32 protein-coding genes (2 of these 32 cut by a window edge) are annotated in these 57,671 nt (G+C 33.9%); 31 read left to right on the top strand and 1 reads right to left on the bottom strand.

Annotation, left to right across the window (positions count from 1 at the left end; translation table 11 throughout):
* From ACNG5D_RS09830 to ACNG5D_RS09765, 14 genes are all read left to right on the top strand, one after another.
* Positions 1-447, top strand: the 3' end of a protein-coding gene (locus ACNG5D_RS09830) for a TRAP transporter substrate-binding protein (RefSeq protein ID WP_418183343.1). It extends 528 nt beyond the left edge of the window; the window shows 447 of its 975 coding nt (coding positions 529-975); the start codon falls outside the window, past its left edge; it ends in the stop codon at positions 445-447.
* 4 nt (positions 448-451) lie between these two features.
* A complete protein-coding gene (locus ACNG5D_RS09825) occupies positions 452-943 on the top strand; it encodes a TRAP transporter small permease (RefSeq protein WP_418183342.1) in 492 nt (163 codons plus the stop codon).
* The gene (locus tag ACNG5D_RS09820; RefSeq protein ID WP_418183341.1) at positions 940-2,244 is read left to right on the top strand and encodes a TRAP transporter large permease; all 1,305 of its coding nucleotides are present in this window, start codon (positions 940-942) and stop codon (positions 2,242-2,244) included. The genes ACNG5D_RS09825 and ACNG5D_RS09820 overlap by 4 nt, the downstream gene beginning before the upstream one ends.
* A gap of 410 nt (positions 2,245-2,654) precedes the next feature.
* The gene (locus ACNG5D_RS09815) at positions 2,655-5,825 is read left to right on the top strand and encodes a SusC/RagA family TonB-linked outer membrane protein (protein WP_418183340.1); all 3,171 of its coding nucleotides are present in this window, start codon (positions 2,655-2,657) and stop codon (positions 5,823-5,825) included.
* A 13-nt stretch (positions 5,826-5,838) separates the two neighbouring features.
* A complete protein-coding gene (locus tag ACNG5D_RS09810; RefSeq protein ID WP_418183339.1) occupies positions 5,839-7,707 on the top strand; it encodes a RagB/SusD family nutrient uptake outer membrane protein in 1,869 nt (622 codons plus the stop codon).
* A 42-nt stretch (positions 7,708-7,749) separates the two neighbouring features.
* Positions 7,750-10,782 (top strand): SusC/RagA family TonB-linked outer membrane protein, encoded by a 3,033-nt coding sequence (locus tag ACNG5D_RS09805; protein WP_418183338.1) that lies wholly within the window; start codon positions 7,750-7,752, stop codon positions 10,780-10,782.
* Positions 10,783-10,809: 27 nt separating this feature from the next.
* On the top strand, positions 10,810-12,528 hold the full coding sequence (locus tag ACNG5D_RS09800; RefSeq protein WP_418183337.1) for a RagB/SusD family nutrient uptake outer membrane protein: 1,719 nt from the start codon (positions 10,810-10,812) through the stop codon (positions 12,526-12,528).
* Positions 12,529-12,565: 37 nt separating this feature from the next.
* Complete coding sequence (locus ACNG5D_RS09795) at positions 12,566-13,702, top strand: DUF5627 domain-containing protein (RefSeq protein WP_418183336.1); 1,137 nt, start codon at positions 12,566-12,568, stop codon at positions 13,700-13,702.
* Positions 13,703-14,142: 440 nt separating this feature from the next.
* Entirely contained in the window at positions 14,143-17,661 is a 3,519-nt protein-coding gene (locus ACNG5D_RS09790; protein ID WP_418183335.1) for a family 78 glycoside hydrolase catalytic domain, read from the top strand.
* A 53-nt stretch (positions 17,662-17,714) separates the two neighbouring features.
* Positions 17,715-19,811 (top strand): BNR-4 repeat-containing protein, encoded by a 2,097-nt coding sequence (locus ACNG5D_RS09785; protein WP_418183334.1) that lies wholly within the window; start codon positions 17,715-17,717, stop codon positions 19,809-19,811.
* Between the two features lie 175 nt (positions 19,812-19,986).
* Positions 19,987-21,330, top strand: a complete 1,344-nt coding sequence (locus ACNG5D_RS09780; protein WP_418183333.1) for a family 43 glycosylhydrolase — start codon at positions 19,987-19,989, stop codon at positions 21,328-21,330.
* A gap of 20 nt (positions 21,331-21,350) precedes the next feature.
* The gene (locus ACNG5D_RS09775; RefSeq protein WP_418183332.1) at positions 21,351-23,615 is read left to right on the top strand and encodes a glycoside hydrolase family 3 N-terminal domain-containing protein; all 2,265 of its coding nucleotides are present in this window, start codon (positions 21,351-21,353) and stop codon (positions 23,613-23,615) included.
* 6 nt (positions 23,616-23,621) lie between these two features.
* A complete protein-coding gene (locus tag ACNG5D_RS09770; RefSeq protein WP_418183331.1) occupies positions 23,622-24,749 on the top strand; it encodes a glycoside hydrolase family 88/105 protein in 1,128 nt (375 codons plus the stop codon).
* A gap of 203 nt (positions 24,750-24,952) precedes the next feature.
* Entirely contained in the window at positions 24,953-26,698 is a 1,746-nt protein-coding gene (locus tag ACNG5D_RS09765; RefSeq protein ID WP_418183330.1) for a sulfatase family protein, read from the top strand.
* A gap of 492 nt (positions 26,699-27,190) precedes the next feature.
* Here the strand turns inward: ACNG5D_RS09765 and ACNG5D_RS09760 are convergent, their stop codons facing one another.
* Entirely contained in the window at positions 27,191-28,120 is a 930-nt protein-coding gene (locus ACNG5D_RS09760) for a hypothetical protein (protein WP_418183329.1), read from the bottom strand.
* Positions 28,121-28,285: 165 nt separating this feature from the next.
* Between ACNG5D_RS09760 and ACNG5D_RS09755 the strand changes: the two genes are divergently transcribed.
* The 17 genes from ACNG5D_RS09755 to ACNG5D_RS09675 all read left to right on the top strand — a co-directional run.
* Entirely contained in the window at positions 28,286-28,753 is a 468-nt protein-coding gene (locus tag ACNG5D_RS09755) for a glycosylhydrolase-like jelly roll fold domain-containing protein (protein ID WP_418183328.1), read from the top strand.
* A 92-nt stretch (positions 28,754-28,845) separates the two neighbouring features.
* Positions 28,846-30,762: an ulvan lysase-like protein gene (locus ACNG5D_RS09750; protein ID WP_418183327.1), complete on the top strand. Its 1,917-nt coding sequence runs from the start codon at positions 28,846-28,848 to the stop codon at positions 30,760-30,762.
* Between the two features lie 64 nt (positions 30,763-30,826).
* Complete coding sequence (locus ACNG5D_RS09745) at positions 30,827-34,069, top strand: family 78 glycoside hydrolase catalytic domain (protein ID WP_418183326.1); 3,243 nt, start codon at positions 30,827-30,829, stop codon at positions 34,067-34,069.
* 106 nt (positions 34,070-34,175) lie between these two features.
* Positions 34,176-35,525: a sulfatase family protein gene (locus tag ACNG5D_RS09740; RefSeq protein ID WP_418183325.1), complete on the top strand. Its 1,350-nt coding sequence runs from the start codon at positions 34,176-34,178 to the stop codon at positions 35,523-35,525.
* Between the two features lies 1 nt (position 35,526).
* Positions 35,527-36,756 (top strand): enolase C-terminal domain-like protein, encoded by a 1,230-nt coding sequence (locus ACNG5D_RS09735; protein WP_418183324.1) that lies wholly within the window; start codon positions 35,527-35,529, stop codon positions 36,754-36,756.
* A 29-nt stretch (positions 36,757-36,785) separates the two neighbouring features.
* The gene (locus tag ACNG5D_RS09730; RefSeq protein WP_418183323.1) at positions 36,786-39,641 is read left to right on the top strand and encodes an alpha-L-rhamnosidase; all 2,856 of its coding nucleotides are present in this window, start codon (positions 36,786-36,788) and stop codon (positions 39,639-39,641) included.
* 233 nt (positions 39,642-39,874) lie between these two features.
* Positions 39,875-40,816, top strand: a complete 942-nt coding sequence (locus tag ACNG5D_RS09725; RefSeq protein WP_418183322.1) for a T9SS type A sorting domain-containing protein — start codon at positions 39,875-39,877, stop codon at positions 40,814-40,816.
* A 12-nt stretch (positions 40,817-40,828) separates the two neighbouring features.
* Positions 40,829-42,622: a glycoside hydrolase family 43 protein gene (locus ACNG5D_RS09720; RefSeq protein ID WP_418183321.1), complete on the top strand. Its 1,794-nt coding sequence runs from the start codon at positions 40,829-40,831 to the stop codon at positions 42,620-42,622.
* A 172-nt stretch (positions 42,623-42,794) separates the two neighbouring features.
* Positions 42,795-44,378, top strand: a complete 1,584-nt coding sequence (locus tag ACNG5D_RS09715; protein ID WP_418183320.1) for a sulfatase — start codon at positions 42,795-42,797, stop codon at positions 44,376-44,378.
* A gap of 126 nt (positions 44,379-44,504) precedes the next feature.
* Positions 44,505-46,166: a GH39 family glycosyl hydrolase gene (locus ACNG5D_RS09710; protein WP_418183319.1), complete on the top strand. Its 1,662-nt coding sequence runs from the start codon at positions 44,505-44,507 to the stop codon at positions 46,164-46,166.
* A gap of 124 nt (positions 46,167-46,290) precedes the next feature.
* A complete protein-coding gene (locus ACNG5D_RS09705; protein WP_418183318.1) occupies positions 46,291-49,371 on the top strand; it encodes a SusC/RagA family TonB-linked outer membrane protein in 3,081 nt (1,026 codons plus the stop codon).
* A 10-nt stretch (positions 49,372-49,381) separates the two neighbouring features.
* On the top strand, positions 49,382-50,962 hold the full coding sequence (locus ACNG5D_RS09700; protein ID WP_418183317.1) for a RagB/SusD family nutrient uptake outer membrane protein: 1,581 nt from the start codon (positions 49,382-49,384) through the stop codon (positions 50,960-50,962).
* 197 nt (positions 50,963-51,159) lie between these two features.
* Positions 51,160-52,554 (top strand): cellulase family glycosylhydrolase, encoded by a 1,395-nt coding sequence (locus tag ACNG5D_RS09695; protein ID WP_418183316.1) that lies wholly within the window; start codon positions 51,160-51,162, stop codon positions 52,552-52,554.
* Between the two features lie 17 nt (positions 52,555-52,571).
* Positions 52,572-54,746 (top strand): beta-xylosidase, encoded by a 2,175-nt coding sequence (locus ACNG5D_RS09690; RefSeq protein WP_418183315.1) that lies wholly within the window; start codon positions 52,572-52,574, stop codon positions 54,744-54,746.
* A 186-nt stretch (positions 54,747-54,932) separates the two neighbouring features.
* On the top strand, positions 54,933-55,826 hold the full coding sequence (locus ACNG5D_RS09685) for a T9SS type A sorting domain-containing protein (protein ID WP_418183314.1): 894 nt from the start codon (positions 54,933-54,935) through the stop codon (positions 55,824-55,826).
* Between the two features lie 133 nt (positions 55,827-55,959).
* On the top strand, positions 55,960-56,274 hold the full coding sequence (rhaM, locus tag ACNG5D_RS09680; RefSeq protein ID WP_418183313.1) for an L-rhamnose mutarotase: 315 nt from the start codon (positions 55,960-55,962) through the stop codon (positions 56,272-56,274).
* A gap of 258 nt (positions 56,275-56,532) precedes the next feature.
* On the top strand, positions 56,533-57,671 hold the 5' end (the start) of the coding sequence (locus ACNG5D_RS09675) for a family 78 glycoside hydrolase catalytic domain (protein ID WP_418183312.1). It continues 1,612 nt past the right edge of the window; the window shows 1,139 of its 2,751 coding nt (coding positions 1-1,139); its start codon is at positions 56,533-56,535; its stop codon lies off the right edge, out of view.

The following is a 57,671-nucleotide window of genomic DNA, read 5'->3' as shown; positions in this document are numbered from 1 at the left end:
AATATGGTTAATTCTATGGGAGGATCTGCTACACCATTAGCCTATGGAGAGTTATATACAGCCATTCAGCAAGGTGTTGTTGATGGTGCTGAAAATAACCCACCATCATTTGTATCATCAAATCATTACGAAATAAGTAAATACTACACTTTAGATCAGCACTCATCTGTTCCAGATGTACTTTTAATAGGAACCAAGTTTTGGAATAAATTATCTGAAGAAGAAAAAATATGGATACAAGAAGCAGCTGATGAATCTGCTCAAGCTCAAAAGAAATTTTGGAGCGATTCTGTTGATGAATCTATGAAAATAGCTAAAGCAGCTGGCGTAGAAATTATTATACCAGAGAAAGCATTATTTGCAAAAAAATCAAAATCTGTTTTAGAAGCGTTTGTTAAAGAGTACCCAGAAATGGCACCAATTGTAAATCAAATTAAAAATAATTAATTATATGAATAAATCTGAATTTATTTTTAATAAAGTATGTCAAGTTCTTGAGGTTTTAATGATTATAATATTTGCGCTTTTAGTATTGGATGTGTTATTTCAAGTATTTTCAAGGTACCTTTTAGGAACCTCTTTTACTTGGACGGAAGAGTTTGCTCGGTTTGCATTAATATGGATGACTATTTTGGGAGCTGCTTATCTAAACGGTAGGCAAGAGCATTTATCAATGGATTTTTTGTATCAAAAATTCTCAGAGAAGAACAGAAGAAAAGTATCCATTCTCATTGAAGTATTAATATTTTTATTCGCTCTAATAGTCATGGTTATAGGAGGATTAAATTTAGTTTATATCACATTGCATTTAGAACAACTCTCAGGAACATTACGAATTCCTTTAGGATATGTTTATGCCATTATGCCTTTTAGTGGTTTTTTGATTATGTGTTTTTCAATGTATCATATGTCTAATAGTATTAAAAATAAAAATAAATTATGAGCATAGAAGTTATAAGTATTATCGTTTTATTTATAAGTTTTTTTGGATTACTGTTGCTTAAAGTTCCAGTAGCTTATAGTATAGGAATAGCAACCACATTAAGTTTATTGTTAAATATTGATAGACTCCCTGGGTTAACAACCATTGCACAGAGAATGACAACAGGAATTGATAGTTTTGCTCTATTAGCAATTCCGTTTTTTATTCTAGCCGGCGATATTATGAAACGAGGTGGTATTGCTAACCGACTTATTAATTTTGCTAAATCCTTAGTGTCAAGTCTTCCAGGAGGATTGGCTTATGTAAATATTTTAGCCTCCATGTTATTTGGTGCTATTTCGGGTTCTGCTCTTGCAGCAGCTTCAGCCATTGGAAGTATCATGACAGATAGAATGGAAGACGAAGGCTATCCAAGAACCTTAAGCGCATCAGTAAATATAACAGCTTCAACAACAGGATTATTAATTCCTCCAAGTAACATTTTAATTGTATATGCCCTCGCAAGTGGAGGAACAGCTTCTGTAGCAGCCTTATTTATTGCAGGATATTTTCCAGGAATATTATTAGGTTTTGCTATTATGGGCTACGTGGCTTTTATAGCTATAAGTAAAAATTATACTAAAGGAAAGCGAGCTACATTTATTGAAATTTGGACTTTTTTTAGAAAAGCCTTTTTCAGTTTGCTTTTATTAGTTATTGTAGTTGGAGGCATCGTAGCAGGGATTTTTACAGCAACAGAAGCATCGGTTATTGCAGTTTTATATGCCGCCATATTATCTTTAGCGTATGGAGATATGAAATTAAAAGACTTTTCGGGTGTCTTATTATCAAGCGCTAAAACCACCGCTGTTGTTATGTTTTTAATTTGTACTTCTATGGCTATGTCGTGGCTGTTTTCGTTTGAAAGCATTCCGGAAATGATAAGTACTTTTTTATTAGAATCGTTAAATAACAAGTTTGCCATTTTTTTAGCCATTAATATTATTTTATTGGTTATTGGTACTTTTATGGACATGACACCAGCAGTATTAATTTTTACTCCAATATTTCTTCCAGTTGTAACCACTTTAGGTATGGACCCTGTACACTTCGGAATTGTAATTGTGTTAAATTTGTGTATAGGCATTTGTACACCTCCAGTAGGAACATTGCTTTTTGTAGGAAGTGGCGTTGCAAAAGTATCGGTCACACAAGTTATAAAACCTTTACTTCCTTTCTTAGCTATTATGGTAATTGTATTAATGTTGATAAGTTTTATACCAGAAATATCAATGTTTTTACCAAGGCTATTTGGCTTGTAAATTTAATTTACAAGATAAATTATTAAGCGGTTTGATTAATAAGTGTTGCCATATAAGGTAGGAATGCTATCTAAAACAAATATAGTAAAGTAAATATATGAGTATTACTCCTTTAATTTACTTAATTAATAAAAGTATATATTTAAAAATATTTTAAGCTAATTATAAAATATTTGCATTTAAGATTACTCTCCTTTTTTTTTGTTGTTTAAAATAGTTCTATTTTAAGAGATGTCTTTATTGTTAAATAATGTTAAAAAAAATATAAATTTAACAGGATAGGGCAGGATGCATAAAACCCACTTTGTTTGTAAAATTGTTAGGTGTTATAGTGTTAGGTTATGTAATTGTATTTATAACCTGTTCATTATGATAAATTAAACTATAATATGATAAAACTAAAACTCAAAATGAAACAAAAATTAAAAAGACATTGTCCTGTTTCTGGTATTGTATTAATGTTTGTTCTGGTTTTTTCCAGTTTCACAACCATTAATTTGCAAGCTCAAGAAAAAATATCAGGAAAGGTCTATGATGAGAATGGTGTGCCATTGCCTGGTGTAAATGTTCTAGAAAAGGGCACAAAAAATGGAGCGGTAACAGATTTTGACGGAGATTATACCATTCGAGCAGGAGCAAAAAGTACGCTTGTTTTTTCTTACTTAGGTTTTGAAACTCAAGAAATTCTTGTTAATGGTCGTAGTCAAGTACAAGTAACGTTATTGGAGAGTAGTGAGTCATTAGATGAAGTAGTTATTGTTGGTTACGGAACACAGAAGAAAGAAAGCGTAGTTGCTGCTATTGTTCAAGTAAAGGGAGAAGATTTAATGGATCGAGCTGCTGGTATTTCAAATGTAGAGGAAGCCTTACAAGGAAACCTGCCAGGAGTTACAACAATACAAGGTAGTGGTATACCAGGTGAATCTGATATGCAAATTTTTATTCGTGGTCAAAGTTCATGGAACGGAACAGGAGGTCCACTTGTTCTTGTTGATGGTGTTAAGAGATCTATGACAGATATCGATATGAACGATATAGAGAATCTTTCTGTACTTAAAGATGCTTCTGCTACGGCAGTTTTTGGTGTAGAAGGAGCAAATGGTGTTATATTAATTACAACAAAACGAGGACAAACAGGAAAAGCTCAATTATCGTTAGCGGTTAATACAACCATTAAAATGGTTTCTAAGTTACCACAAAAATTAGATTCGTATGAAGCTAGAATGCAAGCTAATAGTTCTATTTTAAGAGAGCTATCTCTTGAGCCCACATCTTGGGGAGATTATACGCCAATGGCTATTCTTGATAAGTACAGAAATCCTGCTACATTAGAAGAAAGTTTTATTTATCCTAATGTAAACTGGGAAGACGAAATTCTTAAAGATTATGCGCAAGATTACAGAATAAATTTATCGGTTCGTGGAGGTAGTAAAACAGCTAAGTATTTTGGAAGTTTAGCTTATCAAACAGTAGATGATATTTTTGACGGAGGTAAATACGATAATGGAAAAGGCTACTTAGGTGAATATAAATATGAAAGATTTAATTACCGTAGTAATATTGATTTTAATATTACAAATACTACAGAATTATCTGTTAATCTTTCTGGTTATGTAGGTATTAGAGAAAGCCCTAGTAATTTAAATACAGTAGTAAACGGAATTTATGAAATAGCACCAGATTTATATACGCCTGTCTATCCAGATGGATTATATGGTCAATATATAGATGATGGTTTTGGAATAACCAATCCCGTTGTGAGTTTAACCAATACAGGTTATGATACCTATACCAATTTCCAAGTAAACACAGATTTTATATTGAAACAAAAGCTGGATTTTATAACAGAAGGCTTATCATTTCAAGGACGTTTTTCTCTAGATAATAACATGACGAGTTTGCAGGAATTAAATGATAATGGAGCAGACGATACAGAGAATTTAGTATACAGAATTTACAATGGAGACCAAGAGACTTTTCTGTCTCCAAATGGTGTGAATGATTTTGATTTTGCAGTGTTTCCATGGACGGTTGGCCCATCTGAAATAATTGATGGTAATGAAGGGAAAGCAAACCAACGAAGAACACGTAGGATGGTATATGATTTTTCATTAAATTATAGTAGAACATTTGCAGATAAGCATAATCTTTCTGCACTAGCTTTAGTAAGAAGGCAAGAATATGCAAGAGGTAGTGTATTCCCTACATTTCGTGAAGATTGGGTTGGAAGAGTTACTTATGATTACGATAACAGATACTTTCTAGATGTAAATGGAGCCTATAATGGGTCTGAAAAATTTGGGCCAGGGTTCCGCTTTGAACTCTTTCCTTCTTTTGCAGCAGGTTGGACAGTATCCAACGAGTCATTTATGAGTAAAGCAAAAGAAAATTGGTTAGACAAGCTTAAATTTAGAGGGTCTTATGGACTTGTAGGTGATGATAATTTTAGCGGAAGATGGAGATATATTACCCAATGGGAAAATGGAGGAAGCGCGTGGTTAGTGCCAAGTGTATATGACGGTACTGGAGATAGATCTCCTTACATTTTCTATACAGAAGATAGTGTTGGTAACCCTAACCTTCAATGGGAAACCGCAACTAAGTATAACATTGGAGTGGAATTAGGGTTGTTTAACAATTTAATTACTGCAGAGCTTGATTATTTTGCAGAAAACCGTGATGATATTTTAATTGCTGGTACTTCGCGTAGTGTGCCAGACTGGTTTGGAATAGCACCACCTGATTTTAATTTTGGAAAGGTAGAAGTAAGAGGTTATGAAATTGTATTAGGTGCTAACTATACATTTGGTAGTGGTCTAAATTTATTTGGAGATTTTAACTTTACACAAGCAATAGATGAAGTTATAGAAAGAGACGACCCTGCACTTAGGCCATTTTATCAAAAGCAAGCTGGTTACCCAATAGGTCAATCAAGATCAGCCATTCCTGGAGGAATATTAACGAGCTGGGATGATGTTTATATGTCAACACCTCAAATAACAAATCAAAATCAAACCCGAGTAGGTTATTATGATGTAATAGATTTTGATGGTGATGGTGTTTATGATAGTGCCTTTGATAATGCGCCTTTTGGCTATCCATCGCGTCCACAAAGAAACTGGTCTGCTACATTAGGAGCTCGCTATAAAGGTTGGAGTCTTTCAGCACAGTTATATGGAACTCAAAATGGTCAAAGAAGCTTTGGAAATAGAACGTTCAATAACCAAACAAATTTAATCTTTACTCAAGATTTAGATTATTGGACTGTAGATACACCTAACAATACAGATACACAGCCAGCTTGGAGAGCTCAAGGTGCTACAAACCCAAGAGATAATTGGTATGATACGTCTTTAACAAGACTAAAAACAGTTTCATTGTCTTATGATATTCCTAAAAAAACCTGCGAAAAACTAGGTGTTAAATCGTTAAGAGTTTTCGCAAATGGAAATAACTTAATTCTATGGACAGATTTACCAGACGATAGAGAATTTAATGGTAATGTTACAGCAGATTCTAATTTCAGGGGAGATTACCCAACCTTGAAAAGGTTTAACTTCGGTTTTAATATGAATTTTTAAAAAAGAAAATGTGATGAAAAATTATAAAATAAAACTATTAATTATAGTGGGACTTGCGTTATCCTTTTCGTGCGAGGATTACTTGGATAAAGCCCCAGAGTCAAACCTAGAACAACAAGATGTGTTTGCAACGTTTGATAATGCGCAAGGGTTTGTAGAAGAAATGTATGCCCTAGTTGTAGATTATGGAACAGGAGCTCACACCTTTCAAGACTATATATACGGTGATGACGCACATGGTAATAGAACATGGAAAGGAAGTTATGAAATTGATAATGGAAATTTGCAAGGGTTAAACAGAAGTAATTATAGTTATTTAACCAGTTGGCAGAATTCTGATTATGGTAATAACAACGCGAGTACAACACGTGATTTACATGCTAGACGCCCAGGTTTATGGGACGGAAGTTTAAGAGGCATCCGTAACGCAAATATGGTACTGGAAAATGAAGATTTAATGATTAACTTAACTCAGGAGGAAAAAGATGTAATTTTAGGACAAGCTTATTTTTTTAGAGCATTTTTCCATAACGAGATTATGAAATTCTGGGGACGTTTCCCATATATAAAGGAAGTGGCAGTAGGAGATTTTACACCACAACGACCAGAAACTTACCGAGAATGTGCCTTAGAAGCTAATGAAGATTATTTAAAGGCTATTGAACTATTACCTATAGATTGGGATACTAAATCTTATGGTCAAAAAACATTAGGCGAAAATATGGGAAGAATTACCAAAGGAGCAGCTTATGCTTTTCAAGGTAAAAACCTACTTTTTGCTGCTAGCCCGTTAATGCACGGAAACAATGTAAGTATAAATACTTATCAATATGATACCGAATTAGCTGAAATGGCTGCCGATGCTTTTGCAGGAATTCTTAAATTGGATGACCAAGGACGTTATGATTTAGAAACTTGGGAAAATTACGATGCTGTATTTTGGAAAACCCCTACACCTACAATGTGGCCTGGTAGTACCGAATTTGTTTTTGCTGCTACAGGTGGTAATAAAATACAATTAGAAAGATTTATGACTGCTGGAGTAGATAGAGATATTCATGGTAGATCAGGATCTGAAATTGTAAGTCCTACTCATAATTTCATACATAACAATTTTGGAATGGCTAATGGACTTTCAATAGAAGATGATTTAAGTGGGCAATACGGAGCAACATTATATGATGCTACAAAACCTTTTGAAAATCGTGATCCACGTTTCTATAGATGGATTGTTGTAGATGGGGATGTACTAGGAACTAAAGCGTCAATACCTGCAAGACATAGACAAGCTCAACTTTTTACAGGAGGAGAACATCGTAGTAGTGGTAGTGATAATCAACCATCAACTACAGGGTATTTTCATAAGAAATTTTATCCTATAGGAGAGGATGGAGAGTTTCATAGTAAATGGAATAGAATAATAGATCAATACGTTGGAATGCGATTACACATGAGACTTACCGATGTATATTTAATGTACGCCGAGGCATTACATGCAGCAAGAGGAGCAACTGCAATGCCTAGTTCTTATCCGTTATCAGCAGAAGGAGCTATCAATATATTAAGAAATAGAGCAGGTTTACCTAATGTACACCCATCAATCGTATCAGATAACAATAAATTCATGGACGAATTAAGGCGAGAAAGAAGTGTAGAGCTAAGTTATGAAGCCCACAGATGGGTAGATATTCGTCGTTGGGGAGTAGCTCACGAAGAAAAGTATAGAAAGAAAACATCTTTTGAGTTTCCACAAGATCGATCATCTTTTACAGAAAATACTCTGCTTACAAGAGTTTGCGAGTTTCCAAAACATTATTGGATACCATTTGATGCTAAACAAACTCAAATTTACGAAGGATTTCCACAAAATCCAGGATGGTAATTTTTATACTAATTCGTTTTAATAAATATTAAAGAAAAAAAAATGAAGATAAATAAAATATATAGGGTGTTTACTCTAATGTGCTTTGCCTTGTTTTGCTTTTGTAGTAATGCAATAGCACAAACAACTGGTACACAAATATCGGCTACTGTAGTTGATGAACAGGGCAACCCTCTAAGTCATGTTAATATTTTTGGTCCTAATGGTGTTCAAACATTAACAGATGTTAATGGGAAGTTTCAAATTGTTTTAGAAACCGATGAGGCTGTAGTAGTGCAAAAAAATGGATATGAATCAAAACTTATTAATGTTTTCGATTTGGAAAATGGCGTCTCTTTAATAAAGTCGGATTACTTAGCATCAGAAGACGACGAAATAAAGATGGGAGTTGCCACTAAAGATCGACGTGATATTATTGGTGCAGTATCATCAATTAATACTAAAGACCGATTAACTTATGATAATACACAATGGGTAAGAGATTATATTAACGGGCTTGCGTTAGGCGTAAGAGGTTCTTCTGACGTAAGAGGCTTAGGTAACGCTGTGTTTGTTATTGATGGAGTAATAGGACGTGATCCAAATATTTTAAACATGGAGGAGGTAGAACAGATAACTGTTCTAAAAGATGCAAATTCTGTGGCTTTATATGGTAGTCAAGGTAGAAATGGTGTTATTATTGTTAACACTAAACGAGGTAAAATAAATAGAAAAGAGATAAATGTGAACGTACGTTCTGGAATTAGAATGCCTATTGCTTTACCTAACTATTTGAGTTCTGCAGCATACATGCAACTTTTTAACGAAGGTAGAAATAATGATGGTCTTGATAATTTTTATGATCCAGCACTTATTCAAGAATTTAGAACAAGTACAAATAAATACAAGTACCCAGATGTTGATTTTTATTCGAATGAATATTTGCAATCATTTGTAAACTCTACAAGTATTATCTCTGAGTTTTCTGGAGGTAATGATAAATCTCAGTATTATGTTAATGCGGGATGGAATCGTAACGAATCCTGGGTTAAAACCAATCCAGATGCCAATGCGGGTAATAATCGTTTTAATGTTAGAGGTAATATAGATTTTAGAGTAAATGATTGGATTACTAGTAGTCTAGATGGTATTGCAATAATTAGCACAAACAGGAGTTCTTTTTCTAATTTATTAAGCGCAGGAGCAACTTTTAAGCCTAATGCTTATGCACCATTATTACCTGCGAATTTGGTAGACACAACCGGAAATCCTGAACTAGCAGGTTTATTAGAAGCTGCAGGAATTTATAACGGTATGTTACTAGGAGGAACACAACAGTTTCAAACCAATACTCCAATTGCAAGCACTATAGCTGGTGGCTATCAAAACAATGTATTTCGTTCTACACAGTTTAATAACTCAATTAATTTTGATTTATCAAGAATTACAGAAGGATTATCTGCAAAAACATATTTAAGTTTTGATTTTTATGATTCTTATAAGTTATCCATTGAAAATGATTTCACGGTATATGAGCCAACTTGGGAGGGCGATAGAATTGTAGATTTAACCCCTTATGGAGATGTAGATTTAAAAGATTTAACCGAGAATGTTAGTACTAATGGTTTTGTATCACGATTTGGACTTTATGGATTAGTTAATTATAAAAAAACAATAGCTAAAGACCACTCAATAAATACAACGTTATTAGGATATTATAACTCTATGAAAACTAACGGAGTGCTTCAATCTGATAAAGATGCACACCTAGGGTTTCAAATGACTTACGATTTTAAGAAAAAAATATTTTTTGATTTTACAGGCGCTTATACTCACTCAATTAAATTACCAGAAGGCAATAGAGGAGGTTTATCACCAACGTTTGGTATAGGATATATTTTAAGCGAAGATTCATTTTTAAAAGAGAGTAATTTTGTAAATTACTTAAAGTTAAAAGTTACAGGAGGAGTTATAAAATCAGATCTAGGTATAGGTGGTTACTATCTGTATGATGAAAACTATTCTGATGGATCTAACTTTAATTGGGCAGATGGACAAAGTCGTAACAGAAGACAACAACTTTCTCAAGGTGCTAACCCTAATTTAGGATTTGAAGAACGTATTGATTTAAATTTAGGTTTTGAAAGTTATTTAATGAATTCACTTTGGTTAGAATTTAATTATTTTAGATCAGAGCTAGATAAGCAATTAACATTCTTAAATGATAAATACCCATCATATTATAACACATTCAGACCATACGATAATTTTGATAAAAATTTGTATACTGGTTTTGAATTAGGAATGAATTACAATAAAACCATTAATGATTTTACAATAGGTATTGGTGCTAATATTTTATACAGTCAAACAGAAGCCGTAAAGAGATCTGAAACAAATGAATTTAACTATCAAAATAGAGTAGGAAGAGAACTTTCTACAATTTTTGGATTGGTTGATGAAGGTTTTTATTCTGAAGACGACTTTAGTATTGATGATGACAACAATTATGTATTAAACGCAGGTTTACCTGTTCCAAATTTTGGTGCAGTACAACCAGGAGATTTAAAATATAAAGATCAAAATGGAGACAATATTATTGATAACGATGATAGAGTTGCTATTGGGCAGTCAAGCAGCCCATGGACTTACGGAGTTAACCTTAACTTAAAGTATAAAGCATTCAACTTATTTATCTTAGGTACAGGTCAAACAGGAGGAGATGCTATAACTTCAAATAGTTATTATCAAGTAAATGGTAACGATAAATACTCTGAGGTTGTTTTAGGACGTTGGACTCCAGAAACAGCTAATACAGCAACATTTCCAAGGTTATCATCACAAACTAATCAAAACAATTTTAGAACATCTACATTTTGGATGTATAATAATAGCTTCTTTAAAATTAATAGAGCTCAGTTAACTTATGAATTTGATGATAAAATATGCAGTAAGTTTGGTATGGACGATTTTAGCTTAAATCTTCAAGGAACTAATCTTTTTGAGATTGCTAAAAACAGAGATATTCGTCAATTAACAATAGGAGGCACACCACAAACTAGAGCCTATACCCTTGGTGTAAGAATGTCATTTTAATGTAAATACAAAATTTAGATAAATAGAATGAAAAATTTAATAAAATATATGTTAGTTATGTTGGTGTTTACCAGCATGATTGCCTGCGATACCTTCGAACCTATCGACGAAAACAGGCTAGATTTCGATTACGTAAGCACAGATCCAGAATCAGCAGAAGGAATATTATTAAATGGATATTCAGGTTTAGTTAATCAATATTCATTTTCTGAAGCAGCAACCGATGATGCAGTAAGCAATCAATTAAGTAATTCATATAAACGTATAGCTCTTGGAGAGTTATCAGCTCAATTTAATCCAGCTTCACGTTGGGGTAGTTTTGAACGTGTATTTTGGGTTAACCGTTTCCTAGAAATTATTGATGCAGGAGAGATAAAATGGAGCAGAGATGAAGAAATCAATGAAATGTTCAATATGCGTATGAAGGGAGAGGCAATTGCACTAAGAGCATTGCACCATTTTTATGCATTACAAGCACATGCAGGAATAGGTGTATCTGGCGATTTACTTGGAGTTCCATACTTTAAAGAATTTATTGATGCAAACGGTAACTTTAATACCCCACGTTTATCATTTGAGGCTACTGTTGAGGCTATAATGGAAGATTTTGATGAAGCCCTTACCTTATTACCAACAGATTACTCAAATAGTGTATCCGATATAGACGATTGGTATGCTGATTTCGATCCTGATAAATATAAAGTAGTTAACGGTACACAATATGATTTAAGAATATCAGGAAGAATAGTAAAAGCATTAAAAGCACGTTTGGCTCTTTTTGCTGCGAGTCCTTCATTTTTAAATGATGGTGGTTATTATACTATAGCAGCAGAAAACGCAAGTAATATTTTAAATACTATTGGAGGTATTTCTGGTTTAGTACCAGAAGGTCTTGAGTTTTATATATCAGACAACGATAAAGATAGTGGAGAAATGGTTTGGCGTGGTTCATTAGGCGGAAGTAACTCTGCCATTGAAGAAAGAATGTTTCCTCCCTCTGTAAATGGTAGAGGAGAAATTAATCCAACAGAGAATTTTGTTGAGGCATTCCCTATGCAAAGCGGTTTACCAGCAACAGAGGCAAACGGTTATGATCCGCAAAACCCGTATGATAATAGAGATCCAAGACTAGAAAAATATGTAGTTCTTAATGGATCTTCATTTAGTGGTTCTACTATTAATACTGGTGTTGGAGGAGGCATTGATAGATTGGATTCTATTCCACAGTTTTCAACTACAACAGGATATTATCTTAAAAAATTACTACGACCTGATGTTAGAATTAACAACGATGGAACAACCGTAGGAAAAAGCCATTACGATGTATACTTTAGATATACAGAATTATTTTTGATATTTGCAGAGGCAGCTAATGAAATTGGAGGCCCAGATCAACTAATTAATGGCATGACAGCTCGTGATGTTATAGCTGCAATTCGTGAACGTGCAGGTATTGCGCAACCAGATGTTTACTTAACATCTATTATAAGCAAAGAGGATATGCGAGCGCTTATTAGAAACGAAAGACGAATAGAACTTAGTTTTGAAGGTCATAGATTTTGGGATCTTAGACGATGGGGAATATCATTAAATGAAACAGCAAAAGGGTACTTTAATGATGGCGATAATTATGTTGAAATACCATCAATTGAAATTAGAAACTATCAACCATTTGCAACTTACATGCCTATTCCAAATTCTGAAACATTAAAGTTTTCAGAACTTGAGCAAAACAATGGTTGGTAAGCTATTCGCAAATTTTTTAAAAGAAAAAATATTAGATATGAAAATAAAAGTAATAATATTAATCGCTATAGCCTTTGGTATAATGGCTTGTGAGAACCAAGAAAATGAATTTGACGACTTTGGCTCAACTTCAGTATATTTCCCATTTCAAACACCAGTTAGAACGTTAATTCAAGGTGAATATGATTTAGGATTTAATGAAAACGATAATAACGGCCGATTTGAAATTGGAGTTATTATGTCTGGTGTTTATAATAATAATAAAAATAGAAGAGTACATTTTGAACTGGCGCCAGAATTGATAGATCCAGATAAATTAGGTGTCGATTCTGTAAATGTAAAAATATTACCAGCATCTTACTATAATATTGAGCAAGAAAGCCCTGTAACAATACCTTCAGGTTCTACTAAGGGGCGTATTCCGGTACAACTTACAGATGCATTTTTTGACGATCCGCAATCATTTGCCGAGTTTGGAGAAGTTCATTATGTAATTCCATTAAGAATTACAGATTACGAAGAGCTAGATACACTTTTAGCAGGTGTTCCTGTTGTAGACAATCCTATCAAGATACGAGAATCAGATTGGAACCCTGCACCTAAAGATTACACACTTTTTGGTATTAAGTTCATGAATAAATATCAAGGTATTTATTTAAGACGTGGTGAAGATAAAGTTGTAGGAACATCAGAAAAAGTAACAATAGCAACAGGAGAAACAGAAACAACTAACATCGATACCACTACAGTTTACAGAGAAGAATTTGTTGTGCATGATGAATTAACTCCAATATCAACTGCAGGGAAAAATAAAGCAATAAGTACCAATCTTGTAAGAAGAGGAAGCATTGCTAGTAATAGCACAGTTTCTTTAGAGCTAACATTCGATAGCAATGAAGAAATTACAATTGTTAACGCAGATGAAGATAGCGATTTTAATATAACAGGAACAGGTAGATTTTTAGAAGATGGAGATGAATGGGGAGGAGAAAAACGTAACGTAATATATTTAGAATACGAGTATCAAGATGTTGAAGTTGTAGAAGAAATGAGATTTGGTACTGTAATCTCAAGAACAACAGTTGATTTGATGCATACAGTTAAGGATACTTTAGTAATAAGAGACCGTGACGTAAAATTTGAAGAGTTTATTGTCGAATTAAAAGAAGAGTAATATTTTTTTATTTTAATAAAAACTATCATTAGAAAATAGCGAGGATTTTTCCTCGCTATTTTTTTTAATTAAAATTTATTCGAAAGCGTCTTTTAATTAGGTGTATTAATATCAATATTTATATATAAGTTGTGTTTTAGTTGTTGATTTACAGGATTCTACAGGATGGGGTGTAGGTACTAATGTTGTATTTTTGATAATAATAAGTTTAGTTTAAACATGTTTGAGTTAGTCATTACTCTCTATCATAAATTTTATTTTTATGATAGAGAGTTTTTTTTGTAGTTACTTTTCTGCTTTAATTATACCCTTTCAGGATAGTGCAGGATAAAGTTATTTTATAAATAATGTAACTTTAAAAATTATTACAATCTTTTATTTATTTTTTACTAATGTATTTAGAATAAATGAAAAATTATTTAACAGTTAATTAATATTCAATGCTAAAAACTAAACTCTTATTAGGGCTTGTATTATCAATAGGAAGCCTAAATATATCTCTTGCACAAGAAAAACCAAACATTATTTTCATTCTCACAGACGACCAACGGTTTGATGCTATAGGTTATGCAGGCAACCAGTTTGTTGAGACCCCAGAAATGGATAATTTAGCTAAATCCGGAACTTATTTTAATACAGCAATTGTTACTACACCTATTTGCGCAGCAAGTAGAGCTAGTATTTTAACAGGTATACATGAACGTGCTCATAATTATAATTTCCAAACAGGAAATATTAGAGACGAGTATATGGTTAATTCTTACCCAAGAGTTTTAAAAGATAATGGTTATTATACAGGTTTTTATGGCAAGTATGGTGTGCGTTACAACAATTTGGATAAACAATTTGATGAGTATGAAAACTACGATAGAAATAATAGGTATAAAGATAGAAGAGGCTACTATTATAAAACTATAGACAAGGATACAGTACATTTAACAAGATATACTGGACAACAAGCATTAGATTTTATTGATAAAAATTCAACAAATAAAAAGCCATTTTGTTTATCATTAAGTTTTAGTGCACCACATGCTCATGATGGAGCACCAGAACAATATTTCTGGCAAAACACAACAGACAATTTATTAGTAGATACAACAATTCCTGAACCAAAATTAGGAGACGATAAATATTTTGATGCACAACCAGAAATTGTTAAAAAAGGCTTTAATTGGTTACGATGGACGTGGCGTTATGATACACCAGAAAAATACCAACACAGTTTAAAAGGCTATTATCGAATGATTTCTGGAATAGATTTAGAAATTGCTAAAATTCGTAAAAAATTAAAAGAAAAAGGTATAGAAAAAAACACAGTCATTATTGTTATGGGCGATAATGGTTATTTTTTAGGAGAACGCAAATTTGCAGGTAAGTGGTTAATGTACGATAACTCTATACGTGTACCTTTAATTGTTTTTGATCCAAGAGTTAATAACCATCAAGATATTAACGACATGGTACTTAACATCGATGTACCTCAAACCATTGTAGATATTGCAGGATTAAAAGCTCCTGAATCTTGGCAAGGAAAAAGTTTATTACCCATTGTAAAGAAAGAAACAAATTCAATAAATAGAGATACTATTCTAATAGAACATATTTGGAACTTTAGCGAAATACCACCAAGTGAAGGAGTGCGAACAAAAAAATGGAAATATTTTAGGTATGTTAATGACAAATCTATTGAAGAGTTATACAATTTAGAGAAAGACCCTTTAGAAACTAAAAACCTTATAACAAAGAAAAAGTATAGAGAAACTGCTAATAAATTAAGAGTTAAGCTTGATGAACTTATTAAGAAGAATAGTAATGAATATAGAGCAGCACCAACGGATTTAACGGTAGAATTAATTAGAGACCCTTCAACAAATGTTAAAATTTTCGATTTAAAACCAGAATTCGGGTGGACAGTACCCTTAGGCTCTAAATTTCAAGGAGCGTATCAAATTTTGGTAGCATCAAATAAAACCAATATTGATAATAATAATGGTAATGTTTGGGATAGCGGACGCGTAGCTTCTACAAAATCTACAGATATTGAATATGGTGGAAGTCCTTTAGAAATAGGAAAAACATACTATTGGAAAGTTAGAATTTGGGAACAAGAAAATAGATTGGTAGATTATTCTGAAGTTCAAAAATTTACAACAGGAAAACCAGATAACTACATCATTTCAACAGAAAATAAATATCTTATAGATAAAGTGAACCCTGTTCGGTTTGAAAACAGAGACGATTTCTACTTTATAGATTTTGGTAAAGCAGCTTTTTCGACCATCGATTTTAAATATAAAGCTAAAGAGCCGCACACCTTAACAGTTAGAATTGGCGAAATGCTTGATGATAAAGGAAATGTAAACAGAACGCCGCCAGTAAGAAGTAATATTCGTTACCAGGAAATTAAAGTTAAAGTAACACCTGGAAAAACAAAATACCAAATAGAAATTAATCCTGTTCCAGATAAACGTATGAAAGGCCCAAGTAAAGCTATACCTTTACAAGAAGGATGGCCAGTTTTACAACCGTTTAGATACGCAGAAGTTGAAGGTGCTAAAACAGCCTTAAAAGCAGAAGATTTCGAGCAATTACGATACACAAGTTATTGGGATGATAATGCAAGTAGTTTCACAAGTAATGATGATATTTTAAACCAGGTTTGGGATTTCTGTAAATACTCTATTAAAGCCACTACGTTTGCTGGCCTTTATGTAGATGGTGACAGAGAGCGTATTCCTTATGAAGCCGATGCTTACCTAAATCAGTTAAGCCATTACACTACCGATAGAGAGTATGCCATAGCAAGACGTACTATTGAGTATTTCATGAAAAATCCAACATGGCCTACAGAATGGCAGCAACATGTCGCATTGTTAATTTATGCCGATTATATGTATACTGGTAATACAGAATTAATAGAACGTTATTACGAGCCATTAAAACATAAAACGCTTTATGAACTTTCTAATGAAGATGGTTTAATAACATCTACAAAAGTTACCGAAGAATTTATGTATAAGCTAGGGTTCGAAAAGGGTTATAAAAAACCATTGACTGATATTGTAGATTGGCCTTCAAAGAATTTTGCAGGAAGCAAAACAAAAGGAGAGCGCGATGGTTTTGTATTTAAACCTTACAGTACAGTTATTAATGCGTTCTTTTACGAAAATATGAAAATCATGGCAGAGTTTGCTGCCTTACTAGGAAAAACGCAAGATGCCTTAGATTTTGAATATAGAGCTGCAAAAGCTAAAAAAGCAGTTAACGAACAAATGTTTGATAAAGAACGTGGTATTTACACAGATGGTATTGGTACAGACCATGCCTCTTTACATGCCAATATGATGCCTTTAGCATTCGGATTAGTACCAGAAAAACATATTAATTCTGTTGTAGATTATGTTAAATCTAGAGGAATGGCCTGTAGTGTTTACGGAGCACAATTTTTAATGGATGGATTATATAACGCAGGAGAAGCAGATTATGCACTTCAGTTATTAGCAAGTAAAGCAAAAAGAAGTTGGTATAATATGATTCGTATAGGCTCAACAATTAGTTTAGAAGCTTGGGATTATGAGTATAAAATTAATCTAGACTGGAACCATGCATGGGGAGCAGTACCAGCTAATGTAATACCTCGAGGTTTATGGGGTATTAAACCTAAAACTCCAGGGTTTGCGCTAACAACAATAAAACCACAAATGAGTAGTCTAAGATCTAGTGAGATTACTGTGCCAACAGTAAGAGGGCAAATTAAAGGAAAATACACCTATAATGGTGCTAGATTGCAAACTTATGAAATTGAGATTCCAGGTAATATGGTAGCCGAATTTTCATTGAATGATTTAAACGGAAAAGATTTGATTCACAATGGAGAAAAAGTACCCTCGGCGTTTGAGTCTATAAGACTCGATCCAGGTAAACATACCATTCAGCTTAAAATAAATTCATTTTAAATAATTAAAGCCAATTAGATTAGCTAATTGGTTTTTTTTAAATAAAGAAAAAGATGAAAAAGATTTATATAGTATTAATAATATGCTGTATCTCTAAATTACATTGGGGGCAGGAAAAACAACTTATAGTTGCATTGGATGAACTATCTCAAGTTTCAGGAGCAGGAGAAGGTGGTCTGTATTTTGCAGGGTCTAAGAATGTAAATTACAGATTTTCACAAAGAATTACACCTCATGGAGATTGTGTCGATGTTGTAAACGGTTATGCATTTGTAACTTGGTATAAAGGAGGTATGGATAAACGTAATTTAATGTTATCCAGAAAAAATTTAAGTGTACCAAACTCCAATTGGATTACTATAGAATTTCCACACCAACATGTTGGACAAGGCGGAGAACTTTTAAAAGGCACAGGTATACGTGGCGATTCTCATAATACAGCAGCTATTGGTGTGAGTACAATAGACAATACCATTCATATATTATATGATATGCACGCTTATAGGTCATCTTCATTACCAAATCATTTCTTTAACTATTCGGTATCTAAGGCAAATAAAGCTTTTGTGCCTGATAATGAGTTTACCTTAGATATTTTTAACCCAAAGCAAAATTATTTAAAATCTGGTGAGGATTATGAACGAATGACCTACCCAATGATTCACAGAGCCGATGACGGAAGTTTAATTGCAAGATATAGACAAGGAGGTTCTGGAAATGGCGATATACTTTTAGCACATTATAATGGTAGTGTATGGAGTAATAATTGGTTGTTTCATGAAGGTACTTTATCTTCTCCAAATACCAATAATATGTATGGAGGTGAGCGCTTTTTAAACGGTAAGTTTTATGCTGGCTTTTCAATAAGGTACTCTACTAATAATGATACAAACACAAGTAATGGTTATATGTTAAATAGCGGACTATATTATGCGTACACTAATGGAATTCCAGCAAGTGCATCTACAACATGGTATGATGTTAATAATGCCCCTATTTCTCTTCCAATAAAAAATAATATTAATCCTAATCTTGACCCAGTCCAGATAGCACAACCAGGAGATGATTATGGGACAGCTTCATTACCTCGTTCGTCCTCCGATCCAGCATGGACAGTTACAGAAAATGGTGCGATTCATTTTGTACAGCGTGTAGACAATAGAAATGTACATTATTATAAGTTGATTACTGATAGTAATTTTTCTAGTGATGTAGGAGGGCTTATCCCAAATCCACAAACTCGTGGTGAACTTTATAGCTACAAAAGCCATGTATTTATGGTGGAACTTATTGGAGGAAAAGTAAATATTAAAGCCACTTTAGAAGGGCAGAATAATTGGGAAATAGTTTATGCAGGTACAGAATCTTTAAACTTCAATCATTTTGATGCTTTTGTAGAAGGAAATAAACTATACGTTTATCTTATGGAAGATACTGGAAATAATACACCAGAAGTGGGAGATAAGCGCCCATTATATTTCCAAGAATTTACATTATCTGAAACTAATGCTTCAGTTTTAATTTCATTAGAAGCAGAAGATTATACAACCGCTAGTAATGATATTAATATCGGCTCTAGCGCTTCGGCTTCAGGAGGGCAATATATAGACTCCTTTGCTTCAAACCAGTTTATAGAACATAAATTTCAAGTAGCTACTGCAGGTGTTTATGATTTTATTCTTTTTGCAGCAAATAGAAATAAAGACGACTCTATCATGGATATTGAAATAAACGGAATTTTATATGACGATGTTTTAATAACAAGAACCTTTGACTGGAATATATATTTAGAAACAAAAATTCCAAATATTACTTTAAACGAAGGTGAAAATACTGTAAGACTTACACAACGAAGATCATTATCCAGCGAACCGGATAAAATTGAGTTTGAGTTGAAGTCGGCTTTAAGTACAAACAATTTTAGTGTCCAGAGCGTAATGGTTTACCCAAATCCAAGTGAGGGTGTTTTTAATATTAAATCTAATATTCAAAGACTTAGTTATAGCTTAGTAAATATTCAAGGTCAAATTATACAAAATGGCATAGTTTCTCAAAATAAAGTAGACTTTTCAAACCACACGCAAGGGATTTATTTTTTAGAACTATCCAATGAAAATAGCAAGCTAGTAAAAAAGATAGTCATTAAATAAAAGGGGCAAACAAGACATATTAATTTGATAATAAAGTTATAGGTATACTAGAGCTTTTTTCGTTAATATTTGCATGATACAGCAGGACAGATTTTGATGTGTCAAATAATATATTTACACTATTATTTTGTTATATACTTTAATTAGTTGAACTTGTAGATAGTATGTGTTTATAATGAAGAAATTGAACCTTAGTATTGTACTTTTTTTATTTGGTTTGATGTATTCAAATGCTCAAAACCCAATAGTATCAAGCAAAGGTTTAAACGACCCGCATATACATATATTTAACGATACAGCCTATGTTTATGCCTCTCACGATAAATCCATAGATAATAAAAAATTTATCATGGAAGATTGGTGGGTGTGGTCGTCACCAGATTTAGTCAATTGGACAAAACGAAGTGTACTTAACCCAAAAGATACTTATATAGGAAAAGAGTACTCAAGATGTTGGGCAACAGATGCAGGCTATAAAAATGGTAAATACTATTGGTATTTTTCCGAAGGCAATCAACAAACAGGTGTTGTAGTTGGAAGTACTCCAGTTGGTCCATGGAAAGATGTTTTAGGTAAACCTCTATTAAATAGAAATTTAACACCAACACACGAATATGATATGGCTATTTTTGAAGAAAATGGAGCACATTATATCATTTTTGGCGTTTGGGATTATTACATAGCAAAGCTTAATGACGATATGCTAAGTTTAGCAGAAATACCAAAAAAAATAGAGATTTCAAATGTAAGAGGGCCTTATAACACAGATGGAGAGAACAAAAAAATGCCAACAGACGACAAACCGTTTCTTCATAAATACAATGGCAATTATTATTTATCTTGGGGTTGTTTTTATGCCATGTCAAATAACTTATATGGACCTTATGATTATAAAGATACTGTTATAAAAGAGGAAAGTTTTGCTAAAGGCTATGATGCTCCTACATGGCCAAATGGTTTTTTGCAAGGGCGTCATGGTAGTTTTTTCGAATGGCATAACCAATGGTATTATGTATATTGTGATATAAGCCAAACAGGAAACCGTTATTTTAGAGATAGTTTTATAAGCTATGTACATTATAAAAATAATGGCGAAATGGAAACTGTAAGAGTAGATGGTGTTGGCGTTGCAAATTATAACGCTAATAATAGTATTGAAGCCGAAGATTATTTTAAATCTGAAGGGACTATTAAAATAGAAAATACCATTGGAGGTTTTTCAATACAACCCCAAAAGGAGTTTAGCTATCTAATATACCCAAATATTAAAGGATTGAAGGATAAAAGTAACTTAGAATTAGAGGTTATGGCAACAGCAACCTTAGAAGTAGAAGTTAGGGACGATAACCCTCAAGGAAATTTGTTATTTACCTGCGAAATACCAAAAAATGAAATTTTTACATTTCAAAAAAGAACGTTTAAAACAAAAGACCTTAAAGACGAGCAATCACTTTGCTTTGTTTTTAAAGACTTGGATGAGACATCATTCAAATTAAATAGATTTCAATTTAAAAACTAAACACTTATTAATAAAGACTAATGAAGAAATTACTGTTTTTAGCATTATTCGCAATTTTGTCTTCCTGTAAAGGCGAGGATTCAAGTTCTAAAGATTACAAAAACACCTCTCTATCTATAGAGGAGCGTGTAGAAGCATTATTACCTAAACTTTCTATTGAAGAGAAGGTAGCACAAATGCGAATTTTTCATGCCAACATCGGTACAAAACCCGATGAAAACGGGAACTTAAAATTATCAGACAAAGTTATAAAAAAACTAAAGCTTGGTATAGCAGGAATTAAAAACCCAGGAGAACATATTGATGCCGTAGCCGCGGCTAAAATGAATAATGAACTTCAAAAGTATATTATTGAAAACAACCGTTGGGGTATTCCAGCATTGTTTGTAACAGAATCTTACAATGGTGTTGATGCAGAGGGCTGTACACGTTTCGGTCGCCCAATGACATCGGCAGCATCGTTTAACCCAGAATTAGTGCAACGCCAATGGGATGTTGTAGGTAGGGAAGCCCGTTTACGTGGGATGCACATGTGTCATTCACCAGAAGCAGATGTAGTTCGCGACCCGCGTTTTGGACGTATGAGTGAGGCTTTTGGAGAAGATACATATTTAACTACGCAGATGGTAACTAGCGCTGTAAAAGGGGTACAAGGTGATTATGAAGGTTTAGGAAATGGAACCCATATTGGCGCAGTTGCAAAACACTTTGCAGGTTACGGACAAGTATTAGGAGGTTCTAACTTCGCTGCCATAGAGATTTCTGAAAGAACATTAATAGACGAAATTTATCCACCGTTTGAAGCTGCTGTAAAAGAAGCTAAAACATTAGGTATTATGGCGTCTCATGGCGATTTAAACGGAGTAGCAAGTCATGGAAACCCAGAATTGTTAACAGGAGTACTTAGAGATCAATGGGGGTTTGAAGGTTATGTAGTTTCAGATTCTAATGATATTGCACGTTTATATTATTTTATGAATGTTGCAGAATCTCCAGAAGATGCAGCACAAATGGGCTTGGAAGCAGGAATAGATATCGATTTATATGCTGAAGATTCTTATGCTTACTTACCAGAAATGGTAAAGAAAAACCCAGAACTTGAAAAATTAATTGACAGATCGGTACGTCGTGTATTAAGAACAAAATTCATTTTAGGACTTTTTGATAATCCATACATCAACATTGAAGATGTAGAGAAAGGTAACAGAGCAGCATCGTCATTAGCATTAGCAAAAGAATCAGATTTAGAGTCTATCATTTTATTAAAAAATGAAGATAAGACGTTGCCGTTATCAAAAGATAAATCTTTAAAAGTAGCCTTGTTAGGGCCTTTATTAAAAGAAAACACAAAAGAAATGTTTGAATCTGTTGCGGGTTCAAATGTAAAATTCATTGCAGAAAAAGGGTTTCAACTAACAAACCAAAAAGGTGGTGCTCCAGAACTTTTAGATAGAGATCCAAAGGCTATAGCAAGTTTGGTAAATAAAGCGAGGTCTGCAGATGTTTCAATCTTATTTTTAGGAGGAGATCAGTATACTTCAAAAGAAGCTTACTTTAGTAACAGTACATTAGGAGATCGAGCTACCATTGATCCAGTAGGTCCTCAAGATGAATTAGTTGAAAAAATTAAGGCGTTAGGCAAACCAGTAATTGTAGTTTTAAAACACAGAAGAACCTTATCTATTAATGTCATAGCAGAACAAGCCGATGCTATTTTGGATACTTGGGATTTAAGTGAATTTGGTGATGAATCTACAGCAAGAATTGTGTTTGGAGAAGTGTCGCCATCAGGAAAGTCGCCCGTTACCATACCAAGATCAATTGGTCAAATACCATTTCATTACAGTATGAAAGAGATTAACTATAAGAAAGAATACTTATTCTTAGGTCAAGGCCCATTATTTCCATTCGGGCATGGTTTAAGTTATGGCGATTTTAAATATTCAGATATTTCAATTTCTAACGGAGAAATCACACCAGAAACAGAGTTAGAGGTTAGTGTTAAAGTGACTAACAACGGTAGCATGAAAGCTAAAGAAGTAGTACAACTCTATATTAAAGACGAAATTGGATCTGTAACGCGACCAGATAAAGAATTAAAAGGCTTTGAGAAAATTGAGTTAGATGCTGGTGAAAGCAAAATAGTGTCATTTAAAATAACACCTAAAATGTTAGAGTTTACAGGTGTTTCTATGAAAAAGGTTTTAGAATCAGGAGATTACACAGTTATGCTAGGCACATCATCAAAAGAGTATTTAGAAACTACATTCAAACTAAAAAAATAATGTATAATGAATAAAACGATTTTAACAATTATATCAGTTGTACTACTATTCAATTGTTCAACAGCTCAAAAAGTAACAGAGAATCAAACTATAGATAAAGCTCAGGTAAAAGCATCCATGATAAAAGCCTTAGAGTGGCAAGAAGCACATCCTATTTTTGCACTTGCACCAACCGATTGGACAGCAGGCGCCTATTACGTAGGGGTTGCGAGAGCCCACAAGACCACAAAAGATATGATGTATATGGCAGCCCTTAAAAATCAAGCCTATTGGAATAACTGGCAAACCTACAAACGCTTGCATCATGCCGATGATGTTGCTATCTCATATAGCTACATATATATCGATAGAAATGAGAACAGGAAAAATTTTGTAGACTTAGAGCCTACTAAAAAATTCTTAGATGCACATTTATATGATGATGATAATTGGAAAGCAGGAACAGATAAAACCAAGTATGGTAGAACCATTTTGTGGTGGTGGTGCGATGCATTATTTATGGCGCCTCCAGTATTAAATTTTTATGCGAAGCATACAAACCAGCCTAAATATTTAGATGATATGCATAAGTTTTACATGCAAACTTATAATCAACTGTATGATGAGGAAGAGCAGTTGTTTGCCAGAGATATGCGTTTTGTTTGGCAAGGGAACGATAAAGATACCAAAGAACCTAATGGTAAAAAAGTGTTTTGGTCTAGAGGAAACGGGTGGGTTATTGCAGGTTTAGCTTTGATTTTGGATGATATGCCAGCCGATTACAAACACCGTCCATTCTACGAGAAACTATACAAAGAAATGGCTGAAAAAATGCTAGCCATTCAACCAGAAGATGGTTTATGGCGTACAAGTTTATTATGTCCAGAATCTTATAACCACGGAGAGGTAAGCGGTAGTGGGTTCCATACCTTTGCCTTAGCATGGGGAATAAACAATGGATTAGTAGATAAAAAATATACACCAGCAGTTAAAAAAGCATGGAATGCTATTGCAAAATGCCAACATGCAGACGGTCGTGTAGGTTGGGTACAAAATATTGGAGCTTTCCCAGAGCCAGCATCGGCAGATTCTTGGCAAAATTTTGGAACTGGAGCCTTTTTAATGGCAGGTAGTGAGATTTTAAAATTAGATTAAAATATTTTGGGCGTTTCCCCGCTTTAGGGCGGGGGCGGGCTTTCACTACTCAATCCCTCCTACGTCGGGGATTTCAAACATGCCGTTCAATCCCTAACGCGGGTCAGTTTGCTAATTAACAGCCAATCTAAGTACTATTGTTTTTTTGTATGTTATTACCTCTACTTCGAAAGCTATAATTAAACTGTTTAAAATTTGTACAAATGAAATCAATACAACTAATTGCTACACTTTGTCTATGTTTACTAAGCTGTCAAGCTAAAAAAGAAAGACCAAGTGAAACCCCAGAGGAAATTGCAAAATTAAAATTACCAGAACGCCCAAACATCCTCTGGTTGGTAACCGAAGACATGGGAGCTTACATTCCACCATTTGGAGATAACACAGTAGCCACGCCAAATTTAAGTCGATTAGCTGCAGAAGGTGTAATTTACCCAAATTTATATTCAACTTCAGGAGTTTGTGCACCAAGTAGAGCCGCTATTACAACAGGAATGTACCCATCAAGTATTGGTGCAAACCACATGCGTGTTAACTCATATAGCGAGGTTACTGGCGTGCCCAAATACGAAGCAATACCACCACCCGATGTAAAAATGATTAGCGAATTGCTGCGAAAAAAAGGGTATTACTGTACAAATAACTATAAAACCGATTATCAATTTAAAGCACCAGTAACCGCATGGGACGAAAGTAGCCCCTATGCACATTGGAGAAATAGGGATAACAGTCAACCTTTTTTTGCTGTATTTAATTTTACAGAAACGCACGAATCTGGTTTATTTGAACCTTACGGGTTTAGAGAAATTGAAACCAGACATTACAAAGCAGGAGACAAAGATTATAGATGGAAAAATTTTGGAAGCTCTCATGCTAAAAATAGAATGACTGAGACAGAAACGGCTGTCCACCTTCCAAAAGATGCCAAATTCAATATTCCACCATATTTACCAGATACTGAAGCTACACGCCGAGATATGTGGAAGTTGTATAACAATATTGGTGAAATGGATAAGCAAGTTGGTGCTGTACTTAAACAACTAGAAGATGACGGATTATTAGACAACACCATTATCTTTTTCTATGGCGACCACGGAGGTCCGCTACCAAGGGAAAAACGCCTAATCTACGATTCTGGATTAAATACGCCAATGATTGTTAGGTTTCCCGATAAGTTGCTGGCAGGTACAAAAGATGAACAATTGATTAGCTTTATAGATTTTGCACCAACATTATTATCCATAACAGGAGAAGCACCAAAATCATATTTACAAGGGCAAGCGTTTTTAGGAGCGCACAAAACCGAAGAACGAAAATATATTCATGCAGCCGCCGATAGGTTTGACGGATTTACCGATGCTATTCGTGCTGTAAGAGATAGTCGCTTTAAATACATACGTAATTATAGACCAGAACAAGGCTACTATTTACCAGTAGCATACAGAGAGAGAATTCCAACGATGCAAGAATTGTTAAGACTTAAAGAAGCGGGAGAATTAAATGACTCCCAAATGCAATGGTTTAGAGAAAATAAGCCAAAAGAAGAATTATTTGATTGTAAAGTAGATCCGTTTGAGTTAAATAATTTAGCAGATAATCCTCAGTATAAGGAAAAGCTTGTTGAGTTAAGTGCAGAAATGGATAAGTGGTTAAACGAGATTGGAGATATTCCAAACCTTAACGAAAGAAAACTAGTAAACCGCTTATGGTCAGGAAAGGACAGCAAACCAAAAACCTCTAAGCCTATCATTAGTTCTGTAAATGGAAAAGTAAGTGTAAGTTGCGAGACTGAAGGCGCTTCAATAGGTTATAAAATTATTAAAAATGGTAAAACACCAATATCATGGATGGTTTATCAAAAACCAATAAAACTTTTAGATAGTGAAAAATTATTAGTTCAAGCCCATCGTATAGGCTTTGTGCCAAGTAAAACTATCGAATTTAATTAAGGAGTCATTTAATTTTGTAATAATTTTAGTCTTTCTATATACCACCTTATCATTATTATATAATATTTATAATGAGAAGTTATTATATTTCATGTTTATTTATGTTTTAACAAGATGTTATTTTTCTAACTATAAAATATAAATGTAATTACCAAAAGGCGCAGGTGTTAAAAAACCTAGAGATTCATTAATAGAAGAAAATTTTCATTCATAATTATATAAATAGTTTACCTATGCATAGCTATTAATAGGAAATTTTTAGTTTTTTTGAAAACAAGAAAACACTAAATATCCAAATATATAACGGTGTTAAATATTCAAACTTTAATTAAAATTTACCACCTGAGTATATTTATATTAGATTACTTAATTTTATGCAAAACAAAAAGACCAGAGAATTTAAATTCTCTGGTCTTTTTTTATGTAACACCTTATTTTGTTAAAAACACTATATATGTTCTGCTTAAAAATAAGTTGTTGTTGAGAGTTTATTTAGTTTTCAACTTTTTCGTATGTAGTATTTGCCCATCTTATTTGTGCTCTACCGCCTTTAACGCGATATACACCATACCTAATACCAGATTCTGTTCCTCTATCTGGATCTGGAATATTAAAGTTAAAGGCATCACCTCCAATTACGGCATTACAATAATGAATTTTTTTTGTAGCATCGCTCGGGTCTACTTTAAAACCTACCTCTAGTTCAAAATCAATTTCTTCATTTTTATTTACTCGTTTTAGTAGAACGACTTCTCTGCCACTACCTTCTCCACCACGTTCTAAAATACGTTCTGCATAGATATCGAAAGCCACTTGTTTGTCTGCATTGATACCTGTGCCATAAACAGGTTTAGCTAAATATAAGCAAATAGCTGGGTCAGAAGAGCCTCCTCCTCCGGTATGCTTGCCTTTTGCCTGAGCAATGTAAGTACCATTTTGATTAAATGAACCAGCATCTCCTACTTCAAGAATTCTAAAAATACCATTAAATTTCGCATAACTTCCTACTATTGTACTTGAAGACCTGCTTAATGAACGTTCAATTCTTGGTTGTAAAGTGTTTGGCGCATCTATATGATTAGAGCCATCTGTTATATTGTATATACCCCAAGTCTTACCATTAATGGAACTTTCTTTATAATTAGCATAACAACTTCTGTCATCAATCGTTCCTACATTAACAGGGTTTGGTAAATCATTAGACGTTCTAGTTTCATTTTCTCCATCTGGATTGCAAGTTTCGTAAGCACCTGTATCTTCATCAGAAGATATAACTACAGGGTCTGGTTCTGGTTCAGGGGTAGTATACGTTATTATATCTTCAGAGTACCCAAGACCATCTTTTGTACAAGAAAAGAAGCCTATAAATAAAGTTAATGCGGTAATTGATACGAGTTTGTAATTTAGTTTAGATTTTTTCATAACAAATATTAATATATACAAACAAATATATAATTTTAAGTAAGCATAATTATCCTGTACTATCCTGATAAAACTGGCTTAGATTATAAAGGAACATTTTTTATTTTCAGCTAATATTTTTGTTTAAATAGCTAGACCATAAAGTTAATATTAAAAATTTTATGCATGAAACAACAGACTGGACTTTATATTTTGAGGAAGGCTGGTGGGATACACCCAATTCTATTAAAGTTTTCAGAATTAAAGTCTCTAACTCAATTGGATAATGATGCAATAAAGCATTATTCTGGGACAACTACATATTTAAAAACGATTAATGTTAATAAAGTAAGTACACATACGTTTATAGATTTAGGGAAGGTATATACTATAGCTGAATTTTGGTGTAATGGGAAAAAGGTAGGTGTAAAATGGGCACCGCCTTTTAAATTTGATGTAAGTGAAATATTAAAAAAGGGAGAGAATCAACTTCAAATAAAAGTAACAAATACATGGCGTAATCAACTAATATTTGATAATTCCCGTTCTAAAAAAAATAAAAAAACTTGGACTACAAACCCACCTAAAAAAGACGAAACCCAATTGGAACTTTCGGGGTTAATTGGTCCTGTTATTTTAAAAACAGTCAATTAGTTTGCTTTTTTACTTAAAATAAACAGGACAAAACAGGATGGTTTTTTTATGCAGTAATATTAATTTTCAATTTCACTTCAGAAAATGTAAAAATGAAAAGACGCAACTTCCTTCAATTATCAACATTAGCAGGTGTTAGTTTGTCCTTGCCTATGGCAGGATTATTAAATGCATGCGAAAGTCATCAAGCACATTCATTAGAATACAAAGAGTTGGTTTCTAATATTTTAGAGAGTTGGTGTGAAGGCATGTTAAAACAGCAAATACATAATCCCAATAATTTAGAATTGCATGGTGCTTTAGATTGTCCATCATGTGAGCATATACATGGACGCTGTATGGATGCCGTATATCCGTTTTTGTATATGGCAGATAAAACCGGAGATAAAAAATATGTAGAAGGCGCAAAATTAGTGATGCTTTGGGCAGAAAACAATGTATCTCAAGAAAGTGGCGCATGGACAGTAATTAGAAATCCAAAGTCATGGAAAGGTATTACTGTTTTTGGAGCCATTGCATTAGCAGAAGCATTGCATTATCATGGTCATGTGTTAGATAAAGAAACGCATGATGCTTGGATGAAACGTTTAGAAAAAGCAGGTCAGTATATCTATGATTCATTTACCATCGATTTTACAAATATTAATTATCCAGGAACCGCTGTGTATGGTTTAGATTTAATTGGTGATGTTGTAAAAAGAGACGATTTTAAAGCAAAAAGTAAAATATTAGCAGAGCAAGTAAAAGTTTATTTTACGCCTAACGAAGGTTTGCTGTTTGGAGAGTGTAAAAAGAGCTCTAGTAAACTAAGTGAAAAAGGCTTACATGGTGTAGATTTAGGCTATAATGTTGAGGAAACTCTAAACAGTCTTGTTATGTATGCTTTAAAACATAAGGATGAAGAATTGCTTCAAATTTTAACAAAATCTTTAAATAGCCATTTAGAATTTATGATGCCAGATGGTGGTTGGGATAACAGCTGGGGTAACCGCATGTATAAATGGACGTATTGGGGTAGTAGAACTTGCGATGGAAGCCAATTGGCTTTTGGAATGATGGCACATATTAATCCTGCATTTGGTACAGCAGCAGTTAAGAATACAGAACTATTGCAACGTTGCACTTCAGATGGTTTAATTCATGGTGGACCTCATTATGTTTCAGCAGGAATATTACCTTGTATTCATCATACCTTTACACATGCAAAACCTTTAGCAGCCTTACTAGATCATTGGGATCATCTGCCAGAAATTAATAAGGAATCATCTTTACCAAGAGCAATGGCAGATGGTGTTAAGCATTTTAAAGATTTAGACGTGTACTTGTTTGCCAGAGGCGATTGGAGAGGAACGGTAAGTGCTTACGATGCTGAGTACCATTACAAAAACGATTATCGTCAAGCTTCAGGTGGTGCTTTAGGCGTTTTATATCATAATAAAGTCGGTTTACTCTGTGCAGCTAGTATGGCAAAATATGAAATGGTTGAAAAAAACAATCAACAAGTACAACCCAATAAAGATATCTGTCTAACACCTAGAGTTGAGGTGTTTAAAGATAATATTTGGTACACTAACTTATACGATTTACCAGCAACAGTTACTACTAAAGATGAGAATGGAACCATAGAACTACTCGCCGATGTAAAACTAAAAAACGAAGCTAGAAATGTAGTTGAAGAAACAGCCTCTGCATTCGGTATTAAATATAAATGCTCTGCAGATAAAACAGAAATAAGCGTAAGTACAAAACAAGACATTACAGAAAAAACGGCTTTTGTATTCCCAATTGTTTCTCCAAACAATGAGATTGTTACCAAAATTTCAGATACCGAAATTACCATTCAAAAGCCAGAAGGTTTAGTTATAATTAAAGCAAACGCACCAATTAAAATGAAAGCCATTGAAGGTAAAAGAACTTTTAATATGGTGCCAGGAGTTGAAGCTTTACCTTTAGAAGTGTTTCTTGAAAACAATAGTAAATCCTTGGAGCTATCTATAACGGTAAGTTAGTAAGACCATCAAAATTGAAGTTTATAGTTTTAAATATTAATAGTTTAAACAATCCACCAAAAAAATGAAACTATTAAAATTACTATGTGTTATCTTGGTTATAGGTGTATCGAGTTGTGTTTCACAATCTGAGGTTACACTTACAGACCTTAAATGCGAATACCGCACAAATCCGTTAGGAATTGATAACACTAGCCCAAGACTAAGCTGGAAGCTAGTTGACAAAAATAAAACAAAAGGGCAAAAACAAACCGCTTATCAAATTTTAGTGGCTAGTAATTTAGAAAACCTAGAAAATAATACTGGCGATGTTTGGAATTCTGGTAAAGAAACATCAAATCAATCTGTAAATAACACCTATCAAGGCAATCCACTAAAATCTACTAAGCAGTATTTTTGGAAAGTAAAAGTTTGGGATAAAGATGGTAAGGTTTCAAATTGGAGTAAACCTGCAAAATTTTCAATAGGTTTATTAAAACAATCGGATTGGAAAGGCGATTGGATATTAAAGCCAGACCAAAAAAAAACAGACCATAATTGGTATAGAAAGAACTTTCAATTAAAGGAAAAAGCAGAATCAGCATTCGTCTTTGTAGGCTCTTTTGGGTATCATGAATTGTATGTAAATGGTGAAAAAATCACAGAAAGCGTGATGAATCCTGTGTCTTCATACATGAAAAAAAGAATCCCGTATTTAACCTATGATGTATCCAATAAATTAAAAAAAGGCGATAACGTTATTGCCATATGGCATGCTGCAGGTTGGTCACGTTGGAAACGCATTAGAGAATACAGAAATGTACCTTTTGTATTTAAAGCACAAGCCGAAATTAAAACAGTTTCGCAACATATCACTTTAAAAACAGACACCACTTGGAAAACTAAAAAAAGCTATTCCGAATATTATGGCGATTGGGATATTTTGCGTTTTGGAGGTGAAACCATTGACGATAGAAAACGAGAAGACCGTTGGAATACCGCAGATTATGATGATAGCTCTTGGGCAAATGCAGTAGTCTATAATCACGAAGAATTAAACGCTAAAATTCCACAAGGCAACAACATTAGTTTTGCGTTGAATAGCAGAAAAAATAGAGAAGTACGTGCATTATACAGTCCTATAACAGCACAATTAAGTGCGCAAATAGTTGAGCCTCAAGTAAAGTTTAAAGAGTTAAAAGCAATTTCAGTTAAAAAAAATAAAGACCGAACATACCTGATAGATTTAGGTGAAAATTATACAGGGTTTTTCGAAATGGACTTATATAACGGAAAAAAAGGCGACTCAATTTTGTTTGAAATAAGCGACCAATTGGGGCAAACATCCAGTTGGAGCCAAAAAAGTAAGTATATTTTCGGAACATCAAGTAAAGGAAAATTCAAAAACCGCTTTAATGTAGCCGGCGGACGATGGATTACAGTATCCGGTTTAAATTACGAGCCTAAACTAGAAGATGCCAAAGGTTATGTGGTAACAAACAATCGTAAGCAAATTAGTAAGTTTAAGTCGTCTAGCGAGCAACTAAACAATATATATCAAGTAAATCTAAACACCTATTTGGCTAATACCATGGATGGTATTTTGGTAGATTGTCCGCACCGTGAACGTCGTGGTTGGGGCGAAGTAACCGTAGCTGCCATGTATGGCGATGCGCTACCAAATTTTGAAAGTGGTGCCTATATGGAGCAGTATCTTCAATATACAAGAGATGCACAATTTCACGACGGTAAAATTCGTGCGGTAATTAATGAAGAAGACCGCCCGTTTCTAATGTGGAAAGCCAACAACCCTTTAACCGTTTGGGAAACCTATAGAATGTTGGGCGATAAAAAAGTGCTTAAAGATAATTATGAATCCATGCAAAAATGGATGATGTGGCTTTACGAGAATTCAAATTACGAAACTGGAGGAGCACTAAAAATTGGAGAACAAGGGCAACGGCAATTTCCTGGTTTAGGAGATTGGTGTACACCACGAGGAAATTTCTGGACAAGCAGTAACTCGCCAGAAGCCATACACTTCAATAACTGTTTGTATGCGTTTATGTTAGATAATGCGATGCATATTGCAAAAACTTTGGGAAAAGAAGAGGATGTGAAAACGTATAAAAATAGACTTAAAATTCAGCAAGAAGCTACGCATAAATTATCATATAATCCAGAAACTGGTAAATACTTAAAAGGCTATCAAGTGGACCAAGCGTTTGCTTTATTATCAGGAGTTACGCCAGCATCAGAGCAAGAAAAAGTAGCAGCACAATTAGAGGATAATGTGTTGTATAAATTTCCGTATTACGATACGGGAAGTTCAGGGCAAGCCTTATATACACGTTATTTTACAGAATCTGGAGAGCGTATGGATTTAATTTATGAGCTTTTAAAAGACAAACACCACCCAAGTTACGGTTATTTTTTAGAGCAGGGTAAAACGGTATGGCCAGAACGTTGGTCTGCCATAGGGAACAGCCAAATCCATACTTGTTATACTGGAATTGGAGGTTATTTCATTAAAGGTTTTGGTGGTATTCGTCCTAACCCAGAACAATTGGGTATGCAAAATATGATGATTAAACCAGCACCTGTTGGCAATTTAACCTTTGCAAATACCGAATACGAATCTATGTACGGCAATGTGGTTGTCAACTGGAAAAAAGAAGGTGAAGGAGCTACCTTTTATATAGAAATACCTGTAAATACAACCGCTAAAGTATATCTACCAGCAACAAGTAAAGAGGATGTTCAAGAAAGTGGATTGTTAGCTAAAAACACAGATAACGTCACTTTTTTGGGAACAGAAAAGAATAAGGCTGTGGGTAATTACGTTATTTTTAATGTTGCTTCAGGGATTTATAATTTTAACGTAGATGAATTGCCTGTAAATCAGTTTCCAGATCCTTTGCAGAACATAGAAAATCTAGTAAAATTAGGAAGAATAAATGCATCATCTATGTTTATTCAAACTGAAAAATTACCTGTTTTTGAAGCCTTTAGAGTAAATGACGATGATAGAGAAACACGTTGGTTAGCTACCGAAACCAAAAATCAATATCTAGAAGTAGAATGGGTAAAGCCACAAACATTCAATCAAGTTATAATAGATGAATTCGAGAATAATATTATATCATACAAACTTCAATATTGGGAAAATGGTAAATGGAATAATATTGTTAAAGGAACGACTTGTGGAGCAAATAAAAGACATCAATTTGATGCCATTCAATCAACAAAATTTAGATTGTTTATCATAGATGCAAAACAAGCGCCATCAATTTCAGAACTGAAAATTTTTAAGAATAAAAATGATTAAAACGCATCTGTTTTTGAAACAAGGAATTTTAATAGCAATTTGTATTGCTATGTTTTCTTGTAAAACTGAACCTAAAAAAGAAATCACAGAAGCCAAACCTAATCTGTTGTTCATTTTTGCAGACCAATACCGTCAAGCTTCCTTAGGGTTTTTAAAAGAAGATCCTGTACACACACCCAATTTAGATAAATTGGCAAAAGAAGGTGTGTTTTTTAGCGAAGCTGTAGCTAACAATCCTTTGTGTAGTCCGTATCGCGCTATGTTAATGACAGGTCGTTATTCTCTATCAACAGGAGTTGTAGAAAATTGCAATTCTCAAAGAACAGCTTTAGGAAATTATTTAAAGAAAGATGAAATCTGTATTTCTGATGTTTTAGTTGAAAACGGTTATAGTGCAGGTTATGTTGGAAAATGGCATTTAGATGGTCCAGAACCTACACCACCTGAGGTGAAACGTGTTTGGGATACATGGTGTCCACCAGACCGTAGACATGGATTTTCATTTTGGTATGCATACGGAACTCACAATAGACATAACGCGCCTTATTATTGGACTACTAATGCCAAAGAGGATGAAAAGATGTATATCAAAAAATGGTCGGCAGAACACGAAGCTGATGTCATTATTGATTACTTAGATAATACTCAAAATCAAAGAAAATCCGAAAATCCTTTTGTATTATTCTGGTCTATAAATCCACCGCATACACCATTTAAACAAGTACCCGAACGTTACCGTAAACGTTATGAAATGATGAATTATAAGGACGTTTTAAACCGACCTAATGTTCAGTTTACTGACAATTTTGAATTGAAAAGAGGAGATCATGGTGTAGAAAAAAGATTAGATCAAGCGACTGATTATTTTGCGTCAGTTAATGGTGTGGATGATCAAATAGGTCGTGTTATTTCAAAGTTAAAAGAAGCTGGATTATATGAAAACACCATTATTGTATTTTCCGCAGACCATGGCGAAATGTTAGGAAGTCAAGGCTTAATGCATAAAAATGTATGGTTTAAAGAAGCCTTTAAAATTCCTCTTATTGTACACTACCCGAAAAAAATTAAGCCCAAAACAGAAGATATTTTAATAAGCGTACCAGATTATATGCCAACCCTGTTAGGATTAATGGGTATGGAAGATAAGGTACCAACCGCAGTAGAAGGCAAGGATTATACCAATTTATTTTTCGATAAACCTGTAAATCGTCCCGATAAGCAATTGTATTTTGGAGGAAAAAGTTTTGCTTCTAATGGTGATGCTCGCGGTTTTAGAACGAAAGACTATACCTACGCAGTCGTGAAGCATGAAAGTGGTGAAAAATTCTATTACCTCTACCACGATGTCAAAGACCCTTATCAAATGAAAAACATTTGGGGACAAGATTCAGATCTAGACGCTCAAATGGAAAAAGAATTAGCTGATTTACTAACCTCAATGAAAGACTCTTGGTAATATGGAAATAAAACGACGCAATTTTATTAAAAACATATCTGCTCTAGGTGTACTAGGTGCAACATACCCTTTGTTGTCCTCTTGTATCAATAAAAATGACACAGCGTATTTAAACGAAAAGATTACAAAAATTGAATTGTTTAGATATGATATCAATATACCTCGATATTTTTCATTCGGAACATGGCTTAATCGCCAGCACTTATTTATGAAAATTTCTTCTGGAGAGCATTATGGCTGGTCAGAAATTCCAGCCTCAAGAAATAATCCAAATTTAAAGCCTATAACATGGGTAAACTATGTAAAGCAATTTAAAGGGTTAACAGTAGGCGAAGCTCAAAATGTATTAGAATCTCAACAAGTTGCAGGCAGTAAAACGTCTTTAAAAGAGATGGAATTTATGGATGTTGGGCTTTTGGATCTTTCAGGTAGACTTCAAAATAAATCCGTTGTACAAATGTTGGGTTTGTCGGGTCGTCAACCAGTTCCTGGCCTTTATTGCATATTAGATAAAGACGAGAAAAAAGTAAGAGAAGAAGCAGAGAAGAGCATCGCACAAAATTTAGGACATCATCTAAAATTCAAAATGTATGGCGATGAAACTGTAGATGTAAAACTACTTAAAATCATTAGAGAAGTTTTAGGTGAAGACGCAGTAGTGATTTCTGATGTAAACGGAGGTTACAAGAATTGGAATTCATTAGAGGAATTAGCAGGCATCTTAAATGTTTTCAAATCGAATGGACTAAACGCTATTGAGGACCCTGCAAATATGACCAATCAGCAATGGATAGAACTTCAAGACATGGTCGGAGAATTATCGTTAATACCCGATAAACCAATGCGACCTGCATGGAAAGGACTAAAAACTATTGAGGCAGGAATGGGACGCATATTTAATTTGCATCCATCTACCATGGGCAGTTTTAAGAAAACTGTGGTATTGGCAGATAAAATTAAAACATTACATGCAAAGATAATGATAGGTGATGATAGCTTAGTAGGTCCAGCATGTTCTGCATGGCAACAAATTGCTATTGGTGTTGGTGCTTCGTGGGTAGAGGCTATCGAGAAAAAAGAAGATTCTAAGGGGTATTTAGGTTGTATCATAAATTCGCCAACAAAAAAAGAATCAAACGGTTATTACTCTTTGAATCCAGCACCTGGTTTTGGTTTAGAATTGGATGAAAAACGCTTGAAATCTATTTGCGAATTGTATATAGATGTGTAGATAATATTAATATTGAAGAATTTTTTAAAATGATAAAACAAACAATTTACATCCTAATATTGCTTATTACCACTTTTTCATGTGATAATAAACCTCAAGAACGTAACTCGCTAATATTTAAAAAACTATTAGTAAACTCAAAAGAAAGTCCAACAGCTATTGAAAGTAAACAGCCAACCTTTTCTTGGGTTGTTAATGCCAAAGGCTACAATAAATCGCAATCGGCATATCATATTTTGGTAGCATCTTCAGAAGATAAACTAAATGAAAGTGATGCCGATATATGGAATTCGGGTGAAGTAAAAAGCCACCAATCAACTCACGTTAAATATCAAGGTAATACATTGAAAGCTTTAAAAAGCTATTATTGGAAAGTGAAAATTTGGGATGAAAATCAAGAATCTTCAAAATGGTCTGAATCTCAAAACTTCAAAATGGGATTAATAACCAATAAAAATTGGGGTAATTCAAAATGGATAACTTTAAACAACGATACCAGAGCATCACCACACCAGTATAGAGATTACAAAACAGGTAGAATGAAAATGCCATTAAAGGTAAATGGCTTTGCAGCTAGTTATTTTAGAAAAGAAGTAAATATAGTTAAAGGTATAAAAAAAGCTGAAGCTTACATTTGTGGTTTAGGGTATTACGAGTTGTATTTAAATGGCGAAAAAGTAGGCGACCATGTATTAGATCCAGCACCATCAAATTACGATAAGCAAGCCTATTATGTTAATTATGATATTACTAAGGCACTTAAATCTGGTAAGAATGCATTCGGAATTATATTAGGTAACGGTTTTTACGGACAGAATATCTCTTGGAAACGCGACCCAGAATCAGATAAAGATTTAGCCTATGGATCACCAACCGTAAAGCTAATGGTTAAGTTAAAATACGATGATGATACCGAAGCAGATTTCTATACGGATCAGACGTGGAAAGAAGCCACAGGACCAATAGTCTTCAACAATATTTATGGAGGCGACACCTACGATGCTAATTTTGAATTAGGTAATTGGACAGAGGTTGGGTATAATGATACCACTTGGGGAAATACCAAAATAGCAACACCAAAACTCAAAAAAATAAGTACGCAACAAATCCCTCCAATTAAAAAGCTTAAAGAGTTTGAACCTCAAAATATTTTTAAAGCACCAGATGGTAATTGGATTATAGATTTTGGCCAGAATATAGCTGGTTGGGTAAAAATAAATGTAAAAGAGAAAAAAGGTCAACTCATAGAAATTATTACAACAGAGGCTTTACTAACCAATGGCAAAGATATTTACCCAGGTTCTACAGGTGGCGGAGCCAACGGTATGCCACAGATTTTTAAATATATCTGTAAAGGAGAAAATGTAGAATCTTGGGAGCCTAAATTTAGCTATCATGGTTTTAGGTTTGCAAAAATAAAAGGCGTGTCTACAAAACCAGATGCCGATATGATAAAAGCAGTTTTAGTGGCAACAGATATACAAGAAACAGGAAGTTTTTCATCATCAGATGCATTGCTTAATAAAATGCACAATATTAGTAAGTGGACTATTGTAGATAATATTCATGGCATTCCAGAAGATTGCCCACACCGTGAAAAATGTGGTTGGTTAGGCGATTCACACGCCTTTTGTGAATACGCCTTGTATAATTACAATATGTACGATTTTTATAAAAAATACATGGAAGACATCCGCACCCAAATGCGACCAACAAAGGGGCATAATAATCCCGAAATTAAATTTCAAGTCCCGACTATGATAGCGCCAGGAAAGCGTACTTCTACTTATGCAAAGATAGATTGGGGTGTAGCCACGATGTATTTGCCATGGTATAATTATAAGTTTTACGGCGATGATGCCATAGTAAAAGAATACTATAAAGACATGAAAAACTTGACTAATTTCTACTTAAATTTTAAAGACGAAAGCGGTATTATGCAAGACGGAATGGGCGATTGGTGCCCACCGCGTTGGGATAGACGAAAGAATCCAAGTGCCATGGAGTGCAACCCTATAATTTCTGCCAATGCCTATTTTTATGACGTACTAGGTATTATGGAAGCATGCGCTAAAATGAACAACGATGCCGGATATGTAACAAAAATGAATGCTGAAAAGGAAGCCTTAAAAAAAGCCTTTAATAAAGAGTTTTTAATTCAAATTCCAGAAACTAATTACAAATGGTATGGTAGCCAAACCGCAACGGTACAAGCCTTACAATTTGGTTTGGTGCCCGAAAACGACATTAAAAATGTAGTAAACGGTTTAACACACGACATTGTTGCTGTAAAAAGCGGCCACCATTCTACCGGAATCCACGGAAATCGATATATTTATACGGTTTTATCCAAATACGGAAAAGCAGATTTAGCATATCAAATACTAACCACACCAGAGTTTCCAAGTCAAACCTATGTCATGAATTCAGGATTCACCACCTGGCCAGAACGCCAGTTCGAATGGGAAAAACTGGAAGGACCATCCAATTCATTAAATCATCCAATGCATAGTGGTTTTGCAGCATATTTTTACGAGTCTTTAGGAGGTATTAAGTCTTCAGAATCAAATCCTGGATATAAGCTGTTTGTTGTTAATCCAGAATTTCCGAGTGCCATAACAACTACAGAAGTATCTGTCCCGACACCATATGGTAATATTAATAACAAATGGAATGTTAATGATAACGTGTTAAACATGAATTTGGAAGTACCATTTAATACAAAAGCAAAGCTTATTTTAACACCAAACGAGCTAGAGTCTTTAAAAATAAATAAACAAGCATTAAAAGAATTTCAAATAAATCAAGACGTAATACAGGAGAAAAATAATGTTATTTTAGGATCAGGAGAATATCTTATTCAGTACTCTAAAGCAATCAAGTAACCGTAGTATAAAAAAGAGCAGTAATTTTTATTTATGGGCGTTACCCAAAAAAGGGTCGGGCTTTCACTAGTCGCTCTTCCTAAGGTCAGGAGCTCCAACAAGCCGTTCAATCCCTAACGCGGCTAGACATCAAAAGGCAGTTTTTAACTTAAAAACACAGCAGTAATTTACCATATACTACAGGATACTTTTTAGTAACCATTCAAGTATTATTGTTAAATTAAAAACCACTCATGAAAAACAAAATAGCATTTATAGTAGTTTTATTAAGCATTTCAGGTTTGTTTGCTCAAACAGCAACATGTGATGGAACACTACCTTTTGAAGAACAAAATGGGCTATTAACCATCGAAATGGAATCTGGAATTATAAACGATAATCGTTGGCAAATAGATACAGAAACAGTTGATGGCGAAGATATCACATATTTATATTGGACCGGAGAGCAGTCTTTTAATGCACTATCTAACGCACCAATTGTATATAATATTAAAATTAATAATCCAGGTACATACCGTTTTGCATGGCGTATGCGAGTAGGTTTGGGAACTAGCCCAGGTGAGCATAATGACGCATGGTTAAAAATTAATGGCGAAGATTTTTATGGTATTAAAAGCGGTGCCAAAGTATATCCAAAACCAATGTGCGAGAATGATGCAAATTTAACCTGTGCAGAAGGAAGTTCAACACAAAACTTTATTAAAGCCTTTGGAAACAGGTTAGACTGGTGGTTTGTAACCAACACAAACGATGGCGATTCCCACAGAGTATGGGTTACATTTAATGAAGCTAAAGAATATAAAATAACTGTAGACGCGAGATCATCATACTTATTTATAGATAAAATGGTATTACATCGTAATTCTGTTTCAAGTACTACAGCATTCAATTTATCTAACCCAGAATCGTCTTGTTATAATGCATTATCTACTACAAAAAATAAGTTGGTTAATATAAAAATATATCCAAACCCAACAAAACATCTTGTACATTTTGATAACTTACCAGAAAATATAACCTTAACCTTAACAAACATACTAGGAGCAACAGTAAAAAAGGTATATACAACATCAAAAAAAGAAACCATAAATATTAGCAATTTAAAAAAGGGCGTTTATTTTATAACAAGCAATGCCTCTAATTCTAATTTTGTAAAAAAAATTATAAAATTATAACATAAAACTAAAATGAAAATACTACGTATTATAGGTATTAATGTGTTTTTTCTAGGAACTCTTTTAACAGGTTTAAGTTGTAAATCAAACTCAGAAAACCAAGAAAACAAAGTTTTAGAATACACAAAACTAGTACAAGCCCAAACAGGACATTTTGGAGATCAAGGTAATGGTACCTATATTAACCCCGTGCTAAATGCCGATTATCCAGATTCTGATATCGAGCAAGTAGGCGATACCTATTACATGATTACCTCCAAACAACACATGTCTCCAGGAATGCCAATTTTAGAATCTAAAGATATGGTAAACTGGACCCATATAGGACATGTTTTTGATAGTTTATCCTGGGCGCCAGAGTACAATTGGGACAGAATGAATGGTTACTCTTTTGGCACTTGGGCAGGCGATTTGGCATATCACGAAGGTACTTGGTACTGTTACCAAATAGATTATCAACATGGTTTAATGGTAGCAACGGCTAAAAATATAAAAGGGCCTTGGAGCAAACCAATATTTATGTTGCCAAAAGCAAAAGTATTAGACGATCCAGCAGTATATTGGGATAAAGACACGCATAAGGCATACATAATAGTAAATACTGCAGGAAAACAAAAAAGTTCTAGTAATACCATAGAAGGCAACGAAAACAGAATTTATGAAATGAGTTGGGACGGAACTAAAATCCTAGACGAAGGTAAATTAGTTTACACAGGCATGGGAGCCGAAGCAGCCAAAATTTATAAAATAAACGGCACTTGGTATATCTTTTTAGCACAATGGACTATGGGCGATAAATCCACCAAACCAGGCGTAAAAAACCCAAAAAACGACAGAAAGCAAATTGTATTACGTTCACAAAAAAGTATTTACGGTCCTTACCAAGTTAAAACCGTTTTAGAAAAAGGAACAGCCTTTAATAATCGTAGCGCAAGTCAAGGAGCGTTAATGCAAGCACCCGATAAATCATGGTGGTATATGCATCAACTCATTCAAAACGATACCATTCCATTTCAAGGACGTCCGCAATGTTTAGAACCTGTAAATTGGGTAGACGGATGGCCAATTATTGGCGTAGACGAAGATAATGATGGCATTGGCGAACCCGTAAAACAGTACAAGAAACCAATAGATGGTTACCTAATTTCAGCACCAAGTTCAGACGACGATTTTTCATCAACCAAACTAGGTTTTCAATGGGAATGGAACCACAACCCAAGGAACACACATTGGTCACTTACAGAACGTCAAGGCTGGTTACGCTTAAAAGCAAGTAAGGTACTGCCAAACAAAAAAGGCTACGGACCAAACATTAATGAATGGACTAACAACGACGGCTCAGACGCCAATTTCTGGAGAGCGTGCAATACCTTAAGCCAGCGTATTATGGGTATTACAACAGGAACGGCAGTAGCTAAATTCGATATTTCAGGAATGCAACCACACCAATTAGCAGGTTTTGTACGCTACGGAGGCGTTTTTAACTTACTAGGAGTAGAAGTAACCGAAAACGGAAAAAAGCACCTATTTTACATGGATAGCATGTCGCAAAAAACAAAAGGCCCAGAAATAAAAGGAAGCACGCTGTACATTAAAACAGTAAACAATGTAAACCAAGCCACTTACGCCTACAGTTTAGATGGCGTTAATTTTAAAGCATTTGGACCTAAATTTATTATAGCCTTTGGGAAATGGACAGGCGATCGCCTAGGATTCTTTTCATGGAATGAAAAACAAGATGCAGGATACATCGATGTCGATTGGTTTACCTATAATTACGATGGCCCTAAAGCAGCAAAAAAATAAAAAGAAAAACAACTGTATAATTGGGGCGTTACCCACAAGGGGTCGGGCTTTCACTAGTCGCTCCTCCTATGGTCGGGAGCTCCAACAAACCGTTCAATCCCTAACGCAACTATCCAAAAGGCTATTGTATAAATTAAAATACCCGTAAACCTTCTAACTAAAAAACAAATCAATGTATATATTAAAAGTAATAGTGTATTGTTTTATTATACAAGCTGTATTAGGATGCCAAAAAAAAACAGAAAAAGTACGTAAGCCTAACATCCTATTTATATTAGTAGACGATTTGGGATATCACGATTTAGGCGTTACAGGAAGTGTCTTTTACGAAACCCCCAATGTAGATAAATTAGCCAATCAAGGCATTATGTTTACCAACGGTTATGCATCTAGTAGAGTATGCAGTCCATCTCGAGCCAGTATCATGACGGGTAAATTTACCGCACGCCATGGTATTACCGATTGGATAGGAGCAAAAGCAGGAGAAAATTGGCGTGCAAAAAACCGCCATAACAAACTACTACCAGCAAATTATAACATGCAATTGCCCCAAGAAGATGTAACCATAGCAGAGACTTTTAAAAACAATGGATATAAAACCTTTTTCGCAGGAAAATGGCATTTAGGAGGTCAAGGTTCCTACCCAGAAGATCATGGATTCGATATTAATATAGCAGGAATCGATGCGGGTTCCCCTAGAGGCGGATTCTTCTCTCCATGGAATAATCCAAAACTTAAAAACAAAGAAAAAGGAGAAAATCTAACCCTGCGTTTAGCAAAAGAAACAGCAAATTTTATTTCCAAGCATAAAGACACAACATTTTTTGCTTTTTTATCTTTTTATGCAGTTCATGCACCTATTCAAACCACAGAAACAAAATGGAAAAAATATAGAAAAAAAGCCGATAGTTTGGGTATTGCAAAAACAGGGTATAGAATGGAACGCGTATTACCAATTCGTACAATACAAGACAATCCCATTTACGGAGGTTTAGTAGAAACAATGGATACAGCTGTTGGGCTTGTTTTAAAAGCATTAAAAGATAACGGATTAGATAATAATACTATTGTTGTTTTTACCTCCGATAACGGAGGAGTAGCCTCTGGAGATCATTACGCTACTAGTAACTTGCCATTACGAGGCGGAAAAGGATATCAATGGGAAGGTGGCATTCGTGAGCCTTATTTTATAAAAGTACCATGGTTAAAACATAAAGGTTTAAAAGTTGAATTCCCTGTAATTAATACCGATTTTTATCCAACGCTATTAGATTTAACAAATATACCGTTGCATCCCGAACAGCATAAAGATGGTATAAGCTTAAAACCTTTACTAGAAGGAATAAATTTAGAAATAAATAGACCATTATATTGGCATTATCCACATTACGGAAATCAAGGAGGAGAACCCGCTTCTATCATTCAAAAAGAAGGCTGGAAATTAATTCATTATTGGGAAGATGGGCATGAAGAACTATATAAATTACCTTCAACAGAACAAGATACCTTAAATGTGATTTTAAAACACCCTAAAATAGCAAAAACATTAAGTGATAATTTATTGCAATGGCTTAAAAGTGTAAATGCCAAATACCCTGTAAAAGACACAAAATATGATGCTAATAAAGCAAAAAACAGATGTTTAAATATTGTAAATAAGAAATGGCCTTTGTTAGAAAGTCAACGTTTAGAAGTCCTATCTAAAAACTTTCAGCCCAATAAAAATTGGTGGAAAAGTAAATTAACCACCGATTAAAGTATTGAATAAATCATAACAATTAACATATACTTTTTTCAATCCTTAATAAGCAAGGTTGTACAGGATGGTTTTTGTGTTTTTAGTGAGTATATTTATTTGTAAAATAATAATACATAGATAAAGATGAGAGCAGTAAAAATATTTTCATATATTTTGTTAATTTCTATACATACCGTTTTTTTTACATGTTCTAAACCTGAAGATGTAAAAAAAGAGACTGTTAAAAATACAGAACCAGAAGAGCCAAACGAGCCTAACAACCCTATAGTTACAGAACCAGATAAAGTTGTTGCAATAAATACAAATGCGGTAGTGGGTAATATGTATAACTTTTGGTCTACAAGACCTATGGTAAACCAAACACGATTTAGTAGTTCTGGTTTTAGAGCAGATATTGAAAATATAAAGCCATACGTAAAAAGCTATAACTTGGTACGTGTTTTAGGAGGAAGAACAGATGATAAAAACGATTTTTATAAAGGTGTAGATAGCTCTGGAAATATCATAACAGATTTTAGTAGTTTAATTACAGATATGCGTAATTTTATGCAAACAGGTTTTAAGCCGCGTATTGTATTAGATAATGTGCCTTGGAAAATGAATGCTGTAAAAGAAGTGAATACCTATGGTAATACCAATCCGCCAGATAACTATGGTATTTGGAGACAATATATTAACGCATTCTTACAAACATTGGTTAACGAATTTGGTTTAAACGAAGTTAAAACTTGGCGTTTTAGAGTAGCAACCGAACCTAATTTTACACCACAACATTGGAATGGTAGTAAAGAAGAGTTTTTTAAACATTACGACATAACTGTAGATGAAGTTTTAAAAGTAATTCCTAATGCTATTATTGGCCCAGGAAATAATTTAACCGAAGGAGTTGCAACGTATACTACAGAAATTATCGATCATTGTGCAAATGGAACAAACTATGCTACGGGAGCCATAGGTACAAAAATGGATTTTTTCTGTATTTCTTATTATGAGAAAATTGATCAGAATACTATAAAACTTCCCAATACAATAAAAGAATATAGAGATAAACTAGATAGTTACCCTCAGTTTAGCAATATTCCTTTCGATATTCAGGAATTTGGAATATTACGCGATGAGCATGGTGTGAGAGGTATTAGTATAGTAGATGGAACAGAATTTGGAGCAAGTTGGTATGCTAGAATAGCAGATTTAGCCTATCAAAATAGAATTACAGAAATTTATGATTGGGGGCAAGAGCTTGAGTCAAGCAATTTACCACAAGGTAGACGGCTTGTTACAGAAATGTTTTTAAAAATGGTAGACGGAAACCGGTTAGAAACTATTGATAATATTAATGGGCACGCAGGGGTTATACCTGTTACTAAAGGCGATAAAATCTATTTATTAATATATAACCATAATACTATAAGAAGTAGTTCTTCAAAAAGAACTTTATACCCGCAATTAGAAGGTGGGCACATATCTGGAGAATCCCGTTGGAAAATGAATGAGTGGACCATTGATAAAACCCATGGAATAATAATGCACGAGCTTTATAAAGATTTAAGGAATGCAGGAGTAGGAGAGAAAACCAATGGCCGTATCTATGGCAATAGACCATCAGATCGTTTTGATGATGGTTGGAAGGATGTGTTTAATGCAAATTTAGCGAAATACACTAAAATGGCTAGACTCCCAAAAACTATAACAGATTCTATAATAAATAAGCACCAAGAAAAGTTAACCTTAAAGGTAGATTTAGAGCCGCATAGTGTTAAATTAATAGAGTTAATACCTCAATAAATTAAAATTTTTCTTCATTATTTTTTTAGGCAGGATACTACAGGACACCATAGTATTGTACAGGATAGATTATAAAAAAAATCATAATATTTTAGATTATTGTTAACAAACAAACTAAAACTTTATGAAATTAAAAACTAAATTAACATCATGTTTAAGTTTTAAAAAAACTTGGATATGTTTTGTTTTGGCATTGTCTTGCATAGGAATGTCAAACGCGCAGTCTGTAAAAGGTACAGTTTCTGCAGATGGCCAACCTCTTCCTGGGGCTACAGTTATAATTAAAGGAACCACAACAGGAACAACTACCGATTTTGATGGAAATTACACCATCAATGCAGAAGCACTAAGTACACTAGTTTTTTCTTATGTAGGATACTCGGTAAAAGAAGTTGTTGTAGGAAATCAAACAACAATAAATGTAACTCTTGAGCAAGATAACAAACTAGATGAGGTTGTAATTATTGGCTATGGTACACAACGTAAATCAGATTTAACAGGCTCAGTTTCTTCAGTAAGTGCAGACGATGTAGCATCTGTTCCTGTTTCGAGAGTAGATCAAGCTTTACAAGGTAGAGCAGCAGGTGTACAAGTTACTCAAACTAGTGGTGCTCCAGGTTCTGGTACAGCTATTAGAGTAAGAGGTGGTAATTCCATTACAGGTAGTAACGAACCGCTTTGGGTTATTGATGGTATTATTGTAGGAACCAATTTTAACTTGAATAACCTAAATGCCAATGATGTTAAATCCATCGAGATATTAAAAGATGCATCATCTATTGCTATTTATGGGTCAAGAGGAGCCAACGGTGTTATTTTGGTAACCACGAAAAATGGTGCCAATATTGGTGGTGGTAAACCACAAGTAAGTGTAGGTATTTATACTAGTACACAAATAGTACCTGAAACTCCAGATTACCTAAGTCAAGCACAGCAAATAGAATACACCAATGCAGATGCAATCGCTAGAGGTGCGGTTCCTCCATTTCCAGGAAGTCCATCAGATTATCCAAATAATGACTATTTTGACCTTTTGTTAAGTCCATCTCCCATTTATAATGCGGATGTTTCAATTGCTGGTTCATCAGAAAACGGAAGTGTTAGTTATTATAATTCGTTAAATTTTTTCGATCAAGATGGTATTATCGAGAATTCAGGAATAGAAAAATATATCTTTAGGTCTAACGTGGATTTTAAATTAAGTGATAGATTGAAAGCGGGTGTTCGGATTAATTATTCAAGAATTAAACAGGAGAACGGTGTTGTTGGCTATAGTAGTCTTTTAGGTATTTTGCCAACCCAACCCATATTTAATGATGATGGTTCTTATAATGGTTTTGATGAAGTAAGGAGTGCAGATTTTAATAACCCAGTTGCAACGGCAAAACTAGATATAGATGAAACCGGTATTAGCAATTTGTTAGGTACTTTATATTTGGAATATAGTCCTATTGAAAATTTAATTATTCGTTCTACTTTTAACCCAGATATTACTAATTCTAAAAGAAATGAATTTACGTCTAGTCAAAGACCAGATTTAACGTCAGCAGAAAGTAATGCTAGGATAAGCACTACGTCATCTTTTGGATGGAATAATGAAAATACGGTGCAGTATTCTGGAGATATTAAAGAGGATCATAGTTACACGATTTTAGGTGGTGCTTCTTTCCAGAAAACTTCTACTGAAACTGCTCTTGCTCAATCTTTTGGGTATACTACTGATGCTACTACATTCAACAACTTGGGATTGGGAACTGACCCTTTAAGAAATATAGTGGGTTCTAGTTATACTCAAAATACACTTGTTTCCTTTTTTGGAAGGCTTAATTATACCTATAAAGACAAGTACTTATTAACATTGGTTGGTAGAAGTGACGGTAGTTCTGTTTTTGCTCCAGGTAATAAATATGAATTTTATCCATCTATAGCAGGTGCGTGGAAAATTACAGAAGAGCCTTTTATGCAAAATCAAAATGTCTTTCAAGATTTAAAATTAAGAGCCAGTTATGGTAAGTCGGGAAATCAAGCTATTTCTGCCTATAATACTTTAGGTGTTTTAGTAGAGGGAAATACATCTTTTAACGGTGTTGAGACTCCTGGCGCTGTTTTGGGAAGACCAGCAAATCCTAATTTAACTTGGGAGACAACAACGTCTTTTGATATTGCTTTAGAAGCTTCGCTTTTTGGAGGAAAAGTATTTACAGAGTTTAATTATTATTCTAAAAAAACGGAAGATTTGTTATTAGATGTAACCATACCTAGGCAAACAGGCTATACAAGTCAATTACAAAATGTAGGTTCTTTGGAGAATAAAGGATGGGAGTTTTTAGTGACTTCAACCAATATTTCCAAGCCTAATTTTAATTGGAATACTACCTTAACGCTTTCTTCTAATAAAAATAAGGTGTTGGATCTTGGCGGTCAAGAATTTGTTGATGTAGTTACTAATCCAATTTTAGGCGCAGGAAACTTGAGAATAATTGTTGGGGAAACTGTTCCAGTATTTACTGGAGCAGAATACTTAGGGACATGGAAAAGTCCAGAAGAAATTACTGCTTCAGGACAAGATCCAGCAACAAATTCTGTTGGAGGTCCTAGATATAAAGATCAATTAACTATTGATACTAATAATGATGGTATCCCAGATCAAGGAGACGGTATTATTTCCAATGAAGATTATGTGGTTTTAGGTAACCCATTTCCAGATTTAATTTATGGATTTGAGAATAATTTTTCTTACAAAAACTTCGATTTAAGTATTTATATTCAAGGTACTGTTGGTAATGAAGTTTTTAATACAAGAACACGTACTAACTATTTCATTCGTGGGGAAGTTCCAAAGTACGCCGAAGCTGCTAACTATTGGTCACCAGAAAACCCAACTTCTAACGTCCCTCGACCTGGATTACTTGAAGGTGATTATGTTCCTAATTCTTTTGATGTTGAAGACGGTTCGCATTTACGTCTAAAAAATGTGAAATTTACTTATCATTTACCAGTTGAAAAAATGGGATGGAAAGGTGTTAAGGATATGTCAATTTACGCCTCTGGAACCAATTTGTTACTACTTTCGGATTTTAGATTAATTGATCCAGAGACAAGTCAATACGGTAGCTCTGATTTAGGAAATTTAGCTCAAGGATTTGCTGGAGGGGAGTATCCCAATGCCAGTGTTATAAGTTTAGGCCTTAACGTAACTTTTTAAAAATATTACTATGAAAACAAATAAATTATTTTTTTGTATCACCTTAATTATGATCACATGTTTTGGTTGTGAGTCATTTTTAGAGGAAGAACCACGAGATATTATTGCACCAGAAAACTTCTTTGCTACTGATGATGATGCAAAACAATCCATTACCGGCTTATATGCCTTAATTAAAAATAACTCGATCTACGGGCAAGCTGGGCTGGATAATTGGTACGATAATGGAGTAGATATTATAGAGCCAAATCGTAAACACCCAATTTTTGAGGTGATGGGGAATTATACTTTAAATGAGGTCACTGCCGACGCCTCAAACCAAAAAATGAGTGTAACAGATACTTGGCAGAATCTTTATAGAGTTATCTTAAATGCCAATGTTATTATTGAAAGGGTTTCTGGAAATGGAGCCATCTCTGAAGCTGTTCAGAATGATGTTGTTGCACAGGCAAGATTTATTCGGGCATTAGCTTACTGGCATATTACCAATCTTTGGGGCGATGCGCCTTTTTATACAGAAGTGCTTACACTTGAAGAGATTGGTTCATTAGGAAGAACTGGTAAAGATGTTATTTTAGCTACTGTATTAGACGATTTGGAGTTTGCACAAAATAACCTGCTACCTGTTTACCCAAATGAAGATAGAGGTAGAGCTACTAAATGGGCGGCAGCTATTATAGAAGCCAAAATACATATGAAAGCACAAGATTGGCAAGCTGGTTTAGATAAATGTTTGGAAATTATTAACCAGTCTTCTCATACCATTTTGGCAAATTATAACGATGTTTTTGATCCAGCAAACGAATATAACAATGAGATTATTTGGTCTTTAGATTTTGCTAAGGACATCACAGGGCAATTTGAGCCAGCGTTCCCAGGTGCTTCATTTGCAGGAAATAATTATTGGAGGCCAAGTCTCTTTAACCCGCGTATAGCTGATGAGCCTGCTCCAGGTGAAGACCAAGATGCCTTAAAAGCTGCTTTGGCTGCCAATGGTGAAGAATTTAACGGTACTGGACTTCAAATAGCATCAAAAGACTTTGCTGAAAATTTCCCCGCAGCTGATTTACGACGACCATTAAATGTTATGGGTAGTTATGAAGGCATTCAATTGAATCATACATACATGCCTAAGTTCATGAGTCTTAGTTTTGAGACTTCTCCAAGATTTAACCACGGCGATAATAGGTTGGTATTTAGGTTAGCTGATGTGGCTTTAATGGCTGCTGAGTGTGAAAACGAGCGTCCTGGAGGAAATCCTAATACTGCTTTTGAGTATATAAGAGAAATAAGAGAGCGTGCTTATGCAACTCAAGTAGAAGCTGAAGCCATTTTAGGTTTAAGTCAACAAGCGTTCAGAGAAGCTATTTATGATGAGCGTAAATGGGAGTTGGCCGGAGAAGCAACAAGAAGATACGACTTAATAAGATGGGGTATTTATTTAGATGTTGTTCGTAATGCAGAATTTAAAACTTATAATCCTGACGAAAACATACAAGATCACCATGTTTTGTTACCAATTCCTTTAAATGAACTGTTGTTAAACCCAAATTTATTGGAGTCTGATCCAACAAATAATGGATATAGATAATACTTATTTTTTTTAAGTAAATTTTTTTGAGTTAATAAAACCGAAAGATATTAGTCTTTCGGTTTTTTATTTTAAACAAAAAGTGTTTAGAACTATGAATTAGTCTTCCAACAGTACTGTACAGGATACAAAAAGAAAGTTGATACATTATTTTTGGATATAATAATATTGAGACAAACTAAAATAGAAGTATTAAGATGAAGATTAAAATAATTATTGCTGTTTGTGTATTATTATCGTTAAATGTATTTTCCCAAATAAAGCATGGATTACGAGATAATCAGGGACGACATGTTATATCCCGTGGTTTTGTAATAAACACTAACGATCATAAAGGCGAAGTTTTTTTTAATAAAGATGATTATGCTCGTATGGTAAGAATGGGAGCTAATACACAAGTTATAAGATTAGAGTTAGGAAAGCTTAGTAAGTTTCCAGGAGGTAGCCTACAGCCTAATTACCTTAAAAAATTAGATACTTTAGTAATGTTAGGTCAACATTCTGGAATTAAAACAGTATTTAAAATGACTGTTTATGGCGTAAATAAGTTTATATGGGAAGAATTTTGGAAAAATAATAAAGCCGAGTATAGTACATATATAGATGCGTGGAAAGTAATATGGAATAGATATTCTAGTAATTCTGCTGTTTTAGGATACGATGTAGTTAACGAACCTAGAAAACTATCTATGAATATTTCTTATAAAGAATTAACAAATAAATACCTAATACCACTTTATCAAAAGATAATTGATGAAAGCCAAAAAATAAATGCTGATAAAAAAATACTATTTCAATCTGTTTTTATGAATAAAGGAGAGAAAGTAGATAATAATCAATATGCCGAAATTACAGCACCGATAAATAGGAAAAACATCATTTTTGCACCTCACATATACCAAAATGATGTAAATTATATTAAAAAAAACATGGATAGATTTGATAAGGAATCTAAGATGTTAAATGCTCCAATTATAATTGGAGAATGGGGGTTTCCTACATTTGCTAAAACAGATACCTTAATAAGTGGAAAATTGGGGCAATTGGCATACAGAGAACTTTATATAAAAACAGCAGAAGTTTTTGATAGTATGGGAGTAGGATCAATAAAAGCATGGTTTTTAGGAAACCGAAGTATGCAACATTTTCTACCAGCAGGGCCTTCAACATGGTCAATATTTAGTGATAGTACAGATGCAGGTACCGTAGAACGTAAATATATTACCGATGTAATATCAAGACCTTTTCCGCAAACCATAGCAGGAGATATTCAATCCTTTATGTTTAATCATGCTACAAGAACACTAAATTTAAATATTAAATCGGATAATAGCAAAGGTGTATCAAAAATATTTATTGGAGCTAACCGACATTATCCCGATGGGTTTTCCATTATAATTAATAACGATATTGTAATGTATCGCAATCCATTAAAAAAAGTAAGATTAGAAACCTATAAGGCTCCTAAAGGTTTTAATCCTTCAGATTATATTTGGGATGAATATACTCAGAAATTAACCATCTTAAAATGGCCTAAGGATACAAGTAAACTTAATATAAAAATTGTTCCAGGACTACGGAATTTTGATTAACTATAAAGAATAAATTAATGAAGAAAATAATATTAGCTAGTTTTATTGTTGCCACATTTTTCAATTGTGATACAAAAAATAGTACAACGGAAACCATAAGTAAACAAGATTCTGAAATTGCTTCAAAAGTTGAAAATTTAATTAGTGAAATGACATTTGAGGAAAAGATGACAGAAATGATTCAAGATGCACCTGCCAACGAAAGGTTAGGCATTCCTGTTATGAAATATGGAGAAGCATTACATGGTTTGTGGCTTGTTCTTGATTATTATGGTAATACAACGGTTTATCCGCAAGCTGTGGCATGTGCCTCAACATGGCAACCCGAGCTAATAAAAAAAATGGCTTCTCAAACAGCATTGGAAGCACGTGCGTTAGGAGTTACACATTGTTACTCTCCTAATTTAGATGTATACGCAGGAGATGCACGTTATGGTAGAGTAGAAGAATCTTATGGTGAAGACCCATATTTAGTTTCACAAATGGGCGTTGCATTTATCCAGGGTTTACAAGGCGAAGGTGATGAACAATTTGATGAAAATCATGTTATGGCTACAGCAAAACATTTTGTTGGGTACCCTGAAAACAGACGAGGTATAAATGGAGGTTTTAGCGATATGTCTGAACGTCGTTTACGTGAAGTTTACCTACCATCGTTCGAGGCGGCAGTAAAGGAAGCGCAAGTAGGTTCCGTTATGCCAGGTCATCAAGACTTTAATGGAGTGCCTTGCCACATGAATACTTGGCTGTTAAAAGATATCTTACGAGATGAGTTAGGTTTTGATGGTTTTATTGTTTCAGATAATAATGATGTAGGGAGATTAGAAACCATGCATTTTATTCCAGAAACCAGAGCTAAGGCAGCTATTTTAGGCTTAAAAGCAGGTGTTGATATGGATTTGGTTATAGGAAAAAAAGTAGACCTATCAACTTATCACATAAATGTATTAAAAGATACGATAAGTCAAGACCCTTCTTTGATGAAGTATATTGATAGGGCTACGTCACGTATTTTAACAGCAAAATATAAATTGGGTTTATTTGACACAGAACCAAAAGAAATAGACCCAAAAACAGTAAATGCTGGTAGAGAGGAACATCGCGAGTTTGCATTAGAAATGGCCGAGAAATCTATGATTATGTTGAAAAATGAAAACAATCTCTTGCCACTAGATTTATCTAAAATAAAATCTTTAGCAGTAATTGGTCCTAATGCTCATGAAGAAAGACCTAAAAAGAAAACCTACAAACTATTGGGAGGATATTCAGGGTTGCCACCATACTATGTTTCAGTTTTAGATGGCTTAAAGAAAAAAGTAGGCGAAAACGTAAAAATAAATTACGCTAAAGGCTGCGATATTGATAGTTTTTCAAAAGAAGGATTTTCAGCAGCTATTTCAGCAGCTAAAAAATCAGATGCAGTTGTTTTAGTTGTGGGTAGCTCCCATAAAACATGTGGCGAAGGAGGAGATCGTTCAGATCTTGATTTATTCGGCGTTCAAAACGAATTGGTAGAAGCCATACATAAAACAGGAAAACCCGTAATTGTCGTTTTAATTAACGGGCGCCCATTAAGTATAAATTATATAGCAGAAAATATACCGTCTGTACTAGAAACGTGGTATGGAGGTATGCGAGCAGGCGATGCTGTTGCGAATGTTATTTTTGGCGATGTAAACCCAGGCGGTAAATTAACAATGTCTTTTCCGCGTTCGGTAGGGCAAATCCCTGTAACTTATTTAGAGCGTCCAGATTTTATTGGGTCTGGTAAAGGCAAGTATAGATATAGCAATAAGTCGCCATTATTTCCATTTGGCTATGGTTTAAGTTATACAACTTTTAGCTATAGTAAGCCTAAATTAGAGCAAACCAATATTAATACAGACGGGACAACAACAGTTTCAGTAGAGGTTACCAATACTGGAAATCGAGAAGGCGATGAGGTCGTGCAAATGTATGTAAGAGACGATTATGCTTCGGTAGGAAGATATCTTAAAATGCTTAAAGGCTTTGAACGCATTACATTAAAACCAGGAGAAACAAAAACAGTTTCTTTTAAATTAGGGTTTAATGAGCTTAATGTTTTAAACCAAAACATGAAAAAAGTAGTAGAACCAGGAACATTTACTATTTCAATAGGAAGCTCTTCTCTAGAAAAAGACTTGCAGAAAATAAAATTATACGTAAAGTGATATTTAAGAAAATATAATAGATGCTCAGTTTATATATAGGCTGAGCATTTGTGTTTTAATCAAAAACATTAAAAAAAAACAGTTCTTAGAGTTAATATTTGTTCTATAACCTCAGGTAAGTACAGGATGCAAACTATAACTTATTTATTTAAATTTCAACATAATTAATTAAAACTAAATAAAATCATGAAAAAAATTACTTTAAAAATTAGTGTATTTTTACTTTTGACTATGTGTGTGCTTCAAGTACAAGCTCAAGCATTATGGACAGAAAACGGTACCTACAAAATTTCAACATCTGGACCTACTGCCTTACCTAACCCAGAACTTTATATGACAATTAATGGTGCTACGGGCGATTTAGAATGGGCTGAAGAATTACCAGGTGATGATGAAACACAACTTTGGACGGTTACAGGACATAGATATGCTGCCGCAGAGCATGATAGTGGTAATGGTGCCTCGTACATGGAAGTAACTGCTACTATTACAGGTGTTGGTACTTTTACAATGGCTACAAATTCTGTAGCGACAGATGGTAATAATATTACGATTATTGCAAGACCAGGTGAACCAATGGACAATACAGCAGATTTATCTGATTTAAGTGGTTTAGACCAGTTTCAACGAAGAAAAACTAAAGTTGATGCAAACGGAAATTATTCCTCTACAGGAAGTACACCATCAGGAGGAAACAATGCATTGTTTTTAAAAACCCCATGGAGTAATGGAGCAAGATTTGGTGTAGTTCCAGCCGCGGCAGGTGACCCTGTACAGTTTAATGGATCAGCACCTCAACCACTTCAATTCCATTTTGTATCTGCATTAAGTGCTGAAAAGTTTGATACAAGTTCAATTTTTGTATCAAACCCAGTTAACGAGCAATTAAGTATTAAAGGGCTTCCTTCTAATATTAACAAAGTATCTTTATATTCTTTATTAGGTAGCGAAGTAATAACTAAAAAGTTAGATGCTCAATCATCTCTTGCAATAGACGTAAGTGCTTTAACAAGCGGTATGTATATTGTAAAAATGATTAGCGACAATGGTAGTTTTAGTAAAAAAATAATAAAGCAATAAACATATTGTTTTATTAAAAAAAACATGAAAAAATCATTCTATCTTTTTTAGATGGAATGATTTTTTTTATTTATAAACCAATAAAAAAAAATCAAATCAAACTTAAAAAGTTTTATAAATATAAAAGTTAATTATGCAAAGACTTGCTTTTAAGATGAAACTCAATAGAGGGCAAAAAGAAGCCTACAAACAGCGCCATGACCAATTATGGCCAGAGCTAAAAAAACTTCTTAAAGATAATGGTGTTAGCGAATACTCTATTTTTTTAGATGAGGAAACCAGTACGTTATTTGCTTTTCAAAAAGTATCTGGCACAAGTGGTTCACAAGATCTATCTAATAATAATATTGTAAAAAAATGGTGGGATTTTATGTCAGATATTATGGAAACAAATTCTGATAATTCGCCAGTTTCAGTAGCTTTAGAAGAAGTATTTTATATGGAATAAATTCTATTTGTAAATTTTAACTATTACTCTTGTTCCTTATAAAGCAGGATACTCTTTATAGTTTTTAAAGTGATAATTATTTTAGATATTCGGATTCTATCAAAAATGCAGCCTTAATTCCTAAAGTAGAATTTACTTTAGACAAATTTGTCTTAATAATATAAATTTAAATTAAATATTAAAACTTCGAGACAGTACAGGATAGTTTTTTTTGGGAAATATTGCATTTTAGAAAATCTTAAATTGAAACTATAAAGTATGTTTAAAAACTCAAATTTCAAATATTTATCATTTACTTTAATTACAGTTATATTTTTAAATGTAACTGCTTGTAAAAAACAAGACCTATTGCAAAAGCCTCAAAACTTAACGGTTTCAGAGGGTTTTAAAAACCCACTTGGGTTTTACGACGCAAATCCAACATTTTCTTGGGAATTACCAGTATTAAAGCATGTTGCAAGTCAATCTGCGTATCAAATTGTAGTGGCATCTAGTAAAGATTTATTGCCTAATAATGCAGATTTGTGGGATTCTAATAAACAAGAAAAAAACCAATCTGTATGGGTAAAATATGGCGGGCCAGCATTACAATCACGACAAAAAGTATACTGGCAAGTAAAATATTGGAATCAAGAAGGAGAAGCTTCAGAGTGGAGTGCCATAAATAATTTTGAATTAGGTTTATTACATAATACGGATTGGAAAGCTAAATGGATTGGGCTAGATACCGCAAGAGATAGTATAAGAGGAAGAGAAAATGTATTAATCCATAAACCACAATATTTAAGAAAAACATTTGAGTTGTTTAATGAGGTAACATCTGCTAGACTGTATATTACAGCTAAAGGTGTTTTTGATGTTTCCTTAAATGGCGAAAATGTAAGTGATGATGCAATGTCGCCAGGATTCACAACGTATGATAAAAGAATTGAAACATTAACGTATAATGTTACCAATTTAATTGAATCTGGGCAAAATACTATTGGTGTTGAATTGGCATCTGGTTGGTATTCGGGTCGATTATTATGGGGAAATACGCCTTGGGATAATAGCGTTTCGCCAAAAGTATTGTGCCAGTTAGAACTACACATGAAAGATGGTTCAAAAGAAATTATTATTTCTGATGAAAGCTGGAAAGGGATAACTAATGGTCCGCTCCAGTTTGCAGAAATTTATGATGGCGAAATATATAATGCCAATTTAGAAATACCTAATTGGTCTTCAAATAGTTTTGATGATAAAAACTGGAATAAAGTTGAAATAGCTAATCTTGATGAAAATGTAAATCTAGAACCAAAACGGCATACTGTTGTAAAGGATAAAATTAAGCTGGTGCCAAAGGAGATTACTAAAAAAGATGGCGCAGTAATATTTAACTTACAACAAAACATGGTGGG

Source organism: Algibacter ulvanivorans (assembly GCF_048381495.1).
GTDB classification, from domain to species: Bacteria; Bacteroidota; Bacteroidia; order Flavobacteriales; family Flavobacteriaceae; genus Algibacter_B; species Algibacter_B ulvanivorans.
Note: the sequence above shows the minus strand (reverse complement) of the source record. Positions and strands in the feature narration are given on the sequence as shown.

Coding starts and splice junctions, on each gene's coding strand:
- ACNG5D_RS09825 (WP_418183342.1), top strand. CDS start 452: ATGAATAAATCTGAATTTATTTTTAATAAAGTATGTCAAGTTCTTGAG.
- ACNG5D_RS09820 (WP_418183341.1), top strand. CDS start 940: ATGAGCATAGAAGTTATAAGTATTATCGTTTTATTTATAAGTTTTTTT.
- ACNG5D_RS09815 (WP_418183340.1), top strand. CDS start 2,655: ATGAAACAAAAATTAAAAAGACATTGTCCTGTTTCTGGTATTGTATTA.
- ACNG5D_RS09810 (WP_418183339.1), top strand. CDS start 5,839: ATGAAAAATTATAAAATAAAACTATTAATTATAGTGGGACTTGCGTTA.
- ACNG5D_RS09805 (WP_418183338.1), top strand. CDS start 7,750: ATGAAGATAAATAAAATATATAGGGTGTTTACTCTAATGTGCTTTGCC.
- ACNG5D_RS09800 (WP_418183337.1), top strand. CDS start 10,810: ATGAAAAATTTAATAAAATATATGTTAGTTATGTTGGTGTTTACCAGC.
- ACNG5D_RS09795 (WP_418183336.1), top strand. CDS start 12,566: ATGAAAATAAAAGTAATAATATTAATCGCTATAGCCTTTGGTATAATG.
- ACNG5D_RS09790 (WP_418183335.1), top strand. CDS start 14,143: ATGCTAAAAACTAAACTCTTATTAGGGCTTGTATTATCAATAGGAAGC.
- ACNG5D_RS09785 (WP_418183334.1), top strand. CDS start 17,715: ATGAAAAAGATTTATATAGTATTAATAATATGCTGTATCTCTAAATTA.
- ACNG5D_RS09780 (WP_418183333.1), top strand. CDS start 19,987: ATGAAGAAATTGAACCTTAGTATTGTACTTTTTTTATTTGGTTTGATG.
- ACNG5D_RS09775 (WP_418183332.1), top strand. CDS start 21,351: ATGAAGAAATTACTGTTTTTAGCATTATTCGCAATTTTGTCTTCCTGT.
- ACNG5D_RS09770 (WP_418183331.1), top strand. CDS start 23,622: ATGAATAAAACGATTTTAACAATTATATCAGTTGTACTACTATTCAAT.
- ACNG5D_RS09765 (WP_418183330.1), top strand. CDS start 24,953: ATGAAATCAATACAACTAATTGCTACACTTTGTCTATGTTTACTAAGC.
- ACNG5D_RS09760 (WP_418183329.1), bottom strand. CDS start 28,120: ATGAAAAAATCTAAACTAAATTACAAACTCGTATCAATTACCGCATTA.
- ACNG5D_RS09755 (WP_418183328.1), top strand. CDS start 28,286: ATGAAACAACAGACTGGACTTTATATTTTGAGGAAGGCTGGTGGGATA.
- ACNG5D_RS09750 (WP_418183327.1), top strand. CDS start 28,846: ATGAAAAGACGCAACTTCCTTCAATTATCAACATTAGCAGGTGTTAGT.
- ACNG5D_RS09745 (WP_418183326.1), top strand. CDS start 30,827: ATGAAACTATTAAAATTACTATGTGTTATCTTGGTTATAGGTGTATCG.
- ACNG5D_RS09735 (WP_418183324.1), top strand. CDS start 35,527: ATGGAAATAAAACGACGCAATTTTATTAAAAACATATCTGCTCTAGGT.
- ACNG5D_RS09730 (WP_418183323.1), top strand. CDS start 36,786: ATGATAAAACAAACAATTTACATCCTAATATTGCTTATTACCACTTTT.
- ACNG5D_RS09725 (WP_418183322.1), top strand. CDS start 39,875: ATGAAAAACAAAATAGCATTTATAGTAGTTTTATTAAGCATTTCAGGT.
- ACNG5D_RS09720 (WP_418183321.1), top strand. CDS start 40,829: ATGAAAATACTACGTATTATAGGTATTAATGTGTTTTTTCTAGGAACT.
- ACNG5D_RS09715 (WP_418183320.1), top strand. CDS start 42,795: ATGTATATATTAAAAGTAATAGTGTATTGTTTTATTATACAAGCTGTA.
- ACNG5D_RS09710 (WP_418183319.1), top strand. CDS start 44,505: ATGAGAGCAGTAAAAATATTTTCATATATTTTGTTAATTTCTATACAT.
- ACNG5D_RS09705 (WP_418183318.1), top strand. CDS start 46,291: ATGAAATTAAAAACTAAATTAACATCATGTTTAAGTTTTAAAAAAACT.
- ACNG5D_RS09700 (WP_418183317.1), top strand. CDS start 49,382: ATGAAAACAAATAAATTATTTTTTTGTATCACCTTAATTATGATCACA.
- ACNG5D_RS09695 (WP_418183316.1), top strand. CDS start 51,160: ATGAAGATTAAAATAATTATTGCTGTTTGTGTATTATTATCGTTAAAT.
- ACNG5D_RS09690 (WP_418183315.1), top strand. CDS start 52,572: ATGAAGAAAATAATATTAGCTAGTTTTATTGTTGCCACATTTTTCAAT.
- ACNG5D_RS09685 (WP_418183314.1), top strand. CDS start 54,933: ATGAAAAAAATTACTTTAAAAATTAGTGTATTTTTACTTTTGACTATG.
- rhaM (WP_418183313.1), top strand. CDS start 55,960: ATGCAAAGACTTGCTTTTAAGATGAAACTCAATAGAGGGCAAAAAGAA.